This window comes from Novosphingobium sp. GW821-FHT09E05 (assembly GCF_059416165.1).
Map to the genome: position 1 here is coordinate 677,437 of NZ_JBWKOQ010000001.1, position 57,532 is coordinate 734,968.

Annotated in this window: 47 protein-coding genes (1 of these 47 cut by a window edge); 25 read left to right on the forward strand and 22 right to left on the reverse strand. The window is 67.6% G+C overall.

Going from position 1 to position 57,532, the window contains the following annotated elements:
- Positions 1-676 carry the end of an ATP-binding protein gene (locus AC07M9_RS03170; protein WP_494881248.1) on the forward strand. Its footprint begins 995 nt before the window's first position, so the window shows 676 of its 1,671 coding nt (coding positions 996-1,671); its start codon lies off the left edge, out of view; its stop codon occupies positions 674-676.
- A gap of 9 nt (positions 677-685) precedes the next feature.
- Here the strand turns inward: AC07M9_RS03170 and AC07M9_RS03175 are convergent, their stop codons facing one another.
- The 3 genes from AC07M9_RS03175 to AC07M9_RS03185 form a co-directional block, all read right to left on the reverse strand.
- On the reverse strand, positions 686-2,137 hold the full coding sequence (locus AC07M9_RS03175; protein ID WP_494881249.1) for an MATE family efflux transporter: 1,452 nt from the start codon (positions 2,135-2,137) through the stop codon (positions 686-688).
- Positions 2,134-2,880 (reverse strand): 7-carboxy-7-deazaguanine synthase QueE, encoded by a 747-nt coding sequence (locus AC07M9_RS03180; protein WP_494881250.1) that lies wholly within the window; start codon positions 2,878-2,880, stop codon positions 2,134-2,136. The genes AC07M9_RS03175 and AC07M9_RS03180 overlap by 4 nt, the downstream gene beginning before the upstream one ends.
- A 415-nt stretch (positions 2,881-3,295) precedes the next feature.
- Positions 3,296-5,956 carry a valine--tRNA ligase gene (locus AC07M9_RS03185; RefSeq protein WP_494881252.1) on the reverse strand — a complete coding sequence of 887 codons (2,661 nt, stop codon included), beginning with the start codon at positions 5,954-5,956 and terminating at the stop codon, positions 3,296-3,298.
- Between the two features lie 152 nt (positions 5,957-6,108).
- Here AC07M9_RS03185 and AC07M9_RS03190 point away from each other — a divergent pair, with 152 nt between their 5' ends.
- The 4 genes from AC07M9_RS03190 to AC07M9_RS03205 are packed head-to-tail and all read left to right on the forward strand — an operon-like array spanning position 6,109 to position 9,730.
- Complete coding sequence (locus AC07M9_RS03190) at positions 6,109-7,224, forward strand: ABC transporter permease (protein ID WP_494881253.1); 1,116 nt, start codon at positions 6,109-6,111, stop codon at positions 7,222-7,224.
- On the forward strand, positions 7,221-8,159 hold the full coding sequence (locus AC07M9_RS03195; RefSeq protein WP_494881254.1) for an ABC transporter ATP-binding protein: 939 nt from the start codon (positions 7,221-7,223) through the stop codon (positions 8,157-8,159). Before AC07M9_RS03190 ends, AC07M9_RS03195 begins: the two co-directional genes overlap by 4 nt.
- Before the next feature lie 9 nt (positions 8,160-8,168).
- On the forward strand, positions 8,169-9,107 hold the full coding sequence (locus AC07M9_RS03200; protein ID WP_494881255.1) for an MlaD family protein: 939 nt from the start codon (positions 8,169-8,171) through the stop codon (positions 9,105-9,107).
- 11 nt (positions 9,108-9,118) lie between these two features.
- Positions 9,119-9,730: an ABC-type transport auxiliary lipoprotein family protein gene (locus tag AC07M9_RS03205; protein WP_494881256.1), complete on the forward strand. Its 612-nt coding sequence runs from the start codon at positions 9,119-9,121 to the stop codon at positions 9,728-9,730.
- Positions 9,731-9,800: 70 nt separating this feature from the next.
- On the opposite strand, the gene AC07M9_RS03210 is transcribed toward AC07M9_RS03205, so the two are convergent.
- From AC07M9_RS03210 to crcB, 5 genes are read right to left on the reverse strand one after another with little or no spacing between them, the layout of a single operon-like run.
- Positions 9,801-10,493 carry an ATP12 family chaperone protein gene (locus AC07M9_RS03210; RefSeq protein WP_494881258.1) on the reverse strand — a complete coding sequence of 231 codons (693 nt, stop codon included), beginning with the start codon at positions 10,491-10,493 and terminating at the stop codon, positions 9,801-9,803.
- A gap of 10 nt (positions 10,494-10,503) precedes the next feature.
- The gene (locus tag AC07M9_RS03215; protein ID WP_494881260.1) at positions 10,504-10,719 is read right to left on the reverse strand and encodes a hypothetical protein; all 216 of its coding nucleotides are present in this window, start codon (positions 10,717-10,719) and stop codon (positions 10,504-10,506) included.
- Entirely contained in the window at positions 10,716-11,366 is a 651-nt protein-coding gene (locus AC07M9_RS03220; protein ID WP_494881262.1) for an HAD-IA family hydrolase, read from the reverse strand. Before AC07M9_RS03220 ends, AC07M9_RS03215 begins: the two co-directional genes overlap by 4 nt.
- Positions 11,366-12,727, reverse strand: a complete 1,362-nt coding sequence (locus tag AC07M9_RS03225) for an RluA family pseudouridine synthase (RefSeq protein ID WP_494881264.1) — start codon at positions 12,725-12,727, stop codon at positions 11,366-11,368. Before AC07M9_RS03225 ends, AC07M9_RS03220 begins: the two co-directional genes overlap by 1 nt.
- Positions 12,724-13,131, reverse strand: a complete 408-nt coding sequence (gene crcB / locus AC07M9_RS03230) for a fluoride efflux transporter CrcB (protein WP_494881266.1) — start codon at positions 13,129-13,131, stop codon at positions 12,724-12,726. The genes AC07M9_RS03225 and crcB overlap by 4 nt, the downstream gene beginning before the upstream one ends.
- 312 nt (positions 13,132-13,443) lie before the next feature.
- Here crcB and rpsU point away from each other — a divergent pair, with 312 nt between their 5' ends.
- The 6 genes from rpsU to gatB all read left to right on the forward strand — a co-directional run bounded on the left by rpsU (position 13,444) and on the right by gatB (position 18,414).
- The gene (gene rpsU, locus AC07M9_RS03235) at positions 13,444-13,650 is read left to right on the forward strand and encodes a 30S ribosomal protein S21 (protein ID WP_043976268.1); all 207 of its coding nucleotides are present in this window, start codon (positions 13,444-13,446) and stop codon (positions 13,648-13,650) included.
- Positions 13,651-13,831: 181 nt separating this feature from the next.
- Positions 13,832-14,398, forward strand: a complete 567-nt coding sequence (locus AC07M9_RS03240; protein ID WP_494881268.1) for an FKBP-type peptidyl-prolyl cis-trans isomerase — start codon at positions 13,832-13,834, stop codon at positions 14,396-14,398.
- Between the two features lie 8 nt (positions 14,399-14,406).
- Entirely contained in the window at positions 14,407-14,901 is a 495-nt protein-coding gene (locus AC07M9_RS03245) for an FKBP-type peptidyl-prolyl cis-trans isomerase (RefSeq protein ID WP_494881269.1), read from the forward strand.
- A gap of 119 nt (positions 14,902-15,020) precedes the next feature.
- The gene (gatC, locus tag AC07M9_RS03250; protein WP_494881271.1) at positions 15,021-15,323 is read left to right on the forward strand and encodes an Asp-tRNA(Asn)/Glu-tRNA(Gln) amidotransferase subunit GatC; all 303 of its coding nucleotides are present in this window, start codon (positions 15,021-15,023) and stop codon (positions 15,321-15,323) included.
- 108 nt (positions 15,324-15,431) lie between these two features.
- Positions 15,432-16,916, forward strand: coding sequence for an Asp-tRNA(Asn)/Glu-tRNA(Gln) amidotransferase subunit GatA (gene gatA, locus AC07M9_RS03255; protein WP_494881273.1), 1,485 nt, complete (start codon positions 15,432-15,434; stop codon positions 16,914-16,916).
- Position 16,917: 1 nt separating this feature from the next.
- Positions 16,918-18,414 carry an Asp-tRNA(Asn)/Glu-tRNA(Gln) amidotransferase subunit GatB gene (gene gatB, locus AC07M9_RS03260; protein WP_494881274.1) on the forward strand — a complete coding sequence of 499 codons (1,497 nt, stop codon included), beginning with the start codon at positions 16,918-16,920 and terminating at the stop codon, positions 18,412-18,414.
- A 368-nt stretch (positions 18,415-18,782) separates the two neighbouring features.
- Here gatB and AC07M9_RS03265 read toward each other — a convergent pair whose 3' ends face one another.
- The 3 genes from AC07M9_RS03265 to AC07M9_RS03275 form a co-directional block, all read right to left on the reverse strand.
- Complete coding sequence (locus AC07M9_RS03265) at positions 18,783-19,085, reverse strand: hypothetical protein (protein WP_494883880.1); 303 nt, start codon at positions 19,083-19,085, stop codon at positions 18,783-18,785.
- Between the two features lie 2 nt (positions 19,086-19,087).
- Entirely contained in the window at positions 19,088-22,006 is a 2,919-nt protein-coding gene (locus tag AC07M9_RS03270; protein WP_494881275.1) for a M16 family metallopeptidase, read from the reverse strand.
- Positions 22,007-22,257: 251 nt separating this feature from the next.
- A complete protein-coding gene (locus AC07M9_RS03275) occupies positions 22,258-22,713 on the reverse strand; it encodes a nuclear transport factor 2 family protein (RefSeq protein WP_494881276.1) in 456 nt (151 codons plus the stop codon).
- A gap of 235 nt (positions 22,714-22,948) precedes the next feature.
- Here AC07M9_RS03275 and clpB point away from each other — a divergent pair, with 235 nt between their 5' ends.
- The gene (clpB, locus tag AC07M9_RS03280; RefSeq protein WP_494881278.1) at positions 22,949-25,528 is read left to right on the forward strand and encodes an ATP-dependent chaperone ClpB; all 2,580 of its coding nucleotides are present in this window, start codon (positions 22,949-22,951) and stop codon (positions 25,526-25,528) included.
- Between the two features lie 137 nt (positions 25,529-25,665).
- On the opposite strand, the gene AC07M9_RS03285 is transcribed toward clpB, so the two are convergent.
- Positions 25,666-28,677, reverse strand: coding sequence for a TonB-dependent receptor plug domain-containing protein (locus AC07M9_RS03285; protein WP_494881279.1), 3,012 nt, complete (start codon positions 28,675-28,677; stop codon positions 25,666-25,668).
- Between the two features lie 464 nt (positions 28,678-29,141).
- On the opposite strand from AC07M9_RS03285, the gene AC07M9_RS03290 reads away from it, so the two are divergent.
- The 3 genes from AC07M9_RS03290 to AC07M9_RS03300 are packed head-to-tail and all read left to right on the forward strand — an operon-like array spanning position 29,142 to position 30,839.
- Entirely contained in the window at positions 29,142-29,927 is a 786-nt protein-coding gene (locus AC07M9_RS03290) for an SDR family oxidoreductase (protein WP_494881280.1), read from the forward strand.
- A 7-nt stretch (positions 29,928-29,934) separates the two neighbouring features.
- Entirely contained in the window at positions 29,935-30,579 is a 645-nt protein-coding gene (locus AC07M9_RS03295; RefSeq protein WP_494881281.1) for a TetR family transcriptional regulator, read from the forward strand.
- Complete coding sequence (locus AC07M9_RS03300; protein ID WP_494881283.1) at positions 30,579-30,839, forward strand: hypothetical protein; 261 nt, start codon at positions 30,579-30,581, stop codon at positions 30,837-30,839. Before AC07M9_RS03295 ends, AC07M9_RS03300 begins: the two co-directional genes overlap by 1 nt.
- Positions 30,840-30,865: 26 nt before the next feature.
- On the opposite strand, the gene AC07M9_RS03305 is transcribed toward AC07M9_RS03300, so the two are convergent.
- The 10 genes from AC07M9_RS03305 to AC07M9_RS03350 form a co-directional block, all read right to left on the reverse strand.
- The gene (locus tag AC07M9_RS03305) at positions 30,866-32,488 is read right to left on the reverse strand and encodes a sulfatase-like hydrolase/transferase (RefSeq protein WP_494881284.1); all 1,623 of its coding nucleotides are present in this window, start codon (positions 32,486-32,488) and stop codon (positions 30,866-30,868) included.
- 442 nt (positions 32,489-32,930) lie between these two features.
- Complete coding sequence (locus AC07M9_RS03310) at positions 32,931-33,881, reverse strand: sulfate/molybdate ABC transporter ATP-binding protein (protein ID WP_494881286.1); 951 nt, start codon at positions 33,879-33,881, stop codon at positions 32,931-32,933.
- Positions 33,878-34,711 carry a sulfate ABC transporter permease subunit CysW gene (cysW, locus tag AC07M9_RS03315; RefSeq protein WP_494881288.1) on the reverse strand — a complete coding sequence of 278 codons (834 nt, stop codon included), beginning with the start codon at positions 34,709-34,711 and terminating at the stop codon, positions 33,878-33,880. The genes AC07M9_RS03310 and cysW overlap by 4 nt, the downstream gene beginning before the upstream one ends.
- Positions 34,708-35,577 (reverse strand): sulfate ABC transporter permease subunit CysT, encoded by an 870-nt coding sequence (gene cysT / locus AC07M9_RS03320; protein WP_494881290.1) that lies wholly within the window; start codon positions 35,575-35,577, stop codon positions 34,708-34,710. The genes cysW and cysT overlap by 4 nt, the downstream gene beginning before the upstream one ends.
- 340 nt (positions 35,578-35,917) lie before the next feature.
- Entirely contained in the window at positions 35,918-36,940 is a 1,023-nt protein-coding gene (locus AC07M9_RS03325) for a sulfate ABC transporter substrate-binding protein (RefSeq protein WP_494881292.1), read from the reverse strand.
- A gap of 197 nt (positions 36,941-37,137) precedes the next feature.
- A complete protein-coding gene (locus tag AC07M9_RS03330) occupies positions 37,138-37,989 on the reverse strand; it encodes an acyl-CoA thioesterase (RefSeq protein ID WP_494881294.1) in 852 nt (283 codons plus the stop codon).
- A complete protein-coding gene (locus tag AC07M9_RS03335) occupies positions 37,986-38,378 on the reverse strand; it encodes a MerR family transcriptional regulator (RefSeq protein ID WP_494881296.1) in 393 nt (130 codons plus the stop codon). The genes AC07M9_RS03330 and AC07M9_RS03335 overlap by 4 nt, the downstream gene beginning before the upstream one ends.
- Positions 38,379-38,428: 50 nt before the next feature.
- Positions 38,429-40,147 carry a long-chain-fatty-acid--CoA ligase gene (locus tag AC07M9_RS03340; protein WP_494881298.1) on the reverse strand — a complete coding sequence of 573 codons (1,719 nt, stop codon included), beginning with the start codon at positions 40,145-40,147 and terminating at the stop codon, positions 38,429-38,431.
- Complete coding sequence (locus AC07M9_RS03345) at positions 40,147-41,445, reverse strand: OmpP1/FadL family transporter (protein ID WP_494881300.1); 1,299 nt, start codon at positions 41,443-41,445, stop codon at positions 40,147-40,149. The genes AC07M9_RS03340 and AC07M9_RS03345 overlap by 1 nt, the downstream gene beginning before the upstream one ends.
- Positions 41,446-41,514: 69 nt before the next feature.
- Entirely contained in the window at positions 41,515-41,952 is a 438-nt protein-coding gene (locus AC07M9_RS03350) for a DUF2147 domain-containing protein (protein WP_494881302.1), read from the reverse strand.
- Positions 41,953-42,174: 222 nt separating this feature from the next.
- Here AC07M9_RS03350 and AC07M9_RS03355 point away from each other — a divergent pair, with 222 nt between their 5' ends.
- The 10 genes from AC07M9_RS03355 (at position 42,175) to AC07M9_RS03400 (ending at position 57,487) form a co-directional block, all read left to right on the forward strand.
- Positions 42,175-43,311, forward strand: coding sequence for a thiolase family protein (locus AC07M9_RS03355; RefSeq protein ID WP_494881303.1), 1,137 nt, complete (start codon positions 42,175-42,177; stop codon positions 43,309-43,311).
- The gene (locus AC07M9_RS03360) at positions 43,308-45,635 is read left to right on the forward strand and encodes a 3-hydroxyacyl-CoA dehydrogenase/enoyl-CoA hydratase family protein (RefSeq protein WP_494881305.1); all 2,328 of its coding nucleotides are present in this window, start codon (positions 43,308-43,310) and stop codon (positions 45,633-45,635) included. The genes AC07M9_RS03355 and AC07M9_RS03360 overlap by 4 nt, the downstream gene beginning before the upstream one ends.
- Positions 45,636-45,807: 172 nt before the next feature.
- Positions 45,808-47,598, forward strand: coding sequence for an acyl-CoA dehydrogenase C-terminal domain-containing protein (locus tag AC07M9_RS03365; RefSeq protein WP_494881306.1), 1,791 nt, complete (start codon positions 45,808-45,810; stop codon positions 47,596-47,598).
- 431 nt (positions 47,599-48,029) lie between these two features.
- Positions 48,030-49,325, forward strand: coding sequence for an MFS transporter (locus tag AC07M9_RS03370; RefSeq protein ID WP_494881308.1), 1,296 nt, complete (start codon positions 48,030-48,032; stop codon positions 49,323-49,325).
- 203 nt (positions 49,326-49,528) lie between these two features.
- Entirely contained in the window at positions 49,529-50,167 is a 639-nt protein-coding gene (gene paoA, locus AC07M9_RS03375) for an aldehyde dehydrogenase iron-sulfur subunit PaoA (RefSeq protein ID WP_494881310.1), read from the forward strand.
- Complete coding sequence (locus AC07M9_RS03380) at positions 50,164-51,117, forward strand: FAD binding domain-containing protein (protein WP_494881312.1); 954 nt, start codon at positions 50,164-50,166, stop codon at positions 51,115-51,117. Before paoA ends, AC07M9_RS03380 begins: the two co-directional genes overlap by 4 nt.
- Positions 51,114-53,312: an aldehyde oxidoreductase molybdenum-binding subunit PaoC gene (gene paoC / locus AC07M9_RS03385; protein WP_494881314.1), complete on the forward strand. Its 2,199-nt coding sequence runs from the start codon at positions 51,114-51,116 to the stop codon at positions 53,310-53,312. The genes AC07M9_RS03380 and paoC overlap by 4 nt, the downstream gene beginning before the upstream one ends.
- Positions 53,313-53,387: 75 nt before the next feature.
- Positions 53,388-54,296, forward strand: a complete 909-nt coding sequence (locus tag AC07M9_RS03390) for a LysR substrate-binding domain-containing protein (protein WP_494881316.1) — start codon at positions 53,388-53,390, stop codon at positions 54,294-54,296.
- A gap of 395 nt (positions 54,297-54,691) precedes the next feature.
- Positions 54,692-57,145 (forward strand): TonB-dependent receptor, encoded by a 2,454-nt coding sequence (locus tag AC07M9_RS03395; RefSeq protein WP_494883881.1) that lies wholly within the window; start codon positions 54,692-54,694, stop codon positions 57,143-57,145.
- Between the two features lie 189 nt (positions 57,146-57,334).
- Positions 57,335-57,487 carry a hypothetical protein gene (locus tag AC07M9_RS03400; protein ID WP_494881317.1) on the forward strand — a complete coding sequence of 51 codons (153 nt, stop codon included), beginning with the start codon at positions 57,335-57,337 and terminating at the stop codon, positions 57,485-57,487.
- Positions 57,488-57,532: the final 45 nt, after the last annotated feature.

Genomic DNA, 57,532 nt, shown 5'->3' on the forward strand with positions numbered 1-57,532 from the left:
TCAGTTCATGTTCTCGGGCATGCTGGTGGGCGACGTGATGGCCGACTTCATCTCGCGCCTGTTCCGCCTGCCTTCGCGCGGGCGGCCGATCTCGATCATCGACGTCTCGGGCGTGCCGACCGAGATCACTTCCACCGTCGTCGCCGTGCTCAGCCGGCTGGTCTTCGACTTCGCGGTCTGGGCGCGCGAGGAGAAGACCCGGCCGATCCTGCTCGTCTGCGAGGAGGCGCACCGCTACGTGCCGAACGAGAAGAACGCTGATGGCTCTTCGGTCGGCCGCATCCTTTCGCGCATCGCCAAGGAGGGCCGCAAGTACGGCATCTCGCTCGGCCTCATCACGCAGCGTCCGTCCGACCTTGCAGAGGGCGTGCTCTCGCAGTGCGGCACGATCATCTCGATGCGCCTCAACAACGACCGCGACCAGGCCTTCGTGCGCGCCGCCATGCCCGAGGGCGCGCGGGGCTTCCTCGATTCGATCCCGGCGCTGCGCAACCGCGAGTGCATCATCTGCGGCGAGGGCGTGGCGATCCCGATGCGCGTCGCCTTCGACGACCTCGAGGAGGAAAAGCGCCCCGCGTCCGCCGACCCCTCGTTCACGCAGCTGTGGAACGAGACCGGCGGCGAGGAGGAGATGGTCCTGCGCACCGTCCAGCGCTGGCGGGCGCAGGGGCGGTGAGCCTTCGGGTCAGGCGCCCTTGAACGCCACGCGCCACCTGCCCCAGCGATAGTACACCAGCGTCAGCGCCACCGTCAGCGCCGAGCCGACCGGGTAGGCCCACCACACCGCGTCGCTGCCGAGGTAGGGCACCGCCAGCGCGTAGAAGCCGAGGCGCCCCGGGTAGAGGCCCAGCGTCAGGATCACCAGCGGCGCCACCACGGCGCCGTAGGCGCGCATGGTGCCGGTCATGATCATGGTCACCGAGACGATCACGAACGAGGCGGTGCAGATCAGCTGGATGTGCTCGGCGATCGGCATCGCCGGGCTGTCGCCGCCGAGGAACAGCGCGAGCAACGGGTGGTCGAAGCCGACGATCAGCGCTGCCAGCACCGTCGACATCACCAGATTGGCGCCCAATCCGGTCATCGTCACCTTGTCGACGCGGCTGTGGTCGCCCGCGCCCAGCGACTGCGCGACCATCGCGCTCACCGCCGAGCCGATCGCGAAGGCGGGCATCTGGAGGTAGTTCCACAGCTGCAGCGATGCGCCGTAGGCGGCCGCCGCGTTCAGCCCCTCGCGGTTGACGAGACTGACCATGATGAGCCCGGCGGACGAGACGATCAGCATCTGCGCGCCCATCGGCAGGCCCTTGGTCACGACGTATTTCAGGTCTTCGCCGCGCGGGATCAGGTAGTGCAGTTCAGGACCCCGCAGGCGCAGCGGCAGGTCCTTGCGATAGATGACCCAGATCTGGAACAGCATGCCCGCGGTGTTGGCAAGCGCGGTGGCGATGGCCGACCCGGCCACCCCCAGCGTCGGCAGCGGCCCCACGCCGATGATGAGCAGCGGGTTGAACGCGATGTCGAGAGTTACCGCCAGGATCATCGCATAGAGCGGCGTCTTGGAATCGCCGGCGCCGCGCATGCCCATGGAAACCATCATGTTGACGGTCGCCAGCGGGATGGTGACGAAGATCACGCGCAGGTAGTCCAGCGCGTCGCCGTGGCTGGCGGCCGGTGTTCCGAGCGCGGTCAGCAGGGCGTCCGCCCCGGACCAGCCGATCACCCCGGTCGCCAGCGAGATGACGATGCAGAAGCCCACGCCGGTGCCGAAGGTCCGGCGGGCCGCGTCGAGGTCGCGTGCGCCGAAGTGCTGGCCGACGCGCACGGTGGTGGCCATGCCGAAGCCGAACACCGCGGCGAAGACCAGGAACATCACGATGTTCGCGTTCGCCGTCGCCGCCAGCGCGCTCTCACCCAGCAGGCGGCCGACCCAGATCGCGTTGACCGAGCCGTTCAGCGTCTGCAGCACGTTCGATACCAGCATGGGGATCGAGAACATCAGCAGCGTCCTGAGGATCGGCCCGCGCGTCAGGTCGCCCTTCAGGGCCGGGCCCTGCCTATGCGATTCTTCCCGGGCCTTGGCCTCTGCTTCGAGCGCCTGGGTTTCGGCGACCGGGATCGGGGATGCTTCGTTCATGTCCCCCTCGTGTCGCCCCAGAGATGGATGTGCAAGCGGTCGGTGAACCGCAGGCCATTGCGCGAGCAGAAATCCGCGAGCCATCCGGAACGTTCCCGCACGACATCGCTGGAGCGTCCCTCGGGCATCAGGAACAGCCGCTCGCCGGGGATGGCGTAGGTTTCCTGCAGCGCCATGACCTGCGCGAGGTCGGCTTCCTCGGCCACCACGAACTTGAAGAAGGCGCGCGGCTCGGCCGCCCAGGCGGCGAGGCGGGCGGGCAGGAGCGCGAGGCTTGCCGGGTTGCCGCTGTGCGCCAGCTTGGGGCTGACGTTGTACTGGTGGACCAGCGCGTCGAGCGCGGGATGCGGGGCGACGGTGGAATTGGTCTCGACCTCGACGTGCATGCCGGGGCGGATGTCGTTCAGCGCGGTCACCATGCGGGCCAGCGCCGCGCCCTGCAGCAGCGGTTCGCCGCCGGTGATGACGAGGCGGTCGGGCACCAGCGCGGCGATCGCCTGCGCGAGGTCGGCTTCCTCCATCGGCACCTGGTTCCCGGCCCGCTCGAAGGCGAGGTCGTCGCGGTGGAAGCGGTTGTCGCCGGTGAAGCGCCAAGTGTAGGCGGTGTCGCACCACTCGCACGCCAGATTGCAGCGCGACAGGCGCACGAAGGTGCTCGGCCGCCCCAGCGAGGGGCCCTCGCCCTGGAGCGAGGCGAAGATTTCCGGGGTCCCCGGAGTGGTGGTGGCGAGGGTCAGGGTCATGGGATCGGGGTCACGGACTGAGGGTCATAAGGCGACAGGTTTACACGGTTTACACGGTCCAGAGGAAAATGGCGTCCCCTTGTGGCGGAAAGTGTCGCCTTGCGGGGCCAAAGTGTCGCCTTGTGATGAAAAAGTGTCGCCTTGCGCGGTGGAAGGTGTCGCCTTGTGAGGCGCAAGTGTCGCCTTGTGAGCGCGAAACCGTCGCCTTGCGCGGGCGAGGTGTCGCTTTGTGCGGTTGGTGTGTCACCTTGCGGAAATGGGTGGGCGGCCATCGCCCGAACCGTGTCAGAGCCGCCCGATGTAGGAAACCCGGCATCGCCGATTCCACCCCGTCGCCCCCGCGCAGGCGGGGCAACCGCCTGCGCGGGGGCGACGGGGTTGGGGGAGGCGAACGTTACCTGCCCCCACCTGTCCGTCAGCCCAATCGCGCCAGTGCGGCACTGAGGCGCTCGACCTCGGCCGCGTGGGCGGCGTGGTCGTCTCGGGCCTTGGCGATCGCCTCGGGCTTGGCCTTCTCGACGAAGGCCGGGTTGTCCAGCCGCTTGGCGAGCGAATCGCGCTCCTTGAGCGAGGCCGCCTGCGCCTTTTCGAGGCGCGCCTTCTCGGCGGTGATGTCGATCACGCCTTCGAGCGGGATCGCCAGCATGGCATCCCCTGCGCCCACCTGCATGGCCGCGCCCGCAGGCGCCGCCTCGAAGCGGATCGCGTCGAGGCGGGCGAGGCGGTCGACCGCGGTCGCATTGCGCCCGATGATCGCGCGCGTCGCGTCCGAGGGCTCGGCGAGGTAGGCGGTGAGCCGCGCGCCGGGCGCGATGCCCAGTTCCGCCTTGGCGCCGCGCAGATTGCCGACCAGCGCGATCAGCCACTCGACCTCGACCTTGGCGCTCGCATCGACCTTGGCGCCCGGCTGCGGCCACTGCGCGACGATCAGCTCGCCCTCGCGCGCGCCCATCTTGCTCCACAGCTCCTCGGTGACGAAGGGCATGAAGGGGTGGAGCATGACGAGGATCTGGTCGAGCACCCAGCCGGCGACGGCCTTGGTCTCGTCGTCGAACTGGCCCTTGATCAGCTCGATGTACCAGTCGCAGAACTGGTTCCAGACGAAGTGGTAGATCGCGTTGGCGGCGGCGTCGAAGCGCAGGTCGGCCATGGCCTTGTCGAGCGCGGCGACGGTCTCGACCACTTCGCCGATGATCCAGCGGTTGACCGCCGAGGTGGCGGAAGGCGCGGCGACCGTAGTGCTCGCGCCGATGCCGTTCGACTGGCAGAAGCGCGCGGCGTTCCACAGCTTGGTGGCGAAGTTGCGGTACCCCTCAACGCGCTTCTCATCCATCTTCACGTCGCGGCCCTGGCTCTCCATGGCGGTCATGAAGAAGCGCAGCGCGTCGGCGCCGTACTGGTCGATGAGGCCGAGCGGGTCGACCACGTTGCCCTTGGACTTGGACATCTTCTGGCCGTCCGCCGCGCGCACGAGACCGTGGAGGTAGAGCCGCTTCCACGGCACTTCCTTCATGAAGTGGATGCCCTGCATCGCCATGCGCGCATCCCAGAAGAACAGGATGTCGAAGCCCGAGACGAGCAGGTCGTTGGGGTAGTGCTTGGCGACGAGCGGCGCATCCTCGTCCGGCCAGCCGAGCGTGGCGAAAGGCCAGAGCGCGGAGGAGAACCAGGTGTCGAGCACGTCCTCGTCGCGCGCCAGCTTCTTGTTGCCGGCCTGCGCCTGAGCCTCTTCTTCGGTTTCGGCGACGAAGATTTCACCGTCCTCGGCGAACCAGGCCGGAATCCGGTGCCCCCACCAGAGCTGGCGGCTGACGCACCACGGCTGGATGTTCTCCATCCAGTTGAAGTACGTCTTCTCCCAGGTCTTGGGGACGATCTCGATCTGCCCGGTGCGCACCGCTTCGATGGCAGGCTTCGCGAGCGTCGCCGCATCGACGTACCACTGGTCGGTCAGCCAGGGCTCGATCACCACGCCGCCACGGTCGCCGTAAGGCGTCGCGATCACGCGGTCCTCGACCTTTTCGAGGAGGCCGTCGTCGTCCATCAGCTCGACCACGCGCCGCCTCGCATCGAAGCGGTCCATGCCGATGAACTCGTGCGGGATCAGGCCATCCGAGGTCTGCTGCACCTTGGCTTCGGCATCGAGCATGTTGAGCATGTCGGCGGCCTTGAAGCCGGCGCGCTTGCCGACCTCGAAGTCGTTGAAGTCATGCCCCGGAGTGATCTTCACCGCGCCCGAACCCAGTTCCGGGTCGGCGTGCTCGTCGGCGACGATGGGGATCTCGCGCCCCGTGATCGGCAGCGTGACGGTGGCGCCGCGTTCCAGCAGCGGCTTGTAGCGCTCGTCGGCCGGGTTCACGGCGACGGCCATGTCGGCCAGCATCGTCTCGGGGCGGGTGGTGGCGACCATGATATGGCCCGACCCGTCCGAAAGCGGATACCTGAAGTGCCAGAAGCTGCCATTGATCTCGCGGGTTTCCACCTCGAGGTCGCTGATCGCGGTCTTGAGCTTGGGGTCCCAGTTCACCAGCCGCTTGTCGCGGTAGATGAGGTCCTGCTTGTGCAGGTCCACGAAGACCTTCACCACGGCGCGGGTGAAGTGCGGGTCCATGGTGAACTGCTCTCTGGACCAGTCCATCGAGCAGCCGAGGCGGCGCAGCTGGTCGGTGATGGTGCCGCCGCTCTCGGCCTTCCACTCCCACACCTTTTCGATGAAGGCCTCGCGGGTGTAGTTGGTGCGCTTGTCCTGCTTAGCCTCAAGCTGGCGTTCGACCACCATCTGCGTCGCGATGCCGGCGTGGTCGGTGCCCACGACCCACAGCGCGTCCTTGCCGCGCAGGCGCTCGTAGCGGATCACCACGTCCTGCAGCGTGTTGTCCAGCGCGTGACCGATGTGGAGCGAGCCCGTGACGTTCGGCGGCGGGTTGACGATGGTGAAGGGCGCCGCATCCGGGCGCTCGGGGCGGAACAGGCCGTTCTCTTCCCAGTGGGCGTACCACTTCGCCTCGATCCGGGCGGGGTCGAAAGTCTTGTCGAGTCCGGCCTCGGGCGCGGCTTCCGTATTAGCGTCGTTCATGGCGCGGCGCTTTGCCAGCACGCGGGTTTTCGCGCAAGGAGTCGCTTGCTGCCTCGCTTTCGCCGCAAGCGCGTGCGATGCAGCGCGGCAACAATTCGTCGCACCCGTGGAACCTCTTGCCGGTCCACGCTTTTTCACCGATACGAGCGAACATGCGGGAATGGGCTGAATTCACCCTGTCGGAAAACGACCAAGGCGCAGACCATGTCCTGGCGCTGAAGGGACCGCTGCGCGTCCACTCCATCGGCAATCTCGACGCCAAGCTGGGTGCGCTGCAGGGTAGCTTCACCCGCGTCGACATGTCGGGCGTCACCGATATCGACACCACCGGCGCCTGGCTGGTCAGCAACTACGCGGAGCAGCGCAAGCTGGAAATCACCGGCGAGAGCGAACAGGCCCGCCGCCTCTTCGCCTCGCTCGGCGACATGGGCGAGCCCGAGGCCGAGCCCGAGCCGCAGCTGCCGCTTCCCACCCGCACCCTGGCCGAACTGGGCGACCTCGTCACCAGCTGGGGCCAGGGCCTGTTCAAGATGCTGGGCTTCCTGGGCGAGCTGATCATCGCCTTCGGCCAGATCATCCGCCGCCCCTCGCGCCTGCGCGGCACGGCGCTGGTGTTCCACATGCAGTACGTGGGCGTGAACTCGCTGTGGATCATCGGCCTGATGAGCTTCCTTATCGGCATCGTCATCGCGCAGCAGGGCGCGGTGCAGCTCGCGCAGTTCGGCGCCGAGGTCTATACGATCAACCTCACCGGGCGCCTCTCGATGCGCGAACTGGGCATCCTGATGACCTCGATCATGGTCGCGGGCCGCTCGGGCTCGGCCTTCGCGGCGCAGATCGGCACCATGAAGCTGACCGAGGAGGTCGACGCCATGCGCACGATCGGCGTCTCGCCGATGGAAGCGCTGGTAGTGCCGCGCGTGCTCGCCTCGATGCTGATGATGCCGCTCCTGGGGTTCTACTCCACGGTGCTGGCGATCATCGGCGGCGCGACGATCGCCAACTTCGCGCTCGACATCCCGTTCTGGACCTTCCTCCAGCGCACCCAGGAAGTGGTGCCGATCACCGACGTCTGGGTGGGCCTCATCAAGGCCCCGGTCTTCGCGCTGATCGTCGCGCTGGCGGGCTGCTACCAGGGCATGCAGGTGACCTCCAACGCCGAGGAAGTCGGCGCGCGCACCACGCAGGCGGTGGTCACCGCGATCTTCACGGTGATCGTGCTCGACGCCTTCTTCGCCATCTTCTTCACCCGGATCGGCTGGGCATGACGGACATCTCCCCGGATCAGGTCAGGGCGCCGCAGACCGGCACCGACAAGGGCGAATACCCCATCGTCGTCGATGGCCTGCGAAACACCTTCGGCGATCACGTCATCCACGAAGACCTCCATCTCAAGGTCCGCAAGGGCGAGATCCTGGGCGTCGTCGGCGGCTCGGGCACCGGCAAGTCGGTGCTGATGCGCTCGATCATCGGGCTGCAGCAGCCGGATGCCGGCGACATCACCGTGCTCGGCCACAAGATGGGCGATTCCACCGAAGAGGATTCGATCGACCTGCGCTCGCGCTGGGGCGTGCTGTTCCAGGGCGGCGCGCTGTTCTCGACCCTCACCGTGGGCGAGAACGTGGAAGTGCCGCTCAAGCAGTTCTTCCCCGAGATCAGCGACGAACTGCGCGGCGACATCGCCCGCTTCAAGGTCCGCCTCTCCGGCCTCGCCGAGGAAGCCGCGTTCAAGTACCCGAACGAGCTTTCGGGCGGCATGCGCAAGCGCGCCGGCCTGGCCCGCGCCCTCGCGCTCGACCCGGAACTGCTGTTCCTCGACGAGCCGACCGCCGGCCTCGACCCGATCGGCGCCGCCGCCTTCGACACGCTCACGCGCGAACTGAAGGAAACGCTGGGCCTGACGGTGTTCCTCATCACCCACGATCTCGACACGCTCTACGCCATCTGCGACCGCGTGGCGGTGCTGGCGGACAAGCAGGTGATCGCGGTCGGCACCATTCCGGAGCTGCTGGCGCTCGACCATCCGTGGATCCAGGAATACTTCAACGGCCCGCGCGGCCGTGCGGCGCTGGCCGCGAAGGACGATCCGGCGCTGGAGCCGGAACCGCAGGCCGTATCGGCCGCTGACACGGCTTCGGCCAACACCGCGCCGTCCGCCGTGGACGACGCGGGCAAGATAGACAACCGAAAGTCGGGGGCATAGGGCACAGCGATGGAAACACGGGCCAATCACGTCTGGGTCGGAGCCGTCACGCTGGTGCTGATGGCTGCGCTGGCGGCGTTCGTCATCTGGATCGCGCGCCTCAACGAAGGCTCGCAGAACGAATACGACATCTTCTTCAAGCAGTCGGTCGACGGTCTCGCGAAGGGGTCGGAGGTGGGCTATGCGGGCGTGCCCTCGGGTCAGGTCACCAAGATCGAACTGTGGCCGCAGGACCCCAGCTTCGTGCGCGTGCGCGTCAAGGTCGACGAGAAGGTGCCGATCACGGTGGGCACCACCGCGACGATCCAGGCGAGCTTCACCGGCGTCTCGGACATCCAGCTGGAAGGCGCCGTCAAGGGCGCGCCGCTGCTGACCGATCCCGGCCCTGAAGGCGTACCCGTGATCCCGACCAAGCGCGGCGGCTTCGGCGAGATCCTCTCGAACGCGCCGCTGCTGCTCGAGCGGCTGGCGACGCTGACCGAGAATCTCAACCAGATGCTGACCGACGACAACCGCCGGTCGATCGCCGGCATCCTCAAGAACACCGACAAGATGACCAAGGACATCTCGCAGGCGACGCCGGAATTCCGCGCGACGATGGTCGAGATGCGCGGCAGCCTGGCGCAGGCGACCCGGACGCTCAAGGCGTTCGAGGGCGTGGCGGGCAAGGCGGACGACCTGCTTGGCGACGAGGGCAGCTCGCTGGCCGACCAGCTGCGCAAGACGCTGGCCTCGGCGCAGAAGTCGATGGAGCAGCTCGATTCGACGATGCAGCATGCCCAGCCCGCGCTCGACCAGGTGTCGCAGCAGACGCTGCCCGCCGCCGAGGCCGCGATCCGCGACCTGCGCGCGACCAGCAAGGCGCTGCGCAGCGTGACCGAGAAGATCGACGAGCAGGGCGCCGGTGCGCTGCTCAAGGGGCAGAAGCTGCCCGACTACAAGCCATGATGGGAAGTGCGATGACCCGCTTGAGCAAGATCCGCCTGGGCAGGAACGGCTTCATGGCCGCCGCTGCCGCGCTCACTCTGGCCGGATGCGTCAGCTTCGGCCCCAAGCCGCCGGACGAGCTGCTGCGCCTGACCCCCGCCGAGACGGCGCCCGCCGGCACTGTCGCCAGCGGCCAGCTGACCGAGGCGATCGTCGTCCTCGATCCCGAGGCGGACCGCGGGCTCGACGTGCTGCGCGTGCCGGTCACGGTCGATTCCTCCAGCGTTTCCTACCTCAAGGACGCGCTGTGGATCGAGAAGCCCTCGCGCCAGTTCCGCTCGCTGCTGGCAGAAACCCTGCGCGCGCGCACGGGCAAGCTGGTGGTCGAGGGCGGAGACTTCGAGGTCACCGGCCGGACGCTCATCGGCGGCCGCCTGATCCAGATGGGCTATGATGCCACGCGCGGCGCTGTGATCGTGCGCTTCGACGCGATGCGCACCGAACGCGGCACCAATCCGATCCAGTCGCGCCGCTTCGAGGCCGTGGTCGAGGGCGTCGAGCCCAAGGCCAAGCCCGTGGGCGCGGCGCTCAACCAGGCGGCGAACGATGTCGCCCGGCAGGTCGCGGACTGGGTGAAGGGCTGAGGGCCTCGCGCGCTCCCCCCCGGGGCGCGTGGTTTCGTCGTCCCCGATCGAACGGGGGACGACGCCAGGTTCAGCGCGACAGCGCCGCCAGCCGGATCGCCAGCTGGAATGCGGCGAAGCGCGTGGCCCGCAGTTCGGTGGCCTCCCAGTCCTCGCCCCACAGCTCGACCTGCCAGTCGGCTTCGAGTTCCGCCGCCTGCCACAGCGCCGGGGCGTCGGCGCCCGGGCGGATCGCCTCCAGCGCGATCACCAGCGAGGCGGCGAGGCTGGAGAGCATCTTGAGCGCGGCGAGTTCGAAGTCGCTGCAGGCGTCCAGTTCCTCGCGCAGACGGGCCAGCGTTTCGTCGGGCTGGAGCCTGTGCATGATCCCGGAAATGCGCGTGAAGCGCACCCCGAGCCGCGCTTCGAAAGCCGAGAGCAAGGGCTCCCACACTTGCGTCTGCCGCTTGTAGAGCGCCTCGTCGGGGTCGGCGCGGTAGCATAGCGTGTCGGTCTCGGCGTAAGGCGCCAGTTCGGCGATGACCGCGGCGCGCTCGGGTGCGACCGCGTCGATCGCGAAGTCGGCGAGGTCGCGGAAGTGGAACGCGGCGGGGTCGATCGTCTCGCCCTGGCAGGCCCATTCGGTGGCCAGCGTTTCGGCCAGCGCCTGTGTAGGCACCACCTGCTGGCGGCCGCCGGCGGTGCGGATGCCGCGCCCGTCGAGCACCGCGCGCCAGCCGCCTTCGACCTGCTCGACGCCGGTTTCCTTGTAGAATCGCTTCATCTGGGTCGCTTTATTTCGGGGTCCGCCACTTGCGGGCCATGAGCACGGGGAGAACGAAGACGTCGACGAGTCCATTGGCGATCAGCACATAGGCGATCCACGTGGGCCAGTCGGGGAACATGCGCCCGTTCGCCATGAGCAGCCCCAGGATCACGCAGCCGACGCCGGAGATGCGCATCATGTTGATGACGGCGAAACGCGCGCCGGGTGATTTGGGCTCGATCATGTCAGCAGGTGCTCCAGCAGCTGGGCAGGGGTCTCGACCACGACTTCGGCGCCGGCCTCGGCCAGTTCGCGCGGATGGTGGTAGCCCCAGTCGACGCCGACCGCGCGCACCTGCGCGGCGCCCGCCATGCGCATGTCGTAGGCGGTGTCGCCGATCATCACTGCTTCACCGGGCAGCGCGCCCGCCTCAGCCAGCGCCTGTTCCAGCATCGCGGGATGAGGCTTGGAGGGGTGGCGGTCGGCGGTCTGGAGCGTGACGAACAGGTCGGCGATGCCGTTGGCCTCGAGGCAGAAGCCGAGCCCCCGGTCGGACATGCCGGTGGCGACGCCCAGCGTCCAGCCGGCGGCGTGAAGGCCGCGCAGCGTGTCCTCGATGCCGGGGAACAGCGGCTGCGCGACACGGCCCTGCTCACGCGCGGTGCGGAACGAGAGCTTGTAGGCCTCGGCCATGGCGTGCTGACGCTCCTCGCCCGACTCGGGCAGCAGCTGCCGGATCGCCTGCGGTAACGAAAGCCCGACCGCGCGGCGGATCGCGCCGCGCGTCGGGGCGGGGATGGAGAAGACCGCGAAAGCCGCCTCCATCGCCTCGCAGATCGGCGCCTGGCCATCGACCAGGGTGCCGTCGCAGTCGAATACCGCCAGCTTCATCAGCCGCGGCCTCTGGGTGCTCCGCGCGGGGGACCCTTGGGCGCAGCACTGGGCTTGCGGGCGCCGGCAGGCTTGCCGGTGGCCGGACGCGAGGGCTTGGCGCCCGGCTTGGCGAACGCCTTGCCCGCCGTCTTCGCGCCGGCCCTGGCGGGCTTGCCGATCGGCTTGCCGCCGAGCTTGCCGACCGCCTTGGTGCCGGCCTTGGCAGTGGGCTTGCCCGAGCGCACCTGCCCGGTCGGGCTGTCGGTGCGCTTGCGGCGCTCGCCTCGGCGTTCCTTGCGGTATTCCTTGGCGTGCTGCTTGGCGGCCTTCTTGCGCTCCTCCTTCGAGAAGTCGACCGGCGCGTCGTCGGGCATTTCGCCTTCCGACTCGACGAAGCCGAGCGAATCCAGCGAGTTGGCGAAGTGCTCGGGCAGCGGCGCGGTGACGTCGAGCGGCACGCCGTCCGGGTGCTCGATGATGAGGCGGCGCGCGTGCAGGTGCATCTTGCGGCTGATCGAGCCGGTGAGGAAGGCCTCCTGCCCGCCGTACTTGCCGTCGCCGACGATGGGGTGGCCGATCGCCGCCATGTGGACGCGCAGCTGGTGGGTGCGGCCCGTCAGCGGGTGCAGCTCGACCCAGGCGGCGCGGTTGCCGGCGCGGTCGATCACGCGGTAGCGGGTGCGCGCGGTCTGGCCTTCCTTCTCGTCGACATGCATCTTCTCGCCGCCGGTGCCCGGCTGCTTGGCGAGTGGCAGTTCGATCAGGCCCTCGTGGATGTCGGGCACGCCGACCACCAGCGCCCAGTAGATCTTGCGCGCGGTGCGGCCCGAGAAGCGCTTGGAGAAGAACGCCGCGCTGCCCGGGGTGCGGGCGATGAGCAGGACTCCGCTCGTGTCCTTGTCGAGCCGGTGGACCAGGCGCGGGCGCGGGCCCTTCTCGACATAGGCGTCGAGCAGGCCGTCGACGTGCTCCTTCTGGCCCGATCCGCCCTGCGTGGCGAGGCCGGGGGGCTTGTTGAGGACGATGGCCGAGCGGTCCTGCGTCAGCACCATCGAGTCGGCGAGTTCGATCTCGGCCTCGGTCAGTTCGCGGCGCGGGGTGTCGCCGCCGAGCCCCGGCTTGGCCTCGCCGCCCGGAGGCACGCGCAGGATCTGGCCGGCGTTGAGCCGGGTGTCGACTTCGGCGCGCTTGCCGTCGACGCGCAGCTGGCCAGTGCGCGCCCAGCGCGACACCATCGCGAAGCCGACCTTGGGCAGGTGGCGCTTGAACCAGCGGTCGAGGCGCACGCCCTCGTCGTCGCGGCCCACGGTGAACTGGCGCACCGCGTCGGAATTGTCGGCCCGGCCGGGCTTGTCGCCGGTGGGATCATAGGTGGTCATGCCACGCTCCGCATCATAATAAGGCCAAGGAACAGGCTGGCGAACCCTGCCAGCAGCGACAGGCCCGCATAGAAGGCCGCCGTGCCGATCTCGCCGCGTTCGACGAGGGTGACCACGTCGAGGCTGAACGAGGAGAATGTGGTGAAGCCGCCCAGCACGCCGACCGCGAGCAGCAGGCGTGTCGCCTCCGTCCCGCTGCCGAAGCGCGCCAGCCAGCCGACGAGCAGGCCCATCATCAGGCTGCCCAAGACGTTGACGGTCAGCGTGCCGTAAGGAAACGCGCCTGCGCGGACCGGGCCGAGCGCGGCCGTCCAGCCGCTCCCGACAAGGAAGCGCAGCCAGGACCCGAAGGCGCCGCCGCCCGCCACGCAGAACGAGGCGGCAAGAAAGGAAGGTTGGGGCATGGCGCCCGCCTTAGACGCGAATCGGTGAATTTCCAAACGTGGTGGGCACGGGCGGGAGAATGCTGTATAAAGGGGTCACGTGATGGCGGTTTCGAAGCGGGCAGGGACGGTGCGTTCCGGCCTCTCCCTTGGCTTTCCCAAAGCGCATGCGCCCTTAGGACTTGTCTTCATGGCGTCACTTTGGTAACGGGCCCGCCATTCCGCCGCTCCTTTTAAGGGTGCGGCCTTGTTTTGGCTCTTATGGATTCGCGGTCCGCTTCGCCACTGGCGCAGGAGCGGGCCTCGTTCTTATTTTGTGAGGTGTGTCGGTTTATGCAAATTCTCGTTCGCGACAACAACGTCGATCAGGCTCTTCGTGCGCTCAAGAAGAAGCTGCAGCGCGAAGGCGTCTACCGCGAGATGAAGCTGCGCCGTCACTTCGAGAAGCCGTCCGAGAAGCGCGCCCGTGAAAAGGCAGCTGCCGTGCGCCGCGCCCGCAAGCTGGAGCGCAAGCGCATGGAGCGCGACGGCGCCAAGTAAGGGTCGGGCGGGCCTTGGTAGGCCTGCTTTCCCGTCGTTTTCGGCGGGGCACCTCGAAATCCCAGGTTGCGGCTTGAACGCCGCGCCGGGTTGAGCCATGAGGGCGCGGAATTTTCTTTCCGCGCCCTTTGTGCTTGCGCCTTTCGGGCACGAACCACCTTTTCCGAACACGAGGCCATCCATGACAGAGATCACCCGCGTCCCGCTTCAGCCGATCGCCAAGGGCGCCGTCACCAAGATCTGGCTGGGCGTCGCCGCGATCGCTCTGGCTGCCGGCGGCGTGGCCTACGCGGCGCTGCCGCCGACGCCGAGCGTGAAGACGCTGACCGCGGGCACGGGTGATTCGCCGACCATGGAAGACGTCGTGCTCATCAACTACAAGGGCATGTTGATGGACGGGACCGTGTTCGACCAGAACAAGGGCTTCCCGAACGCCGTGCGCGATTTCGTGCCCGGCTTCACCAAGGCGCTCCTGAAGATGCAGCGCGGCGGCAAGTACGAGGTCGAGATTCCCTCGGAACTCGCCTACGGCGCGCATCCGCAGCCCGGCTCGCCGATCCCGCCGAACGCCGACCTCAAGTTCGAGGTCGAGCTGCTCGACTACAAGAGCCTCGCCGAGATCCAGCAGCAGCAGCGCATCATGCAGCAGCTCCAGCAGATGCAGCAGCAGGGCGGCGCGCCCGGCATGCCGGCGATGCCCGGAGCGCCCGGCGTCCCCGGCGCCGAGCCCGCGCCGGTCCAGCCCTGAGCCTGGCGGTGAAGAACCCTAGCGCCGGCGTTTTCGCAGCCGTCGTCCTCGCGGCGATGGCGCCCGGCGCCGCCTTCGCGCAAGGCGCGGCGGCGGCGCCCGTGGCCCCGCAGGTCAAGGTCGAGGCGCTGAAGGCGGGCACCGGCGAAAAGCCGCCCGCGCATTCCTACGTGCTCATCAACTACAAGGGCATGCTGGCCGACGGCACCGTGTTCGACCAGGCCGAGCAGATGCCGATGCCGCTCGACGAAGTGGTGCCCGGCTTCGCGCAGGGCCTCGTCCAGATGCAGCGCGGCGGCCGCTACAAGCTGACCATCCCGCCGGAGCTGGGCTACGGCGCACAGGCTTCGGCTCCGATCCCGGCGAACTCCACGCTGGTCTTCGAGATCGACCTGCTCGACTTCAAGAGCCCCGAGGAAATCCAGGCGATGATGGCGCAGATGCAGGCGCAAGGTGCGCAAGGCGCGCAGCCCGAGGGTGCGGAGCAACCGGCGGCTCGGTAAGTCGCCGCCGCCGCACTCCGGTAAGTGCCCGCGCTTGAAGCCGGGCCGCCTCGCTGCTAGCTGGGCCGCATCGAATTACTGCCCGCCCCGCGCGGCGGGTCCAACCGTGAAGGAAAGCCATGTCGGTCGATACCGCAACCGTGGCGAAGATCGCCAGCCTCGCCCGCATCAAGGTGAGCGAGCAGGAGCTTGAGGCCATGGTGCCCGAGCTCAACGGAATTCTCGCCTGGGTCGAGCAACTGGGTGAAGTCGATACCGCCGGGGTCGAGCCGATGACCGCCGTCATCCCCAACACCCTGCGCCTGCGCGGCGACGTTATCGACGCCGACCCGCTCACCGGCGGCAACCGCCGCGACGCGGTGCTGGCGAATGCGCCGGCGGCCGAGCACGGCTTCTTCGGCGTGCCCAAGGTGATCGAGTGAGGGCCTCGGGCCCCTCGACCTCCTGCTTCGTCGTTCCCGCGCAGGCGGGGACCCCGCTTCCTTACTGCCCTGCCGCGATCGCTTTCGCCGGGGCAACGGGTGAAAAGAATGACTGAAATCACCGACCTGGGCGTAGCCGCCATCCGCGACGGCGTGGTCGCCGGCACTTTCTCCGCCGTTGAAGTGGCCGAGGCGTTCAACGCCAACGTCGCGGCGGCGCAGGACGCGCTGAACGCCTTCATCGTCGCCACCCCAGAAAAGGCGATCGAGGCCGCGAAGGCCACCGACGCCGCGCGCGCCTCGGGCGCGGCGCTCGGGCCCATGGCCGGCGTGCCGATCGGCATGAAGGACCTGTTCGCCACGCAGGGCGTGCAGACCACTGCCGCCAGCCACATGCTCGAAGGCTTCGTGCCGCAGTACGAATCGACCGTTTCTGCGAAGCTGTGGGAAGCGGGCGCGGGCATGCTCGGCAAGCTCAACCTCGACCAGTTCGCGATGGGCTCCTCGAACGAGTCGAGCTACTTCGGCAACGTGATCTCGCCGTGGCAGCGCCCCGGTAGCAACGCGCAGCTGACCCCCGGCGGCTCCTCGGGCGGTTCGTCGGCGGCGATCGCGGCGCGGCTGTGCCCGGCGGCGACCGGCACCGATACCGGCGGTTCGATCCGCCAGCCCGCCGCCTACACCGGCACCACCGGCATCAAGCCGACTTACGGACGCTGCTCGCGCTGGGGCGTGGTGGCCTTCGCCAGCTCGCTCGACCAGGCGGGCGCGATGGCGCGCGACGTCACCGACTGCGCGATCGTGCTGGAAGCCATGGCCGGTTTCGACCCCAAGGATTCGACCAGCCTCGACGTCGCGGTGCCAGCCTGGACCGCCAGCCTCTCGGGCGACCTCAAGGGCAAGAAGGTCGGCATCCCGCGCGAATACCGGGTCGACGGCATGCCCGCCGAGATCGACGCGATCTGGGAACAGGGCATCGCCTGGGCCAGGGACGCGGGCGCCGAAGTGGTCGAAGTCTCGCTGCCGCACACGAAGTACGCGCTGGCGACCTACTACATCATCGCGCCTGCCGAGGCGTCCTCGAACCTCGCGCGCTATGACGGCGTGCGCTACGGCCTGCGCGACCTGCCCGACGGCGCCGGCCTCCAGGACATGTACGCCGCCACCCGCGCCGCCGGCTTCGGCCCCGAGGTCAAGCGCCGCATCCTGATCGGCACTTACGTGCTCTCGGCGGGCTTCTACGATGCCTACTACACGCAGGCCCAGAAGGTCCGCGCACTGATCTCGCAGGACTTCGCCAAGGCGTTCGAGCAGGTCGACGTGCTCCTGACCCCCACGGCTCCCAGCGCCGCCTTCGCGCTCGGCGAGAACGTGGACGATCCCCTGGCGATGTACCTCAACGACGTCTTCACCGTGCCCGCCAGCCTTGCGGGCCTCCCCGCGATGTCGGTGCCCGCTGGGCTCGACGCGCAGGGGTTGCCGCTGGGCCTCCAGATCATCGGCCGCCCGCTCGACGAGCAGGGCGTGCTGAACGCCGGTCTCGCGATCGAGGCACGCGCCGGTTTCACAGCCAAGCCCGGGAAGTGGTGGTAACATGAGCACATATCGCATCCAGGGCGCCACCGGTGACTGGGAGGTCGTGATCGGCCTTGAAGTCCACGCGCAGGTCACGTCCAATTCCAAGCTGTTCTCCGGCTCGGCCACGGCCTTCGGGGCGGAGCCGAACACGCAGGTCTCGCTGATCGACGCGGCGATGCCGGGCATGCTGCCCGTGCTCAACGGTGAGTGCATCCGCCAGGCCGTGCGTACCGGCATGGCGATCGACGCGCAGATCAACAAGTGGTCGCGCTTCGACCGCAAGAACTACTTCTACGCCGATCTTCCGCAGGGCTACCAGATCAGCCAGCTCTACCACCCGATCGTGGGCGAGGGCTCGCTGACGATCGAGGCGGACGAGAAGGCGGGCATTCCCGAGGCCAAGGTCATCGGCGTCGAGCGCATCCACGTCGAGCAGGACGCCGGCAAGCTGATGCACGACCAGCACCCGACGATGTCCTACGTCGACCTCAACCGTTCGGGCGTGGCGCTGATGGAGATCGTCAGCCGTCCCGACATGACCTCGCCCGCCGAGGCCGGGGCGTACCTCTCGAAGCTGCGCACGATCCTGCGCTACGTCGGCTCGTGCGACGGCAACATGGACCAGGGCTCGATGCGCGCCGACGTCAACGTCTCGGTGCGCCGCCCCGGCGAGGAACTGGGCACCCGGACCGAGACCAAGAACGTCAACTCGGTGCGCTTCGTCATGCAGGCGATCGAGCACGAGGCGAACCGCCAGGTCGACGTGATCGAGGGCGGCGGCAAGATCGTCCAGGAAACCCGCCTGTTCGATCCCGGCACCGGCTCGACGCGCTCGATGCGCTCGAAGGAAGACGCGCACGACTACCGCTACTTCCCCGATCCCGACCTGCTGCCGCTGGTGCTGGAGGACGCGTTCCTCGAGGACTGCCGCGCCTCGCTGCCCGAACTGCCCGACGCCAAGCGCGCGCGCTATGAAGGCGAGCTGGGCCTGTCGCCCTACAACGCCGCCGTGCTCACCGCCGACGTCGACACCTTCCGCTGGTTCGAGGCGCTGCTCGCCGAGACCGCGCTGGCGCAGGGCAAGCAGCCCGCCGAAGTCGCCAAGCAGGCGGCCAACTGGCTGATCTCGGAACTGTTCGGCGCGCTCAACAAGCTGGGCAGGTCGCTGGACGATTCGCCGGTGAACTACGAGCAGGCGGCGGAACTGCTGGCGCTGGTGGGCAAGGGCACGATCTCGGGCTCGATCGCCAAGCAAGTGCTGGAGACCATGCTCGAGACCGGCGAAGGCGCCACCGTCATCGTCGAGCGCGAGGGGCTGAAGCAGGAATCGGACACCGGGGCCATCGAGGCCAAGGTGGACGAGATCCTCGCCGCCAATGCCGACAAGGTCGAGCAGTACCGCGCCGGCAAGGTCGCGCTGTTCGGCTTCTTCGTCGGCCAGACGATGAAGGCGATGCAGGGCAAGGCCAACCCGGGCGTGGTCAACGAAATCCTGAAAGCCAAGCTGGGCTGAGGATCGGGTTCAGGCCGCTCCGCACCGGGGCGGCCTGTGATTTTCACGAATGTTGCCTGTGTGTAACACGCCGGCGATGTTGCGCATTCAGGGCCGCCACCGACGGCCGATCCGGTAACAATCCGCTTGTCTTCGGCCAAGCGGATGTTATCGATCTGCCCAGAGGGGACGGGGGTCTTTTCAAGAATTACGCGGGCCGGGTGCAACACAGCGCCGGTTTCGCCATGCGAGCTCACCTGGGGGGGTGAGGGGGTTCCGGCACTGCGCCCATTGCGCGCGCGGTGCCGGGCTTTCTGCCGAAACGGCCGACCCAGCCCCAAGCCCATGTGCCCGGGCCGGCAGTCCCGGCCTGCGCCGGGACGAGGCGGCTATACCTGCCGCGTTCCCGTCAGTTCCATCGAACCGAACATGCCCGCCTTGATCCTGCCGGTCAGCTGGTCGCCGTCGATGGTGGCGGTGCAGTCGAGGTCCATGGGCATCGGCACGGTCATCTTCATCGACCACGCGAGCGTCTGGCCGGCGATGCGGCCGTCGGCGATGTCCATGCTGCCGAGGTCGCCGGTGATGTTGCCGGTGAAGCTGTCCCCGGCGCCCGGCACGATCGTCAGCACACCCTTCTGGCGGCCGAGCGGGGTATTGGTCACGCAGTCGTAAGTGCCTGCAACGGACATCGTCATTCTCCTTGCTCCTCGGCGCCCTCGTCGCCGGTCGCGGCGGGTGCCGGGCGCACTTCCACCGGTAAACCGAGGCCCGCTAGCTGGGGTTCCACCACCTTGCGGTCACCGACGATGACCCAGGTCAGGTCGGTCGGCTGGAGGTACTGCCCGGCCGCCGCACCGATGCGCTTCGCGTCGATGGCGCGGTAGGTGGCCGCCAGCTTGACGTAGTAGTCCTCAGGCCGGCCGAGGCGGTCGTTCTTGACGATCGCGGCGAGCACCGCGCCGTTGGTCTCGAACTGGTTGGGCAGGCCACGGATCGCACCTTCGGTGACGCGCTGGTACTCGACGGCGGAAACCGGCTGCCTGGCCGGGAAGGCGGCCATGTCCTTGATGATGGCGCGGACCGAATCGCCGGTGCGGTCGGCCTGGACGGGCGCCACGACCTGCAGTGCGCGTGGGCCCATCGACTGGCTGATCCGGCTCGCCACGCCGTAGCTCCAGCCCTTGTCCTCGCGGATGTCGAGGTTGAGGCGCGAGAGGAAGTTGTTGCCGACCACGTCGTTGGCCAGCGCCAGCGGCTCCTCGCCCGGCGCAGTGCCGGTGAGGGGCAGCACCCGGCCCGCGTAGATCACCGACTGCGGCGAATTGGGCCGGTCGATGAGCACGATGCGGGCGGCGGGAGCGGGCGTCTGCGTGTCGAGAGCCTTGACCGGCCTCGGCGCGGCGGGGGCCTTCCAGCCGCCGAGCGCCTTTTCCAGCAGGGGTTTCAGTTCCTCCATCGTCACGTCGCCGACGACGGTGATCCGCGCGAGGTCGGGGCGCAGCCACTTGGCGTGGGCGGCGCGTAGCGCGGCAGGCGTCAGCGACTCCAGCGCGATCCGGGTGCCGAGACCGTCGGCCGGCTGCGCGTAAGGGTGGCTGCCGTAGAGTTCGGCGCCCAGCGTGCGCGCGGCGAGCGCGGACGGGTTCGATTCGGCTTGCGACAGTTCGGCCTCGGCCTGCCCGCGGGCGCGGTCGAAGTCGGCCTGCGCGAAGGCGGGGTGCAGCAGCAGGTCGGCGGTCAGCGCCAGCGAAGGCGCGAGGTTGGCGCTGAGCGCGCTGAGCGTCACGCTGCTGGTGTCGGGCGTGGCGCCGGTGCCGACCGAGGCGCCGAGGCGCTCCTGCTCCTCGGCGATCTGGGTGGCGTTGCGCGTTTTCGTGCCTTCCTCGAGCATGCCCAGCATCAGGCCTTGCGTGCCCGGCGTGTCGAGCGCGTCGGCGGCGTAGCCGGCGTCGAAGTCGATCGAGAGGACGAGCTTGGGCACGGCAGTGCGGCGGGCGAGCGCCACCGGGATGCCGTTCGACAGCGTGGTGCGCTCGATCGCCGGGAAGGCGAGTTCGCCGACGGGGGCCACCGGCGGCGATGCGCGCTTCGGTGCAGGGGCGAGCTTCGGTGCCTTGGCGCGCGCGTCGGGGGAGGGCGCGGGGTTGTCCTTCTCGTCGCCCCAGCCGCCCATCACGTTGCCGCTGTCGGTGCGCGGGCCCGGCACGATGGCGAGCTTGTAGACGGGGCGGCCGAGCCACTTGCGCATCGCCGCCTGCACCGCGCCCGGCGTGAGCGCGGCGATGGCCTGGAGGTCCGCCTTGTACTTGGCCGGATCGCCCGAATAGACCTGACCCTCGGCCAGCGTGCTACCCTTGCCGGAGAAGCCGCCGACCTGCTCCAGCCCGCCGATCTCGCCGGAAAGCGTGCTGACGACGGCACGCTTCACCTCGTCCGTGCTCGGGCCCTTGTCGAGGAAGTCGGTGAGCACCTTGTCGAACGCGGCTTCGGCGGCGGGGCGCTGGACGCCCGGCTTCACGTCCATGGTCATGTCGAGGATGCTGATCTGCTCGAACACCTGCGCCGAGGCGCTCACCGAGACGGCGAGCTGCTGCCCGCGCACCAGCGCGTTGTCGAGCCGCGAACTGGCGAGGCCGCCGAGCACGGTCATGCCGATGCGCAGCGCGGGGGTGTCGGCTTCGTTGAGGCCGGGGCCGCTCCACTGGCGGGTGAGGCGCAGCACCGGCACCTGGTCGGCCATGTCGCGCGAGATCGGGGCGGCGAGAGTGACCGGGCCGGCCTGGACCGGCGCCACGGCAGGCCCCTTGAGGATCGCGCCGAACCACTTTTCGACCTTGGGCCGCGCGGTTGCGGCATCGACGTCGCCCGAGAGGACCAGCACGACGTTGTTGGGCCCGTAATGGTCGGCGAACCACTTGCGCACGTCGCCCAGGCTGGCGGCGTCGAGGTCGGCCATCGAGCCGATGGTGGAGTGGCGGTAGGGGTGGCCGACCGGGAACAGCCCGTCGGAAACGGCGTATTCGGCGAGGCCGTAGGGCTGGTTGTCGCCCTGGCGCTTCTCGTTCTGGACGACGCCCCGCTGCTTGTCGAGCTTGTCCTGGGTGACCGCGGGCAGCAGCGCGCCCATACGGTCGCTCTCCATGAACAGCGCGAGGTCGAGCGCGCCGGTGGGCACGGTCTCGACGTAGTTGGTGCGGTCGTACCAGGTCGAGCCGTTGGTGGGCGTCGAGCCGGCGGCGTCGAGCGGGATGTCGAAGTTGGGCACGTTGGCCGAGCCGCCGAAGAACAGGTGCTCGTAGAGATGCGCAAAGCCGGTCTTGCCGCGCGGCTCGTTCTTGGAGCCGACCTTGTAGTACATCGTGACGGCGACGATCGGCGACTTGCGGTCGGTGTGGACGATCGTGGTCAGCCCGTTGGGCAGCACGAACTTCTCGAACGGGATGTCCACGCGCGAGACCAGTTCCTGCGGCGAGGCGGCGGCGGGCGTGGGTGCCTGGGGGGGCGGGCCGGCATCGGCGACCGGGGAGCCGGTCGGCGTCGTCGTCGCGCAGGCGGAGAGGGAGAGGGCGGCGGCCAGGGCGGTCAGGCTCGGCGTGGGGGAAAGTCGCATGGCCGGGAGGTTAGCAGCTTGTTTCGCAAGGGCCAGAGGCAAACGGCGGAGGCTCGCGGGTCTTCAGGCGCGACCCGGGAAAAGCAAATCGGCACACGCCGGAAGACCCAATCCCGTCGTCCCCGCGCAGGCGGGGACCCCGCTTGTTCTTTTGGCGTCGCGCGGAAGGGAGCGGGGCCCCCGCCTACGCGGGGGCGACGGCGATGGGGCTGATTCACGCGATCTTGCGACAGCGTGGGGCCGTCCGCGCCTCAACCCTTTTTGAAGATCTGCCCCGAATCGAACAGCGTGATGCGCCATTCGCCGTCCTCGCCGCGGCGGCATTCCATCTTTACGTCGGCGACCGCGAGCGGGTCGCAATAGGTGTCGAAAGGTCCGTCGCCCAGCGCCGCAAAGAACACCAGCAGGTAACCGACCCTGGCGTGGTCGTCGTCGTCGAAGCTGACGCGCAGGGAGGTGATGATGTGGCGCATGGTCATCAGGCCGGCGCCCGCGCGCATGGCCTCGGCGCGGCCCTTGTAGAACGCCTCGACCGCTTCCAGCCCTTCGCGCCACTGACCGCCGACGTTGTAGCGCACGTCTTCCGCCAGACAGTCGGTCTCGCGCATCGACAGGCCGTTGTGGAGGTCGAGCTCGTCGCCCCATTCGTAGACCACCTGCTTGACCGCAAGGACGTCCGCTGCCTGCTGGGGGGTGAATTTCGCCACTTTGTGCCTCTTCCCTTGGGGTTATTACCGGGAGGCTAGGCCAGCGGGCTCGCCCGCGCCAAGCCTTGATCGGCCGCAGGGCGCATTACCGCCCCGACGAAGTACCTCTGGCAATTCTCTGGGGTAATCCCATCTTGCTGCGGGGCACCTCGGCAGGGGAGGAATTTTTGCTGGCGAGCCCTTGTGTTGCATATGTGCAACACCATATCGACGGGATCAGGAGGCAGTTTCCAACATGAATCTCGAAAAGTTCACCGACCGCGCCAAGGGGTTCCTCCAGGCCGCGCAGACCGTCGCGATCCGCCTGAACCACCAGCGCATCGCGCCCGAGCATGTGCTGAAGGCGCTGCTCGACGATCCCGAGGGCATGGCCGCCGGGCTCATCAAGCGCGCGGGCGGCAACCCCGTGTTCGCGACGCAGGAACTCGACAAGGCGCTGGCCAAGGTGCCGGTCGTCTCGGGCAGCGGTGCGGCTGGCGCCCCCGGGCTCGACAATGACGCCGTGCGCGTGCTCGACGCCGCGGAGCAGGCCGCGACCAAGTCGGGCGACAGCTACGTCACCGTCGAGCGGCTGCTGCTTGGTCTGGCGCTCGCCACCACGACGGGGGCGGGGCAGGCGCTCAAGGCCGGCAACGTGACCCCGCAGTCGCTCGAAGCCGCGATCACCGAGCTGCGCGGTGGCCGCACCGCCGACAGCGCAGGCGCGGAGAACGCCTACGACGCGATGAAGAAGTACGCCCGCGACCTCACCGAGGCGGCGCGCGCTGGCAAGCTCGACCCGGTCATCGGCCGCGACGAGGAGATCCGCCGCACCATCCAGATCCTAGCGCGGCGCACCAAGAACAACCCCGTCCTCATCGGCGATCCCGGCGTCGGCAAGACCGCCATCGCCGAGGGCCTCGCGCTGCGCATCGCCAACGGCGACGTGCCCGACAGCCTCAAGGACCGCAGCCTGATGTCGCTCGACATGGGCTCGCTGATCGCGGGCGCCAAGTACCGCGGCGAGTTCGAGGAGCGCCTGAAGGCCGTGCTCGACGAGGTGAAGGGGGCGGACGGCCAGATCATCCTGTTCATCGACGAGATGCACACCCTGATCGGTGCGGGCGCGTCGGAAGGCTCGATGGACGCGGGCAACCTGCTCAAGCCCGCGCTGGCGCGCGGCGAGCTGCACTGCATCGGGGCGACCACGCTGGATGAGTACCAGAAGTACGTCGAGAAGGACGCGGCGCTGCAGCGGCGTTTCCAGCCCGTCTTCGTGGGCGAACCGACGGTCGAGGACACCATCTCGATCCTGCGCGGGCTCAAGGAGAAGTACGAGCTGCACCACGGCGTGCGCATCACCGACGGCGCCATCGTGGCGGCGGCGACGCTGTCGAACCGCTACATCACCAACCGCTTCCTGCCCGACAAGGCGATCGACCTCATGGACGAAGCCGCCAGCCGCATCCGCATGGAGGTGGAGTCCAAGCCCGAGGAGATCGAGAAGCTCGACCGCCGCATCATCCAGCTCAAGATCGAGGAGATGGCGCTCGGCAAGGAGACCGACCAGGCTTCGCGCGACCGGCTTGAGACCTTGCGCGGCGAACTCGGCAACCTCGAGCAGCAGTCGAGCGAGCTGACGACCCGTTGGCAGAACGAGCGTGACAAGATCGCCGCCGAGGGCAAGCTCAAGGAACAGCTCGACGCCGCGCGCATCGAGCTGGAACAGGCGCAGCGCTCGGGCGACCTCGCCAGGGCGGGCGAGCTGTCATACGGGCGCATCCCGTCGCTGGAGAAGCAGTTGGCCGAGGCGCAGGCCTCCGCCGGCAACGCCCTCCTGCGCGAGGAAGTGACCGAGGACGATATTGCCGGTGTCGTCAGCCGCTGGACCGGCGTGCCGGTCGACAAGATGCTGGCGGGCGAGCGCGAGAAGCTCCTCAAGATGGAGGAGGCGATCGGCGCGCGCGTGATCGGCCAGAAGGACGCGGTGATCGCCGTGTCCAAGGCGGTGCGGCGTGCGCGGGCGGGTCTTCAGGACCCGAACCGGCCGCTGGGCTCGTTCCTGTTCCTCGGCCCCACGGGTGTCGGCAAGACCGAGCTCACCAAGGCGCTCGCCGGGTTCCTGTTCGACGATGACACCGCGATGGTGCGCATCGACATGTCCGAGTTCATGGAAAAGCACGCGGTCTCGCGCCTGATCGGCGCGCCTCCGGGCTACGTGGGCTACGACGAGGGCGGCGTCCTGACCGAGGCCGTGCGGCGCCGGCCCTACCAGGTCGTGCTGTTCGACGAGGTCGAGAAGGCGCATCCGGACGTGTTCAACGTGCTGCTGCAGGTGCTCGACGACGGGCGGCTGACCGACGGGCAGGGCCGGCTGGTGGACTTCACCAACACGCTCATCATCCTGACCTCGAACCTGGGCAGCCAGTACCTGAGCCAGCTGGACGAAGGGCAGGACGTGGACGTGGTCGAGCCTCAGGTGATGGAAGTGGTGCGCGGGCATTTCCGGCCCGAGTTCCTCAACCGCCTCGACGAGATCGTGCTGTTCCACCGGCTCGGCCAGGCGGACATGGCGCCGATCGTCGATATCCAGGTGGCGCGGGTCCAGAAGCTGCTCAAGGACCGCAAGATCGTGCTCGACCTCACCGACGCCGCCCGGCGCTGGCTGGGGCGGGTGGGTTACGATCCGGTCTACGGCGCGCGGCCGCTCAAGCGCGCGGTCCAGCGCTACCTGCAGGACCCGCTCGCCGAGAAGCTGCTGGCGGGCGAAGTGCCCGACGGCTCCAACGTCCACATCGAGGACGGCGACGGCGCGCTGGTCATGACGGTGAGCTGAGGCTCGCCACAAGCGGCGGATCGGGAGGCCGGCGGGGGAAACCTTGCCGGCCTTTTCCGTGGCGGGTGCAGGCGCAAAAAAAAAGGGCGGCCTCCGAAGAGACCGCCCCGATTTTTCTGCTTTGAGCCGAGGAGACTTTAGAAGTCGACCTTGGCGCCGACGCGCAGGTAGCGGCCGATGATGTTCGGACCCGCGAAGGCAGGGTTGTAGTTGTAGATGCCGTAGGCCGCGTTCACGTCCACCGGCGCCTTGATGTCGAACACGTTCAGGACGTTGGCGTAGATCGTGAACTTGTCGTTGATCTTCTGGTTGATCGACAGGTCGACGTTCCAGATGTCCTTGCTCTTGCACTGCACCGGAGTGCCGTCCTCGTAGGAGATCAGGCCGAGATCGACGTTGCCGGTGCAGTCGTCGGGATCCATGCCGTAGTCGATCTGCGCGGTGTTCACGCCCTTGGTGTAGTAGGCCGTCAGAGTGACCGAGGTGTCCTTGTACACCAGGGTGTTCTGCCAGGTACCGCGCCACTTGGGAGCACCCGAGCACGACGTGATGTTGCACGGGCTGAGCGTGCCGTCGTAGCGCAGGGTCTCTTCACCCGTGTTGAGCTTGTACTTGAGCGTGTAGGACGCATCGAGCTGGCTGATCAGGGTCAGGGAGTCGGTGATCGGGTAGCTCGCGTTGATGGCGAAGTCGATACCGCTGACGGACTGCGAACCGGCGTTCTGGTAAGGCGTCTGGATGAAGCCCAGGCGCGGCAGGGCATCGGGGTGCGCATCGTCGGGCGTGCCCGGAACGACGACCGTGTTGGGAAGATCCACCACGCCGTTGTTGCGGTAATAGGCATCCACGTAAGGCTGGATGTTGGTCACGCCGGTGATCAGGTTTTTGATCTTGATGTGCCAGAAGTCGACGCTGAACGACACGTTGCGGATCGGCTCCACGACGACGCCGGCAGTGAACGAGGTCGACTTTTCGGGCTTCAGCGACGGGTTGCCGGTCTGCGTCAGGCCGATGCTGTAGGTGCCCTGGGTGTAGTCGCCCTGAGATCCGTCGGCATTGGCGTGCGATGCGCAGTACGCGGTGTAGACTTCGCAGTTGATGCTCTGGTTGCCCAGGTAGCCCGTGGTCGGCAGGCCGAACGCTTCGTTGAAGCTCGGGATGCGGAAGCCCTTCGAGAAGGTGCCGCGCAGCACGAGTTCGTCAACCGGAGTGACCTTGACGCCGAGCTTCGGCGAGAAGTTCTCCTGGCCGGTCGAGTACTTGTCGTAGCGGCCCGAGGCGGTCAGCTCGACCTGCTCGATGACCGGAGCCTGCAGTTCGAAGAACGCCGACTTGACGTTACGCGAACCTTCCGCGCCCACGGCGTTGATCGAGTAGTAGCGATCGAACGGGTTGGCGTCGTTGGCGGGGTTGGCCGAAGGCGAGTCGATCGACTCCTTGCGGTAGGCGATGCCGACGGCTGCCTGCAGCGGGCCACCGGGGAGCTGGAACAGGTCCTTGGCGAGAGTGCCCTGCGCCTGCCACAGCTTCGACACCGAGGTGTTGCGGCTGGTCGGGGCGATGTAGTCCCAGACGTCCTGCGAGTTCGACAGCGGGTTGACGAAGTCGAATGCGCCGGTGGCGGCCACGTCCATCACCCGCGACGGGATGATGTAGTTCGACTGGATGCGCTTGAGGCGAACTTCCGAAGCCGTGAAGTTCACGCCATAGCGCCAGTCGTCGCCGAACGAACCGTCGACACCGGCCACGCCGCGAAGGGCGCGGGTATGGGTCTCGTCGGTACGACCGTAGGGCGAACGCAGGAGGACCTGGGCGCGCTGGCCGGCGGCGGCATAGGGGTTGTTCGGGTTGAGCGTGCCGTTGGCGGCGTTGCAGCCCGTGTTCAGGCTGTTGAACGTGCCCTGGCCGGCGGCGCAGACGTAGACCGGCAGCAGGACGTTGTAGGCGGTCGGCTGGACCAGGCCCGGCGTGGCGGCCGGCGTGCCGTTGAGGCCCAGCGGGGTCAGCGACGCGAAGGTGTTGGTCTGGTAGAACGTACCCATGGCGTAGAACTGGGCGCGGTCACCCAGGTTCACCGTCACGCGGCCGGTGAGGCCGTAGCGCTCGATGTCCGGCTGGAGCATCTGGTAGTCGTTCTGGTAGTCGACTTCGCAGACGCCGTTGATCGGCGCGGTCGGCGAGGTGCCGATGTTTGTGTTGAGCGGGTAGTTGCCGCAGCCCGTTGCCGAGTTGAGGTAGGTGAAACGACCCGAACCGGTGTTGGCGGCGCCGGTGACCGGGCGGATCAGCGAAACGCCGGGGATCGAGAACAGGCCGTTGAACACGCCCGATTCCGGCGTGTAGCCGTTCCAGTTGTGGTTCGCCATGCAGCTCGTGCCGGCATCGTTGCAGACGCCGGTCAGGTCGGTCGAGTTGTACGGATAGCCGCGGTCACGCGCGTAGAGCGCATCCTGCTTCTGGTATTCGCCCGAGAGGTAGACGTTGAAGCCCTGCTCGGCCAGGTCGCCGTAGCCGACGGTCAGGTCGATGCGCTGCTCGCCGTAGTCACCGCGGTCGGAAAGACCCGCCGAGCCGTTCGCGTGAACGCCCTGGATTTCCTTCTTGGTGATGATGTTGACGACGCCGGCGATCGCGTCGGCGCCGTAGGTCGACGAAGCGCCGTCCTTGAGGACTTCGATGCGCTCGATGATGGCGTTCGGGATCGAGTTGAGGTCGACGAAGTTGCGCTGGCCGTCGTCGGCGAGCGGGTAGGGAGCAAGGCGCAGGCCATCGACGATCGACAGCGTGTTCTGCACGGTCAGGCCGCGCAGCGACGGGGCGTTGGCGCCGGCCGCGAAGTTCGAGCCCGTGTTCCAGCCGCCGGCGATGGTGCCGGCGCCGTTGGCGCTCAGGCGCTGGATGGCTTCCGAAGCGGTGTTGATGCCGCGCTGCTGCAGGCTTTCCGACGACAGGATGGTCACCGGCGAAGCGGTTTCCTTGGCGGTCTGGCGGAGCAGCGAGCCGGTGACGATGATGACGCTCGAATCGTCAGCAGCTTCGTCGGCGGCCTGGGGGGCGGTGTCCTGCGCGTATGCCGTGCCGCAGAGCAGTGCGAAAGCCGTAAGGCTCGTCGCGCCCCGGAGGGCGGCCTTCTGGATCGTTGTTTTCACTTTTGTGTCCCTTGTTGCTTCGTTCGCCTTCCAGGAGCGTGACCAGACCGGAAGGAGACCCGTTGCCGGCGTTCGGGTGTTGTTCACACCTCGATGCCATGGCCACGGTTGTTGCTCTATGGGAACACGCTTTCAATCCCATTTGCCGCATCGCGCAAATTGTGTGCCCAGCTGTTGCAATGCCGCCACAGCCCGTTGCGACGAAGCGTTATGGTGCGTTCAGGGGCCATGGATTCTAGGACCTTAACGGAAACAACAGACCTGTTGCCTTTGCGCATTCTCCACAAGGAATCTTGCGCCTTCCATCGCCCCGATGAAATCCTGTTGCGCAGCGGCATTGCGACGTTGCCAAGCGGATTGACCTGCGTGCCCCGGCCATTTAACCGGTTGATTAAATCATGCGGTCTAAATGCTTGTCGCGGGACACCGGGAAGGCATAGGGCGCTTACCGAAAGGAAATCGAGATGAAGCTTGATGGCAACACTGCCGCCGTCGTCACCGGCGCGGCCTCGGGGCTCGGCGCCGCCACAGCGCGCGCGCTGGCCGCCAGGGGCGTGAAGGTCGCGATCTTCGATCTCAACGCCGAGGCGGGCGAAGCGCTGGCGGCCGAGATCGGCGGCGTGTTCTGCGCGGTCAACGTGACGGACGAGGACAGCGTCGTCGCCGGCTTCGCCAAGGCACGCGCGGCCCACGGGCAGGAGCGCGTGCTGGTCAACTGCGCCGGCATCGCGCCCGCCGCCAAGACCGTGGGCAAGAACCGCGAGACCGGCGAGCCGCGCGCACACGACATGGCCCTGTTCGAGAAGGCGATCGCCATCAACCTCGTCGGCACCTTCCGCTGCATCAGCAAGTCCGCCGCCGGCATGTCCACGCTCGAGCCGCTGGATGCGTCGGGTTCGCGCGGGGCGATCGTCAATACCGCCTCGGTGGCGGCGCAGGACGGGCAGATCGGCCAGGCCGCCTATGCCGCGTCCAAGGGCGGCGTGCTGGCGATGACGCTGCCCGTCGCGCGTGATCTCATGAGCGAGGGCATCCGCGTCAACACCATCCTGCCCGGCATCTTCGAGACGCCGATGATGGCCGGCATGCCGCAGGGCGTGCAGGATGCGCTCGCGGCGATGGTGCCGTTCCCCAAGCGCCTCGGCAAGGCCGAGGAATACGCCGACCTCGCGCTGTTCCTGCTCGGTCACGACTACATGAACGGCGAAAGCGTCCGCCTCGACGGCGCCATCCGCCTGGGCCCGAAGTAAGGCTGCAATGAAGGAACGCACCGCCCTCCCGCAGACCGACGTTGCCGCGCCCCCCGGCGCGCGCGCGATGCTGCTCGACACCGCGAGCGCGATCATGCGCGAGGGCGACGTGGTGGACATCTCGCTGTCCGAACTGAGCCTGCGATCCGGACTCAACTCGGCGCTGGTGAAGTACTACTTCGGCAACAAGGCGGGGCTTCTCAAAGCGCTGCTCGACCGCGACTGGCAGGCGATCGTCAGGAGCGTCGACGCGCTCCTCGCCAAGGACGGGTGGGAGCCCGAGGCCAAGCTGCGCCGCCACTTGTGGAAGGTCGTCGATACCTTCTACGAGGTGCCCTACCTCAACCGCCTGACCATGCGCATGGTGCGCGAGAGCGACGACGCCGAGGCCCGCCGCATCGCGGACTGCTACCTCTCGCCGATCTACCGCGCCTACGAGCAGTTGATCGGCGACGGGGTGACGGCGGGCGTCTTCCGCGAGATCGACCCGCAGCTGTTCTACTTCACCGTCACCGGCGCGGTCGACCGCTTCTTCTCGGCGCGGCTCGTGCTCAAGCACTGCTTCGACCAGGACACCCTGACCGAGGAACTGCGCGACCGCTACCGCGCACATACCATCGACATCATCATGGCGGGCATCCTCGCGCGCTGATGGCTCGCCGCAAACGCTACCTCACCGCGACGATGCCCGACGGCTACGTGAAGACCATCGGCCCCACCGCCGACGCCTTCACCCATTACTGGCGCGTGGTCGCGGTGCAGGAGAACGGCAAGACCGAGGTCTTCTGGGGCCACGCTCGCTCGCTGGCCGAGGCGAAGAGGAAACGAGCCCCGCTGGCGGACGCGGCGCGGCTGCGCGGCTGGACCCGCTTCACCTTCGAGATCGCGGAACTGGTCGAGACGCCCGCCTGAGGCGGATGGCGGCGCGAACGGGGCGATTACCGGTAGCGATAGAGCGCGGCGTTGTACTGAGCCCAGGTGGCGATGGCCTTGCGGACCTGCGCGGCCTCGGCGCCATCGACATGGCGCGGCGCCTGCTCGCCGGGGTCGGCGGCGAGGTCGTAGGCTACGATCCGGTCGGTTCGCATGTCGTGGATGTATTTGACGCCCCCGGTCCGCATGCCGGCCTGCGGCTGTCGAACCAGCGCGAAGGAATAGTCCCGGCTCCTGCGCCGGCTGCCCAGCGTGGAAATACCCTGCCAGCCGGCCGGCCGGTCGACCCCGGCGAGTTGAAGCAGGGTCGGCGCGATGTCGATCAGGTTGACCAGCCGGTCGTCGCGCTTGCCTGCCGGAACCCCGGGACCGGACAGGATGAAGGGGATGTTGACCTCCTCCTGGTATATGGTCTGACTGTGCATCTGGAAGCCATGTTCGCCGAACTGCTCCCCGTGGTCGCCGATGACCAGCACTACGGGGCGGATGCCCGCCCTGGCCATTCTCGCCAGCATCCGGCCCAGCAGCAGGTCCGAATGCTTGATCGCGGCCAGGTATGCCGCGGGGGAGCCTTTCGCCGGCAGCGGCCCGGTACCCTGGACGAAGTAGGGGAAATGGGTGGCCTCGGGCCAGACCACCGCGACCCTCGGGTCGGGGGTGGCCAGGAACCAGCGTTCCGCAGTGTCGTAGGTGCACGCATCGGGGAGGTAGATGTTCGCCGCGAATCTCCTGTCGCTGAGGTCCCAGCGGGCGTCGCAGCGGATGGTGGTGCTGTCGGCGGTGGGGCCGGTGTCGGTGCTGGCCAGCATGGCGCCGCTGTTCTGGAACGCGAAGTCGCCGCCCAGGATGAAGGTGCTTCGATAGCCGCTGCGCCGCAACGTGCGCAGGAAGGGCTCGGGATAGCCACTGGCCACGTCCATCGCTTCGACCCGGTAGCCGAAGTGGGGATAGCGCGAGAACAGCAGCGAGAACATCGTGCGCAACGACGTGGAGACGGATGCGCTGGCGTTGGGGTACTGCGTGCCGGTCTCCGCCAGCCTGCGCAGCGTCGGCAACTCGTCTAGGTGCTCTCTGACGGTCCGGGCGCGCACGGACTCGAGCACGACCACCAGGATATCCCGGCGGGTCAATCCGGCGGCCGGATGCGAGGGCGGCGCGGCCTGCTGCGCCGCGTATTCGCCGGTTTTCCCATCGGTGGGGCCTGTCAGCAGGTCGCGGACCGTATCCGACATGCTGGAGCTGACCATTTCGACCACCGGATTGGTCACGGCGTCGCGCCAGCGATCCGGCAGGGGCGGATGCGAGGTCAGGAGAACGAAGGCGCAGCCGGCGGCCATCAGCGCTGCCGGCCCCGGTCGGCCCCACCACCCGGCCAGCGGCCCGCGTCGAGCGAGGAAAAGCAGGCCCACCGGCGACAGGAGCGCAAGGGCCAGGCCGATCACCTGTCCTGTCGTCATCACCGAGCTGACCATCAGCTGCGAGGTTCCGTTCCAGGCGATATCGGCGGCCAGCAGCCATTGAAACGTCAGCGGCGCGCCGAGCCACTGTACGGCGGACACGTTGATGACCAGCAGGGCCAGATGGCCAAGCGCGAACGCCCAGGCCAGCGCGACGATCGCGAACCGCATGGCGGGCCATCGTCCAGACAGGAAGAGCAGGGTCCCCGAGACAAGGGAAAAGGAGAGGATGACCCAAAGATCATGATACATGAAACTTCGGAGGACGACCAAGGGGTGAGGGGCCGGCCACAGAGCGAACCGCGCCGCGAAAGCGACCAGAATTTGCGACGCCGTCAGGCAGTTGAGAGATGACCAGCCTTTTGCGGACCTATCTGGAGCCGTAGCCAACACTTCTTCCGCCACGCCTGTCCACCCTCACGCCCCGCATCGCCCACCTTCGTGAACGAAGAAGCCCGGCTTGACCACCGTTGTCTCGTGATGCCCGATGCCGGTCGCCGGCACGGACCCGTGGGTCTGCCGGGTACCCCCTCCGGCTGGCTGGGATGGCTGCCCGTTCGATCGAACGGGTGCCACAATCAAAAGGCCCGGACTTCCTCGACGGTGGACGGCTTCAGCTGGAAAACTCGCGGACCCGGCGCGGCTGGATGCGCACCGTGTCGCCCAGTTTCGGAGCGGGCTGCGCGGCGTCGACGTCGAATTCCACGACCTTGTCGTGGCCGTCGATCCGGCCTTCCACCCGCCAGGAACCACCGCGCCGGAAGACGTTCTCGACCAGCACCGGGGTGCCGCCGTCGCTCACCAGCTCGATGTCGTGCGGACGCGCGTGGACGCCGCCGGGCAGCAGGTTGGTCTCGCCCACGAAGTTCGAGACGAAGGGCGTCGCCGGCTCCATGTAGACCTGCTCGGGGGTGCCGACCTGCTCGATCCGGCCGTGGTCCATCACCACCACGCGGTCGGCGAGTTCGAGCGCTTCCTCCTGGTCGTGGGTGACGAAGATCGAGGTCAGGCCCATGCTCTCGTGGAGGTCGCGCAGCCAGCGGCGCAGGTCCTTGCGGACCTTGGCGTCGAGCGCGCCGAAAGGCTCGTCGAGCAGCAGCACGCGCGGCTCGATGGCGAGCGCGCGGGCAAGCGCGACGCGCTGGCGCTGGCCGCCGGAAAGCTGGCCCGGGTAGCGCTTGCCGAGCCCTTCGAGCTGGACGAGGCGCAGCAGTTCCTCGGCGCGGGCGCGGATGTCGGCCTTGGGCGGGCGGCCCTTGCGGCGCACCGAGAGGCCGAAGGCGACGTTTTCGGCCACGGTCATGTGCTTGAACAGCGCGTATTGCTGGAACACGAACCCGACATGGCGCTCGCCCACCGAGCGGCTGGAGACGTCTTCGCCGTCGAACAGGACTTCGCCGCCGTCCTGGAATTCGAGCCCGGCGATGATGCGCAGCAAGGTCGTCTTGCCCGAACCCGAGGGGCCGAGCAGGGCGACGAATTCACCCGGCTTTATCTCCAGGTCGATGCCGTGAAGCGCGGCGAAATCGCCGAAGGTCTTGGTGACGTTCTGGACCCGGATCAATGCGAGGCACTCCCGTGAAGGTTGAAGCGCCACTCCAGCACGGTCTTGGCGACGAGCGTCACCAGCGCGAGGCCTGCGAGCAGCGAGGCGACCGCGAAGGCGCCGACGAAGTCGTATTCGTTGTAGAGGATCTCGACGTGGAGCGGCATCGTGTTGGTCTCGCCCCGGATGTGCCCGGAGACGACCGAGACGGCGCCGAACTCTCCCATCGCGCGCGCATTGCAGAGCAGCACGCCGTAGAGCAGGCCCCAGCGGATGTTGGGCAGGGTGACGTGGCGGAACGTCTGCCAGCCGCTGGCGCCCAGCGAGATCGCGGCCTCCTCCTCGTCCTTGCCCTGCTCCATCATCAGCGGGATCAGCTCGCGCGCGACGAAGGGGAAGGTGATGAACACGGTGGCAAGGACGATGCCGGGGACCGCGAAGATGATCTTGAGGTCATGCTCCGCCAGCCACGGTCCGAACCAGCCGTTGGCGCCGAACAGCAGCACGAACATCAGGCCCGAGACCACCGGCGAGACCGAGAAGGGCAGGTCGATCAGCGAGATCAGCAGGCTCTTGCCGGGGAACTGGAACTTGGTGATCGCCCAGCTCGCCACCACGCCGAAGACGAGGTTGAGCGGCACGCTGATCGCCGCGATCAGCAGGGTCAGCTTGATGGCGGACAAGGCGTCGGGCGCGGAAACGGCGTCGAGGAACGGGCCGATGCCCGCCTTCAGCGCCTCGCCGAAGACTGCGACGAGGGGGAGCAGCAGGAAGAAGGCGAGGAACACCAGCGCGGTGCCGATCAGCACAAACTGCAGCGCGCGGCTTTCGGTGGTGGAACGCCTCATGCGCCGTACCTCCGGCGGCCGGCCGCCTGGACCAGGTTGAGCGCCAGCAGGATCGCGAAGGAGACCAGCATCATGATCGTGGCGATCGCGGTGGCGCCGTCGTAATTGTACTGCTCCAGCTGGGTAACGATCAGCAGCGGCGCGATCTCGGTGCGGCCGGGCATGTTGCCCGAGATGAAGATCACCGATCCGTACTCGCCCACGCCGCGCGCGAAGGCGAGCGCGAAGCCGGTGAGGAGGGCGGGGAAGATCGCGGGGAAGATCACGCGCCGGAAGGTCTGGAACCGGGTGGCGCCGAGCGTCGCGGCGGCTTCCTCGACGTCGTGGCCGAGGTCCGCCAGCACCGGCTCGACCGAGCGCACCACGAAGGGCAGGCCGATGAAGACCAGCGCCACGGTGATGCCGATCGGCGTGAAGGCGACCTTGATGCCCAGCGGGTCGAGGAACTGGCCGACCCAGCCGCTCGGCGAATAGAGCGTGGTGAGCGCGATACCGGCGACGGCGGTGGGCAGCGCGAAGGGCAGGTCGACCACGGCGCCGATGAGCCGCTGGCCGGGGAAGGTGTAACGCACCAGCACCCACGCCACGAGCAGCCCGAACACCGCGTTGACGAGGCCTGCGGCGGCGGCCGTGCCGAAGCTCAGCCGATAGGCGGCCATGGCGCGATCCGAGAGCCCAACGGCGACGAACTGGTCCCAGCCCATGCCCGCGGACTTGAGGAAGATCGTCGCCAGCGGGATCAGCACGATCAGCGTCAGCCAGCCGAGGCTGAGCCCGAACGTCAGGCCGAAGCCCGGCAGCACCGACGGCTGGCGCCAGCGGCGGCGGGCCCGGCTGGGCAAGGGGGCGGCGAGGGATGCGGTCATCTGCAGGGGTCTGCTCGATTCGTCATGAAAGTCCGGTCTGCCTGGGTAAAACACTGCTCATCCGTTCGTGTCGAGCGAAGTCGAGGTAGGCCAGCCCGGGCTCTGGGTGTCTCGACTTCGCTCGACACGAACGGAACGTGGGTTTGGAACACCTTCCTGCCTGTGCTGAAAAGGCCAATCGAACTTTCCGCTCAAAACCCTCGTCATCCCCGCGAAGGCGGGGATCCCGCTTGTTCCTTCAAGCGCGCGAAGGAAGCGGGGCCCCCGCCTTCGCGGGGGCGACGGGGTTTTATGGGCAATCGCGTTTCGATGGCATCGGGCAACCGGCGAGCGCGCGTCATCATTTCTTCGTGGAGATGCGGTCGAACACGCCCCCGTCGTCGAAGAACGTCTTCTGGGCGGCGCGCCAGCCGCCGAAGTCCTTGTCGATGGTGGCCATCGGGATGTCGGGGAAGGTCGACTTGAACTGCACGGCGATCTTGGGGTCGCTCGGGCGGTAGAAGTTGCGGGCGATCGCGACCTGCGCTTCGGGGGTATAGAGGTACTCTAGGTAGGCCTTGGAGACTTCCTCGGTGTGGTGCTTCGCCGCGTTCTTAGCCACCACCGCGACCGGCGGTTCGGCGAGGATAGAGATCGACGGGGCGACGATCTGGAACTTGCCCGCGCCCAGCTTCTTCTCGGCGAGGAGAGCCTCGTTCTCCCAGGCGATCAGCACGTCGCCGATGCCGCGCTCCACGAAGGTCGTTGTCGCGCCGCGTGCGCCGCTGTCGAGCACGGGGACGTGGGTGAAGAGATTGCGGACGTACGTTTCAGCGGCCTGATCGGAGCCGCCGGCCTTGCGGCCATAGGCCCAGGCGGCGAGGAAGTTCCAGCGGGCGCCGCCGCTGGTCTTGGGGTTCGGGGTGATGACCTCGACGCCCGGCTTGACCAGGTCGGCCCAGTCGCGGATGCCCTTGGGATTGCCCTTGCGCACGAGGAACACGATCGTCGAGGTGTAGGGCGAGGAATTGTCGGGCAGCGCGGTCTGCCAGTCGGCGGGGAGGAGCTTCGCCTTGTCGGCGATCGCGTCGATGTCGTAGGCCAGCGCGAGGGTGGCGACATCGGCGTCGAGGCCGTCGATGATCGCGCGGCTCTGCTTGCCGGAGCCGCCATGGCTCATGCGGAAGCTGACGTTCTTGCCGGTCTTCTTCTTCCAGTACGCGGCGAAGGCGGGGTTGATCGCCTCGTACAGTTCGCGCGTGGGGTCGTAGCTGACGTTGGTGATCTGGACCGCGCCCGACTTGCCCTCTCCGCCGCCGGAGCAGCCGGGAAGCGCGATCGCAAGGCCCAGGGCCACGGCCAGCACTGCGCGGGATTTGTGCATCGTGTCGTCTCCAGATCGTGTCCGCCGGAACAATGCCCGGCAGGGGCTTCGGCTGCCTGGCGCCGTCATCCGCGTTCTGCGGCGACCTGGCAAGGCGTCCGTCCTCATGCGATCCGACTACTCAGTTCCGCCCGTCAACTCAATTGGATTGATTGACAATGGAGCAATGGTATCGAGGGCGCGCAAAAGCAGAGCTTTCAACCCTCGCGCTTCACCACGCGGCACAGGCCCTCCTGCGCGACGCTGGCGACGAGATTGCCGGCGCGGTCGTAGATCGACCCGCGCGCAAAGCCGCGCGCGTGTCCGGCCCAAGGGCTATCCATCGCATAGAGCAACCAGTCGCCCACCTGCGGCGTGGAATGGAACCAGACCGCGTGGTCGAGGCTGGCCACCTGCAAGCCCGGCGTGAAGAAGCTCGGCGAGTGCGGCAGCACCGCGGTGGAGACGAGCGCAAAGTCGCTGGCGTAGGCGAGGACCACGCGCTTCAGGGCGTCGTCGGCTTCCATTGGCGCCGCAAGCCGGAACCATAGGAACTGGCGCGGCGTGCCCGCGGTGTCCGATGCGGGCGGGCCGGGGCGGACCTCGAAGGCGGCGAGGCGCTCGAGCATGGCCTGCGGGAATTTCTGCCCGGCAGCGGCAAGCGCGGCGGCCAGTTCTGGGCAGTGTTCGGGACCCGGCACCTGCGGCATCGGCGCGGCGTGGGCAAAGCCTTCCTCGCGGCGGTGGAACGAGGCGGCAAGGTTGAGGATCGGCTTGCCGCCCTGCATGGCGACGACGCGGCGATTGGCGAAGCTGCCGCCGTCGAAATCGCGCAAGGTGCGGTAGATGATCGGGCGCGTGGTGTCCCCGGCGCGCAGGAAATAGGCGTGGAGCGAGTGGGCCTGCTGCTCCCCGCTCACGCCCCGCGCGGCGGCGGCGAGCGCCTGCGCAACCACCTGACCGCCGAACACGCGGCCCGGCCCTTCGGCCGAGGCGGCGCCGCGAAACAGGTCGGTGTCGATCTCCTCGACCTCGAGCAGCGACTTCAATTCGGCGACGGCTTCGGTCATGCGGTGTTCCCGACCGGCTTGACCGGCGAGCCTTCCAGCCATGCGAGGGCCTGCCGTTCGATCGACAGCAGTTCCTCCAGCGTCTGCTCGATCGCGCGCTTCTGCTTGCGCAGGTCGTCCACGCGGGTGGCGACCTTGGCCTGGAGGATGCGGACCTGCTCATGGTGCTCGGGATCGACGTCGTAGAGGTCGAGGAATTCCTTGATCTCGCGGATCGAGAAGCCCAGGCGCTTGCCGCGCAGGATCAGCTGCATCCGCCCGATCTCGCGCTTCGAATAGATGCGCATGGTGCCCACCCGCTGCGGCGCGATCAGGCCCTTGTCCTCGTAGAAGCGCAAGGTCCGCATCGTCACGCCGAGCTGAGTCGCCACGTCCTGGATGCCGGTCATCTCAGGCTGTTCCGCGTGCTCGGGCAGGGGAGCGGAGGCCGGGGGAGGGTTCAAGCGGGCGCGCCGCTCTGGCCGGCGCGCCGGGCGGCTTCCTCGGCGGCGAGATCCTTCTTGGAGAGCTTGCCGACCATGGTCTTGGGCAGCGCGTCGCGGAATTCGATGGAGGAGGGAATCTCGATCTTGTTCAGCCGCTCGCGCAGGAAGGCCAGCAATGTCTGTTCGTCCAAGATATCCCCCGCATGCAGCGCCACGAACGCCTTCGGGGACTGCCCCCGGTACGTGTCGGGCACGCCGATCACCGCCGCTTCCGAGACCATCGGATGCTCGTAGAGCGCTTCCTCGATGATCCTGGGATAGACGTTGTAGCCCCCGCACAGGATCACGTCCTTGATCCTGTCGACGAGGAAGAGATAGCCGTCTTCGTCGAGATAGCCAATGTCTCCCGTACGCAAAGCCCCGTAGACGAAGGTCTTCTCGCTTTCCTCGGGGCGGTTCCAGTAGCCCTTCATGACCTGGGGCCCGCGCGCGCAGACCTCGCCCTTTTCGCCGGGGGGCAGAGTGCGGGTGGGGTCATTGGGATCGCGGATTTCCAGTTGGGTGCCGGGGAATGCGGGGCCGCAGGAGTTGTCCTTGACGAGGCCTTCCAGCGGGTTGCAGGCGATGATCGGGCTCGCCTCGGACAGGCCGTAGCCTTCGACCACGTTGACGCCGGTCTTCTGCTCGAACTCGCGGCGGACTTCCAGCGGCAGCGGGGCGCCGCCCGAGATGCACACGCGAGTCTGGTCGAACTCGCCGTGGAGCTGCTGGCCGTTGAGCGCGGTGTAGAGCGTCGGAACGCCGAAGAACTGCGTGGGTTTGGTGCGCTTGGCGGTGGCCAGGAACGACTTCATGTCGAAGCGCGGCAGCAGGATCATCTCGGCGGCGGTGTCGACCGAGTAGTGCAGCACGGTGGTCAGCGCGAAGACGTGGAACAGCGGCAGGACGCCCAGCGTGCGCTCCTGCTTGTCGGGCATGTGGCCGACGTGGGCGATCATTTGCGCCGAGTTAGCGGCGAGGTTAGCGTGGCTTAGCATCGCGCCCTTGGGCACGCCGGTGGTGCCGCCGGTGTACTGCAGCACGGCGAGGTCATGGGGCGAGCGCTCGACCGGATCGAGCGGGGCGTCGCGGGCGATCAGGTTCTCGAAGCGGGCGAAGCGCAGGTCGTGCGGCTCGTGGGCGATGTCGCCGCGCTTGAACAGCAGGAAGGCGCGGCGCTTGAAGGCGGGGAGAACGTCCGCGAAGGGGCAGACGATGACGCGCTTGAGGCAGCCGCCCTCCTTGTTGCGGACGCCGACCAGCGGCTCCAGCTTGGGCAGGCACAGCGCGAGGTCGGTGGCGATCATCACCTCGCAGCCCGAATCCTCGACCTGGTGGGCCATCTCGCGCTCGGTGTATAGCGGGTTGAAGTTCACCACGACCGCGCCGATGCGCAGGATCGCGAAGTAGCAGATCACGTAATAGGGCGTATTGGGCAGGCACAGGCCGACGCGCGTGCCCTTGACCACCCCGAGGTCCTGCAACCCTCGAGCGGCGCGCCGCGAGAGCGCGCCGATCTCGGCATAAGTCCACTTGCGACCCATGAAGTCGACCGCCGGCCAGTTGCCGTGGGCATCCACGGCGTGGTCGAGCAGGTCGGTCAGCAGACGCGGCGCGATCGGCGGCATCTCTTCTGCCGGTTGGGTGTTCAGGGTGGCGGAAGCGACCCCGCCGATCCGCGCCGCGTCATTCATCAGAAGGCCATCCTTGCGCCGAGGGAGAGCACCAGGGCCGAAGCGTCCTGCAGTTCGCCGTCCACCAGGATCGGGGTCTGTACCGGGGTTCCGGCATAGGCCGCCGTCGTGCGGTCGATCGTCGCGTCCTTGAAGGTGATGTAGGACGCCGCCGCATCGATCGTGAACTTCGAGTTCATGGCGTAGCTGGTGCCCGCCGAGAAGTTCCAGCGGTTGCTGTCGGGCACGCGGGCGTCACGTTCGCCGTTGCGGGTGGGGGTCATGCCGCGCTGGAAGCCGGTGCGCACCGTCCACTGCGGGGTCACGTCGTAGTCGAGCCCCATCGCCCAGGTCCACGTGTTCTTGTAGTTCTCGGGGATGGCGGTGTTGAGCGGGGCGCCGAGGTCGATCGAGTCGAACTCGCTCCAGCCCATCCGCACGACCTGCGCATTGAAGGTCAGCTTGGGGCTGAACTTGGCGCGCACGCTGCCGATGGCCTGCCACGGCGTGCTGAACGTCGCGGTCGTGTTGATCGTGCCGTTCTGTCCGGCGAGCGGGCCGGCGAGGCCCTCGATCGTCACGCTGCCGTCTAGCTTGTGCTTGATCGCGGACTTGTAGGCGGCGCCGATCGTGACGGGGCCTTCATGGATCTGCAGGCCGGCGGACCAGCCCACATCCCAGCCGTCGCCCTTGAGGTTCTGGTGGCCGTCGGCCAGCAGCGGCGAAAGGTTGGGCAGGTAGTTGCCGAGCGAGGCGTCGACATACTCGATGTTCGCACCGGCGCCCACGCGCAGCCAGTCGGTCACCGCGACGGCGACGCTCGGCTGGATGTCGTAAGTGCGCAGCTTGGTCTTGTCCGCCGAGTAGCGCGTCCAGCTGTCGGCGTCGTAGTTGGTGGTGAACGAGTAGGGCGCGGTCACCGCGAGGCCGACCGCCACCTTTCCGAAGCCGTAGGCGATCGCGCCCGAGGGCAGGATGCCGTTGTCGATCGGGTTCTTCGCAACCGGGTTGCCGCCGACCGATCGGGGTGCCTGCGCCGGACGCACGATCACCGAGCCGTTGTCGACCACGTCGCCGCGCGGGCGGATGAAGCTGCCGCGGATGGCCGCCTCGCCGCCCTGCATGTCGGCGATCGAGGCCGGGTTCCACCACAGCGAATCGACGCCGGTGTCGGCCGCCTCGCCCGAGAAGGCGCGGCCCTGGCCGCGAACCGATTGTTCCTGCAGGTAGAAGGCCTGGGCGTGTGCAGCGCCGGCATAAGCGAAGGCGACGGCGCTGGCCGCGCCGGCGAGAAGGATGCGGCGTGACTTGGTAGGCATTTCGGTACTCTCCCTAAGCGATTGCTTTTCGCGTGTTATCAACGGTATGCCCGGCACCGGGCAAGCCGCCTACTTGATCCGGGTCCAGGTCTGGGTCTTGCACAAGGGCCAGACGATGCAGCCCTTGAGCTTGAGGGTATCGGCGCCGGCGGGCGTGATGGTCGCCTTGTAGGTGCCGCCGTCTTCCGGATTGTAGATCGAACCGCCGGTCCAGACGCCCTTTTCCAGCGTGAAGCCGCCGAGGATCTGGAGCCCCTTGAGGCGGCGTTCGCGCTTGGTGGTGTCCTTGTTGGCGACGTCCCGCAGGTCGGGATTGGTCCTCAGGTGCTCGGAAGACAGCAGCTTGCCGCAGATCGAGCCGCCGCAGCGGGCGATCTCGACGCTGCCGTTCTTGGCAGGGGTGCGCCAGGTGCCGACGACCGAGTCGCCCTCGGCAGCATAGGCTGGCGTGAGCGCGGCGGCGCCGGCGGCAACCAATGCCAGCGCCAGATGTTTCATCACGTGCATTTGAGCGACCTCTCCATCTCTCTACCCGTGTTCGCTTGTGCGCCAGGACCCGCCCCTTTCACGAAGGTGGCTGTTCGATCCTGACCCGAACGAGAATCGGTCTAACCCAAAATTTGCTTGACGTATAGGGAAAGATTCGCACCTTTAGGGAAGACGTTCGCGAGAACGAGGATCGCAACGGATTCGGTATCAACCGAGCCGGTCCGCCCATGGAGAGAATGCATGCAAAGCGTCGTGATTGCGGGTTATGCCCGCTCGCCCTTCCACCTTGCCGGCAAGGGCGCCCTGGCCCGCGTCCGCCCCGACGACCTCGCCGCGCAGGTGATCCGCGGCCTGATCGCGAAGACCGGCGTCGAGCCTGCCGACATCGAGGACATCATCGTCGGCTGCGCCTTCCCCGAAGGCGAGCAGGGCCTCAACGTCGCGCGCCTGATCGGGCTGCTGGCCGACCTGCCGATTTCGGTGGGCGGCATGACGGTGAACCGTTTCTGCGGCTCGTCGATGAGCGCCATCCACATCGCGGTCGGCCAGATCGCCGTCGGTGCCGGCGAAGTCTTCGTCTGCGCTGGCGTGGAATCGATGAGCCGGGTGCCGATGATGGGCTTCAACCCGCTGCCCAACCCCGCGCTCGCCAAGAAGAGCGCCGTCTACATGGGCATGGGCGAGACGGCAGAGAACGTCGCCACCAAGTACCAGATTCCGCGCGCCGAGCAGGAAGCGCTGGCCGTCGAGAGCCAGAAGAAGGCCGCCGCCGCGCGTGAGGGCGGCAAGCTCAGCGACGAGATCGTCCCGATCGAAACCAAGGGCGGCACCGTCTCGGAAGACGGCACCATCCGCGCCGAAACCACTGCCGAGGCGCTCGCCGGGCTCAAGCCTGCGTTCGATGCGGGCGGTTCGGTCACCGCCGGCACCTCCTCGCCGCTGACCGACGGCGCCAGCGCGGTGCTCGTCACCACCGAGGAATACGCGCGCGCCCATAACCTGCCGATCCTCGCCCGCATCAAGTCGGTCGCGATCTCCGGCTGCGCGCCCGAGACGATGGGCCTCGGTCCGATCCTCTCGAGCCAGAAGGCGCTCGAACGCGCCGGTATCACCGCCGCCGACCTCGACGTGGTGGAACTGAACGAAGCCTTCGCCAGCCAGGCGCTCGCCTGCATCAAGGACCTCGGCCTCGACCGCGCGAAGGTGAACATCGACGGCGGCGCCATCGCCATCGGTCACCCGCTCGGCGCGACCGGCGCGCGCATCGTCGGCAAGGCGGCCTCGCTGCTCAAGCGCGAGGGCGGCAAGTACGCGCTCGCCAGCCAGTGCATCGGCGGCGGGCAGGGCATCGCCACCGTTCTGGAGGCCGTGGAATGAGCGACAACACGATCAAGAAGGTCTGCGTCATCGGCGCGGGCACAATGGGCGCAGGCATTGCGGCGCAGGTCGCCAATGCCGGCGTGCCCGTGCTGCTGCTCGACATCGTTCCGAAGGAAGGCGCCAACCGCAACGCCATCGCCGAGGGCGCGGTGGCCAAGATGCTCAAGACCGAGCCCGCTCCGTTCATGAGCAAGTCGGCGGCCAAACTGGTCGAGACCGGCAACATCGAGGATCACCTTGAAAAGGTCGCCGAGTGCGACTGGGTGATCGAAGCGGTGATCGAACGCCTCGACATCAAGCAGGGCCTCTACGCCAAGCTCGAAGCGGTAAAGCGCGAGGGCACGGCGGTGTCGTCGAACACCTCGACGATCCCGCTCGGCCAGCTGGTCGAGGGGCGTTCGGAGGCGTTCAAGCGCGACTTCCTCATCACCCACTTCTTCAATCCGCCGCGTTACATGCGTCTCATGGAGATCGTCACCGGCCCGTCGACCGACAGCGCCGTTGCCGCCAAGGTTGAGCAGTTTGCCGACGTCGCCATGGGCAAGACGGTGGTCACGGCCAACGACACCCCGGGCTTCATCGCCAACCGCATCGGCACCTACTGGATCCAGCTCGGCCTCAACGCCGCGTTCGACATGGGCCTGACGGTCGAACTGGCCGACGCCATCGCCGGCAAGCCGATGGGCGTGCCCAAGACCGGCATCTTCGGCCTCGTCGACCTCGTCGGCATCGACCTCATGCCGCACCTGCAGGCCAGCCTCACCTCGACGCTGCCCGAGGGCGACCTCTACCACGGCATCGCCCGCGAGATTCCGCTCATCACCAAGATGATCGGCGAGGGGTACACCGGCCGCAAGGGCAAGGGCGGCTTCTACCGCCTGAACAAGGAGGCCGGTCGCCGCAAGGAAACCATCGACCTTGCGACCGGCGAATATCGGCCCACCATCACGGCGCAGGGCCCGCGCGGCGCGGCTTCGCGGGGCGACCTCAAGGCACTGGTCGAGAGCAAGGGCGACATCGGTGCCTATGCCTGGGCCGTGCTGGGCGCGACGCTCGCCTATGCCGCCAGCCTCGTGCCGACCGCCGCGTCGGACGTGGTGTCGATCGATGACGCGATGAAGCTGGGCTACAACTGGAAGGCCGGCCCGTTCGAGATGATCGACACGCTCGGCGCCAAGTACCTTGCCGATCGCCTTGCGGCAGAGGGCAAGGCCGTGCCGGAAATCCTCACCGTTGCAGGGGATCGGACCTTCTACCGCATCGAAAACGGCAAGCGGCAGTACCTGGGCCTCGACGGCGAATATCGCGATATCGTGCGCCCCGAAGGTGTGTTGCGGCTGGCCGACGTCAAGCTGGCGTCGAAGCCGCTGCTCAAGAACGGTTCCGCCGCGCTGTGGGACGTGGGCGACAGCGTCGTCTGCCTCGAGTTCACCGGCAAGATGAACGCGCTCGACGGCGACGTCATGAAGCTCATCGTCGAGGCCATCGGCCTGGTGAAGGCGCAGTACAAGGCGCTCGTCGTCTACAACGATGCCGACAGCTTCTCGGCCGGCGCCAACCTCGGCCTTGCCCTCTTCGCCCTCAACATCGCGGCGTGGAGCGAGATCGAGAAGCTCGTGGCGGGCGGGCAGATGGCCTACAAGGGCCTGAAGTACGCGCCGTTCCCGGTGGTCGGCGCGCCTGCCGGCCTCGCCGTCGGCGGCGGCTGCGAAATCCTGCTCCACTGCGACGCGGTGCAGGCCCATGCCGAGCTCTACACCGGCCTCGTCGAATGCGGCGTCGGGCTGATCCCGGGCTGGGGCGGCAACGGCGAGATGCTCGACCGCTGGCAGAAGAACAAGCTGATGCCGCGTGGCCCGATGCCCTCGGTCGCCAAGGTGTTCGAGACGGTCTCCACCGCCACCGTCTCCAAGTCGGCGGCGCAGGCGAAGGAACTGCTGTTCCTGCGCGAGAGCGACGCGATCACCATGAACCGTGACCGCCTGCTCTACGACGCCAAGCAGAAGGCGCTGTCGCTGGTCGAGGGCTATACCCCGCCCGAGGCCCCGCACTTCCGCCTGCCGGGCGAGAGCGGGCGAGTGGCGCTAGGCATGGCGGTCGACGGTTTCCACAAGCAGGGCAAGGCAACCGACTACGACGTCGTGGTGTCGAACGCCCTGGCCGGCGTGCTCTCGGGCGGCGAGGCGGATCTGGTCGACACCGTGACCGAGCAGGAACTGCTCAAGCTGGAGCGCGAGACCTTCATGCGGCTGGTGCGTGAGCCCCGCTCGATCGCCCGGGTCGAGCAGATGCTCGAAACCGGCAAGCCGCTGCGGAACTGATAGACCAAGAAAGGATCGCCACGGCCGCCCAACCTCGCTCGTCGTCCCCGCGCAGGCGGGGACCCCGCTTTCTTCCTCCAGCCATGTGCCGTGGTTCAGGAAGCGGGATCCCCGCCGTCGCGGAGATGACGGGATAAGTTGCGGCGGATCTGGCGATCCCGAGGAGAGTGACATGCAAGTATACGAAGCGCCCTTGCGCGACATGCGGTTCGTGATCCACGAACTCCACCAGGACGACGGCTTCGGTAACATCGAGGCGCTGTCCGAATTCACCCCCGACCTCGTCGACGCGGTGCTCGAGGAAGCGGCGAAGGTCGCGCAGGAAGTGCTGCTGCCCCTCAACCGCTCCGGCGACATCGAGGGCTGTACCCTCGAAAACGGCGTCGTGCGCACGCCCAAGGGCTTCAAGGAAGCCTACGACCTGTTCCGTGAGGGCGGCTGGTGCGCGCTGGCGTCCGACCCCGAGTGGGGCGGGCAGGGCCTGCCCGAGACGATCAACAAGATGACCGAGGAGATGATCTGCTCGTCCAACCTGTCGTTCAGCCTCTATCCCGGCCTGACCCACGGCGCGACGACCGCGATCGAGGGCTATGCCAGCGACGAACTGAAGCAGGCCTATCTGCCCAAGATGGTGTCGGGCGACTGGTCGGGCACGATGTGCCTCACCGAGCCGCACTGCGGCACCGACCTCGGCATGCTGCGCACCAGGGCGGTCACGCAGGACGACGGCTCGTACAAGCTGACGGGGTCCAAGATATTCATCTCGGCGGGCGAGCACGACCTGACCGAGAACATCATCCACCTCGTCCTCGCGCGCCTTCCCGACGCACCCGAGGGCGTGAAGGGCATCAGCCTGTTCCTCGTGCCCAAGTACCTCCCCAAGGACGACGGCACGCCCGGTCCGTCGAACGGCGTGTCGGTGGCGGCGATCGAGCACAAGATGGGCCTCAAGGCCTCGGCCACCTGCCAGCTCAATTTCGACGATTCGGTCGGCTGGCTGGTCGGCACGCCCCATAAGGGCATGGAAGCCATGTTCAAGATGATGAACACCGAGCGCGTCTCGGTCGGCGTCCAGGGTCTCGGCATCGGCGAGGCGGCGTATCAGTCGGCCGTGTACTACGCCAAGGACCGCCTGCAGGGCCGCTCGCTCTCGGGCGTGAAGAACCCCTCCGGCCCGGCCGATCCGATCATCGTCCACCCCGACGTGCGCCGCATGCTGATGACGATGCGCGCCTACAACGAGGGCTGCCGCGCGATGACCGGCTGGGTCAGCCGCGCGCTCGATGCCGAGCGTTATTCGACCGACCCCGAGGTCAGGCAGCGTGCAACCGACTTCATCGCGCTGATGACGCCGGTGGTGAAGGCGCTGTTCACCGACCTCGGCTACGAGAGCGCCAACCTCGCCGTGCAGGTCTACGGCGGCCACGGCTATATCGCCGAGAGCGGCGTCGAGCAGTACGTGCGCGACGGGCGCATCGCCATGATCTACGAGGGCACCAACGGCATCCAGGCGCTTGACCTCGTCGGCCGCAAGCTGCCCGCGAACATGGGCCGCAACCTGCGCAGCTTCTTCCACCCGGTCTCGCAGTTCGTCGAGGCGAACAAGGCCGACGCCCAGTTCAAGCCGATGATCGAGGCGCTGGAAAAGGCCTTCGGCGCGCTCCAGCTCTCCACCGCGACGATCGCGCAGAAGGGCATGAAGGACCCAGAGGAAGCAGGCGCGGCGGCGACCGACTACCTGCGCCTCATGGGCCTCGTGGCGATGGCGTACTGCTTCGCGCAATCCGCCCTGATCGCACGCGACAAGCTGGCGGGCGGCACCGAGGAATCCGGTTTCTACAAGGCCAAGCTGACCACCGCGCAGTTCTACTTCGACCGCATCCTGCCCCAGGCGACCACCGCGTTCCTGGCGATCAAGGCGGGCAAGGCCTCGATGATGGCACTGGACGCAGCGGCGTTCTGAGGGCGGGGCTGGCTAGCGGCCGCAAACACCCGTCGTCCCCGCGCAGGCGGGGACCCCGCTTGTTCTTTCTACCTCGCGCGGAAGAAGCGGGGCCCCCGCCTGCGCGGGGCGACGGAATTGGCAGCACGGCAGTTCCAGCCAAGCCCGCTCAGCGGCCTGCCACCAAGCCCACCCTCGTCATTCCCGCGAAGGCGGGAACCCAGCTGATGAGCCTTCGGGTCGCACCGGCTTCAGATGGATACCCGCCTTCGCGGGGATGACGAAAGAGGGGCAGGGCATACCCCGTCGTCCCGGACTTGATCCGGGACCGCTGGCCGATCTTTAGGCCCTATCTAAGGGCCGGACGTAGACAAGCTCGCGGCCAGCCTGCAAGGTCTCGCCTGAAGAATGGCCAGCGGTCCCCGCGTACATGGGGACGACGGGGGAATACGATGTCCGCAAGCTTGGCCGCAGCGCCGCCGCTCACCGACGCCATGCGCCTGCGCGCGATCGTGGCGGGCTCGGCGGGCAATCTCATCGAGTGGTACGACTTCTACGTCTACGCCTTCACCGCGCTCTACTTCTCCTCCGAGTTCTTCCCCAAGAGCGATCCGCTGGTGCAGATCATGGCGACCAGCGGCATCTTCGCCGTCGGCTTCCTGATGCGTCCGTTCGGCGGCTGGTATTTCGGCCGCTATGCCGATCGCAAGGGCCGGCAGGCGGCGATGGTGGTCTCGGTGCTGATGATGGGCGCGGGCGCGCTGCTGATCTCTGTGCTGCCGACCTATGCGCAGATCGGCACGGCGGCTCCCGCGCTGCTGCTGGTCGGGCGGATGCTCCAGGGCTTCTCCACCGGCGGGCAGTACGGCACCGCCGCCACGTACCTGAGCGAGATTGCCGGGCCGACGCGGCGCGGTTTCTGGTCCTCGTTCCAGTACGTCACCCTGATCGGCGGGCAACTGAGCGCGACGCTGGTGATCCTGCTGCTCCAGCAGGCGTTCGGCGATGCGGGGATGAAGGCCTGGGGCTGGCGCATCGCCTTCGCCATCGGCGCGGTGGCCGCCGGCTGCATCGTGCTGCTGCGCGGTCACATGCACGAAACCGCCAGCGCCGCCGACCGCGAGGGCGAGCATGCCGGCAGCCTCGCCGAACTGTTCCGCCACTCGACCCGCGCCTTCCTCATCGTCGCCGCGCTGACGGCGGGGGGCAGCCTGATGTTCTACTCCTTCACCACCTACATGCAGAAGTTCCTGGTGCTGACCGTTGGCATGACCAAGGAGGCCGCGACGCTGCTGATGACGGTGGTGCTGATCGTGTTCATGGTCCAGCAGCCGCTGATGGGCCTGCTTTCCGACCGGATCGGGCGGCGCACCAACATGATCCTGTTCGCCGCTCTGGGCGCGCTGTGCACCCCGTTCCTGTTCGGCGCGCTGGCCACGGCGCAGAGCCCGCTTGCCGCCTTCCTGCTGATCGCGGCGGGGCTGACGATCTGCAGTTTCTACACTTCCGTCAGCGGGTTGTTCAAGGCGGAGCTGTTCCCCGTCCATGTCCGGGCGCTCGGCGTCGGCCTTGCCTATGGCATCTCCAATGCGGTGTTCGGCGGGACTGCCGAGAACGTCGCGCTCGGCTTCAAGCAATACGGGATGGAGCACGGTTTCTACTGGTACGTTTCGGCCTTCTGCGTCGTTTCGCTGATCGCCGCGCTGATGCTGCCGGACACGCGCAAGGATAATGTGCTCGACCGCTGAAGCAGGGTATTATATCCAGCGGTGTATAGAACTTGACGTCACGTTGAGTTCTGCTCATCGCCGCATGCAATCTACGCGCCATGGCATTGTGCAACCAAGGCGCGCAAAACGGGTTGATGGGCACATAGGGACGCGACCTGGGCAAGCAGGGCGCGGCGGGTTGCGGCAGTCGCCGTGCCCGGTCCCGACAAAGGAACATCACCATGACGGAAGGATACGGAGCGATCTCTCGGCGCGACGTTCTCAAGACCAGCGCGGCCGGAGCGGCTCTCGCAGGTTCCATCGGCCCCGGCGGCGTCGCCTTGGCGCAGGGCGAGGTCTCGGTCCCCCCGCAGGCGGCGGTGCGGATGAAGGTCAACGGCAAGGCCGTCAGCCTGACCCTCGACACGCGCACCACGCTGCTCGACGCCCTGCGCGAGCATCTGCACCTCACCGGCACCAAGAAGGGCTGCGATCACGGCCAGTGCGGCGCCTGCACGGTCATCGTCGAAGGCCGCCGCATCAACTCATGCCTGACCCTCGCGGTGATGCACGAAGGCGACGAGGTCACCACGATCGAGGGCCTTGGCACGCCGGATAACCTGCACCCGATGCAGGCCGCCTTCGTCGAGCATGACGGCTTCCAGTGCGGCTACTGCACGCCGGGCCAGATCTGCTCGGCCGTCGCGGTGCTCGAGGAAATCCGCGCGGGCATTCCCAGCCACGTCACCGACGACATCGGCAAGGCGCCCGCCATGACCACCCACGAGATGCGCGAGCGCATGAGCGGCAACATCTGCCGCTGCGGCGCCTATTCGAACATCGCCGAGGCCATGGCCCAGGTCGCGGGGGTCGAGGCATGAGGCCCTTCACGTACGAACGCGCCACAAGCGCGCAGGACGCCGCCGCCAAGGCCGCGTCGATGCCCGGCGCCCGCTTCATCGCAGGGGGCACCAACCTGCTCGACCTGATGAAGCTCGAGATCGAGACGCCGACGCACCTGATCGACGTCAACGGCCTCGGTATGGACAACATCGAGCCGATCGACGGCGGCGGGATCAGGATCGGCGCGCTCGTGCGCAACACCGACCTTGCCGCCGACAAGCGCGTGCGCGAGGGCTACGGCGTGCTCACCCGCGCGCTCGTGGCCGGCGCCTCGGGCCAGCTGCGCAATAAGGCGACGACGGCGGGCAACCTGCTCCAGCGTACCCGCTGCCCCTATTTCTACGACGTGAACATGCCCTGCAACAAGCGCAAGCCCGGTTCGGGCTGCGCCGCGATCGGCGGTTTCTCGCGTCCGCTCGGCGTGGTGGGCACCAGCGACGCCTGCATCGCCACGCACCCCAGCGACATGGCGGTGGCCATGCGCGTGCTCGACGCCTCGGTCGAGACGATCCGTCCCGACGGCACCACCCGCGCGATCCCCATCGCCGACTTCCACAAGCTGCCGGGCGATACCCCGCACCTGGAAACGGCGCTGGAGAAGGGCGAGATGATCATCTCGGTCGCGCTGCCCAAACCACGCGGCGGCACGCATATCTATCGCAAGGTGCGCGACCGCGCCTCCTATGCCTTCGCGCTCGTCTCCGTCGCGGCGGTGATCGGGCGTGACGGGAAGGGCGCCGTCGCGATCGGCGGGGTGGCGCCCAAGCCCTGGCGCGAGGCCGAGGCCGACGCGCTGCTGCCCAAGGGCGCGGGGCCCGTCGCCGATCGCCTGTTCGCCGATGCCACCCCGCGCGAGGACAACGCGTTCAAGATCATGCTGGCGAAGCGCACCATCGCTTCCGTCATCGCCGAGGCCAGAGACGCATGAAGTTCGAAACCCCCGCAGGCGCCAACCCGATCGACCGGATGACGGTCGTCGGCAAGCCCACCACCCGCATCGACGGTCCGCTCAAGGTCAGCGGCCTCGCGCCCTATTCCTACGAGCACCAGGACGTGCCGGGGAAGGCCGCATACGGCTATATCCTCGGCTCCGCCGTGGCCAAGGGCACGATCCGCTCGATCGACAGCGCCCGCGCCGAACGCGCGCCCGGCGTGCTTGCGGTGGTCACTCACCGCAACGCCGGCAAGCTCGGCAAGGGCAAGAACAACACCGCGAAACTGCTCGCGGGGCCGGACGTGCAGCACTACCACCAGGCCGTCGCCGTGGTCGTCGCCGAGACCTTCGAGCAGGCCCGCGCGGCCGCCGCGATGATCGACGTCGACTATGCGCGCGATGGCGGCCAGTTCGACCTCGCCGCTGCGAAGACAGACGCCAAGGAGCAGCCCGGCTCCGACGCACCGACCGCCGTCGGAGACTTCGACGGGGCCTTCGCCTCGGCCCCGGTGCAGGTCGACCAGACCTACACCACCCCCGACCACAGCCACGCGATGATGGAGCCCCACGCCACCATCGCCGCGTGGGAGGGCGACAAGCTCACCGTCTGGACCGCCAACCAGATGATCAACTGGAGCCTCAAGGATCTGGCCGCCACGCTTGCCATGCCTGTCGAGAAGGTGCGCCTGATCTCGCCCTACATCGGCGGCGGGTTCGGCGGTAAGCTGTTCCTGCGCGCCGATGCGCTCATGGCGGCGCTCGGTGCGCGCGCGGTTAAGCGGCCCGTGAAAGTGGCGCTGGCGCGTCCGTTCATGGCGAACAACACCACGCACCGCCCCGCGACCATCCAGCGCATCCGCCTCGGCTGCACGCAGGACGGCAGGATCAGCGCGATCGGTCACGAGAGCTGGTCGGGTGATCTCGAGGGCGGCGGGCTCGAAGTGGCGGTGCAGCAGACCAAGCTGCTCTACGCCGGCGCCAACCGCATGACCGCGATGCGCCTCGCCGTCCTGGACCTTCCCGAAGGCAACGCCATGCGCGCGCCGGGCGAAGCGCCGGGCCTGATGGCGCTGGAAATCGCCATCGACGAGATGGCCGAGAAGCTGGGCATGGACCCGGTCGCCTTCCGCGTCCTCAACGACACCCAGGTCGATCCCGAAAAGCCCGAACGCCCGTTCTCGCAGCGTAACCTCGTGCGCTGCCTCGAAGACGGCGCGGCGCGCTTCGGCTGGAGCCGCCGCAAGGCGAAGCCCGGCCAGGTCCGTGACGGCCGATGGCTGATCGGCATGGGCGTGGGCGCGGCGTTCCGCAACAATATCAACGGCAAGTCCGGCGCCCGGGTGCGGCTGAGCCCCTCGGGCGAAGTCACGGTCGAGACCGACATGACCGACATCGGCACCGGCACCTACACTATCATCGCGCAGACAGCGGCGGAGATGATGGGCGTGCCACTGGCCAAGGTGGTGGTGAAGCTGGGCGACAGCGCGTCCCCCGTCTCTGCGGGTTCGGGCGGCCAGTGGGGCGCCAACAGCTCGACTTCGGGCGTCTATGCCGCATGCGTAAAGCTGCGCGAAACCATCGTCGCCAAGCTCGGCTTCGGCCCCGGCGAGGCGGTGTTCGAAGGCGGCCAGGTCCACGTCGGCAACCGCTCGGCCGACATCGCGCAGGCTGCGAAGTCGGGCGAGATCGTCGTCGAGGACACCATGGAATACGGCGACCTCGCCAAGAAGTTCCAGCAGTCCACCTTCGGTGCGCACTTCGTCGAAGTGGCGGTCGATCGCTACACCGGCGAGGCGCGGGTGCGGCGGATGCTCGCGGTCTGCGCGGCGGGCCGCATCCTCAACCCGATGGCGGCGCGCAGCCAGATGATCGGCGCCATGACCATGGGCGTCGGCGGCGCCTTGATGGAGGAACTCGCGGTCGACAAGCGCTTCGGCTTCTTCGTCAACCACGACCTCGCGGGCTATGAAGTGCCGGTCCATGCCGATATCCCGCACCAGGACGTCGTGTTCATCGACGAGGCGGACGACAAGGTCTCGCCGATGAAGGCCAAGGGCGTGGGCGAACTCGGCCTCTGCGGCGTCGGCGCGGCGGTGGCGAACGCAATCTACAACGCCACCGGCGTGCGTATCCGTGAATATCCGATCACGCTCGACAAGTACCTCGACCGGCTGGGCGAGGTGGCCTGAACGGCCCACTTGCATTAGGATGAAAGGGGTCGCCATCCGGCGGCCCTTTTCTTTTGTCCCCGGAAGCCCCCATCCATGCCGTTCAGGCGCTCCGACCTCGCTGACCTCAGCTATTTTCTCGCCATCGCGCGGCACCGCAACTTCCGCAAGGCGGCAACCGAGATGGGCGTCAGCGCCTCCGCGCTCAGCCATTCGCTGCGCGGGCTGGAGGAGCGGCTCAAGGTGCGGCTGGTCAACCGCACCAACCGCTCGGTCACGCTGACGGCGGCGGGCGACGACCTGCACGAGGCGATCCGCGATCCCTTCACCGCGATCCACGAGGCCGAGGATCGCCTCAACCTCCACCGCGACGCGCCGACCGGCCGCGTGCGCATCAACGTGCCCGACGACGCGGCGACGCAGCTGCTCGCCCCGGTGCTGCCCGAATTCGTGGCGCGCTACCCCGACGTCGAACTCGACATCTGCGTCAACAACGCGATGGTCGACGTGACCGAGGAGGGTTTCGACGCCGGCATCCGCTTCGGCGGCACCGTGCCCGAGGACATGATCGCCCAGCGCCTCTCGGCCGACTTCAACTGGGTCATCGCCGGCTCCCCCGCGTATTTCGAGCGCTGCGGCGAGCCCGTACATCCCGACGATCTCATGCGCCACCAGTGCATCCGCATCCGTCTCGGCAACGACCGCATGTACAAGTGGGAGCTCGAGCGGGGCGAGGAAGCCTTCGTGCTCGACGTTCCGGGCGGGGTGACCGTCAACAACGGCGGCGCCAGCCGCGCCATGGCGCTGCGGGGCCTGGGCCTCATCTACATCGCCGAAAACTGCATCGCAGACCTCATCGCCCAGGACCGCCTGCGCGTGACCCTGAAGGACTGGGCCTCGCCGGGGCCCGGCTATTTCATTTACTACTCCGGCCGCCGCCAGGTGCCGCGCGGCCTGCGCCTGCTGGTCGACCTCATACGCGAGCTGCGCCCCCTGGGCCTCTAGCGCACGACGCGCGCCTGCGGTCGGCAAGCGCAGAAGCGAAATCTGAAAAAATACGTCTCCTTCGCCGGCGCGATGCCATTTCGCCGTGCAAGAGTTTCGCTTTGCCTCCTGATAGCCAAAGTCTATTGTCCACCAAATTAGTTGAGATTAGGGATGCTCAACACAAGGCGATGACAGCCAAGAGGAGATCATATGAGGGGGAACGCAGGACCGCGTCTCGGGGGCATCTGGCATGACCCGGCTGCCGGTAGCGCGCGCCTTCATGGCCTTTCGAACACCTGAATTCCCGGCGTTTTCCGGGTTGCCGCATTCGCACACGAAGCGGCCTGGCGCGTCCTACTTCATTCCTGCCAGGGGGGCAGGTCCATCAACAAACGTACATGAGGTTTGAATCCATGCACTCGTTCGTCCGCCGCACTCTTCTTGCTACCACCATGCTCGCGTCGACTGCGACCGCCGTTCATGCTGAGGACGCCGCACCTGCCGCCGCGACCCAGGCTGACCAGACGTCCGTCGGCACCGGCGCGCGCGACCATGGCGGCGATATCGTCGTCACCGCGCGCCGCCGCAACGAATCGAGCCAGGAAGTGCCGCTGGCGATCTCCGTGGTGGGCGGGGACCACATCGATTCCACCGGCTCGTTCAACGTCGGGCGCCTTCAACAGCTGACGCCGACGCTGCAGTACTATTCGTCGAACCCGCGCAACACCGCCGTGAACATCCGCGGCCTCGGCGTGCCTTTCGGCCTGACCAACGACGGCATCGAGCAGGGCGTCGGCATCTACGTCGACGACGTCTACAACTCTCGCGTGGCCTCGGCGACGTTCGACTTCCTCGACGTGGCGCAGGTCGAAGTGCTGCGCGGGCCCCAGGGCACCCTCTACGGCAAGAACACCACCGCCGGCGCCATCAACATCACCACCAACCAGCCGACCTTCGACTTCGAGGGCAAGGCCGAGGTTTCGGTCGGCAACTACAACTTCAAGCAGGCCAAGGCCGCGATCTCCGGCCCGCTGTCCGAGACGCTGGCGGCGCGCCTCGCGATCTCGTCGACCAGCCGCAAGGGCACGATCTATAACGTCGTCACCGGCGAGCACATTCAGGGCCAGGACAACCTGGGCCTGCGCGGCCAGCTGCTGTGGAAGCCCACCGACACCATCGACGTCACCCTCGCCGGCGACTTCAGCAACCAGGATGCCGACTGCTGCGGCTCGGTCTACGTGCGCACCGGCCTGACCCAGCGCGCCCTCAACCGCCAGTTCGCCGCGCTTGCCGCCGCGCAGAACTATGCGCCGCCGAGCACCGATGCCTTCGATCGCCTGACCGACCTCGACACGCCGCTGAAGGCGAAGAACAAGATCGGCGGCGCTTCGCTGCGCGTGAAGTGGGAACTGGGCGAGGGCACGCTGACCTCGGTCACCGCCTGGCGCTTCTGGGACTGGGATCCTTCGAACGACCGTGATTTCACCGGCCTGCCGATCGTCGCGCTGTCGCAGAACCCCTCGCAGCAGGACCAGTACACGCAGGAACTGCGCTACAACTACAGCAGCGACAAGATCGACTTCGTCGTCGGCGCCTTCGGCTTCTACCAGCGCATCGACACGCAGGGCACCGAAGCGCAGGGCTCCGCCGCGAGCCGCTGGAGCATCGCGCCCTCGAACGCGCTGTCGAACGATCCCAGCGTGCTCAACGGCCTCGTCGCCTACAACACGCAGTATCTCAAGAACACCAGCGCCGCCCTCTTCGGCCAGCTGAGCTGGCACATCACGCCCGAACTGACGCTGCAGCCGGGCGTGCGCGTGAACTACGACAAGAAGGAAGGCTACTACCAGCGCCGCGTCTTCAACGGGCAGGGCACCGAACTGATCCTCGACGGCAGCTACACCGCGCGTGAGGCCGCCCAGCTGGCGATCTACACCCCGCAGGAAATCTCGCCGACCTTCAGCGACTGGAACTTCAGCTACGACTTCACCGCCAGCTACAAGGTCGCGCCGGACGTCCTCGTCTATGCGACTTATGCAAAGAGCTTCAAGTCGGGCGGCATCAACCAGAACGGCGTCCCGGTGGATGCGCAGAACAGCCCGATCCTGGCTTCCGCCACGGTGAAGCCGGAGTCGGTCCATCATTACGAGGCGGGCATCAAGACGCAGTTCTGGGACCGCCGCGCCACCTTCAACCTCTCGATCTTCCGCTCCGACATCACCAACTACCAGGCCAACGTGAACAACGGCCAGTACGGCGTGCTGCGCGGCTACCTCGCCAATGCCGGCGAAGTGCGCTCGCAGGGCGTGGAAGTCGACTTCTCGGTCCGCCCGAGCGAGCGGTTCAACGCCTATGCCAACGGTGCCTACACGGACGCGACGTACAAGAAGTTCGTCGACGCACCGTGCCCGCCCGAGCTGTCCGGCGGCACTGTCGCGAGCGGCACCCAGACCCCCGGCGCTCCCGGCGTCCCCGGTGCGCTCAGCCCGGCGAACTGCGACATTTCGGGCCAGCGCCTGCCGGGCGTCTCGAAGTGGTCGTTCTCGTTCGGCGCCGAGGCCAACACTCCGGTCACGCTGCTGGGCAAGGACGGCGAGGCGTACATCGGCTACGACGGCAGCGTCCGCTCGAACTTCTCGTCGAACCCTTCGCCTTCGGCCTACACCTGGGTGGACGGCTACAGCCTGCACAACTTCCGCGCCGGCTTCCGTACCGACGAGGGCTTCAACGTGTACGGCTGGGTCCGCAATGCGTTTGACCGGAACTACTTCGAACAGCTCTTCGTCGGCCCGGGCAACACCGGCCTGATCGCCGGCCTTCCGGGCGACCCGCGCACCTGGGGCTTCACCGTCTCGTCCAACTTCTGATGCGACGAACGGTGATCGGTTTAGATCACTAAATCGATTGTAGTATGAAGCTTAAGTAATTTCTCCATAGCGAAAAAACGTCCTAGTCCCTGTTTCACTAACACGGTGGAAACCAATCGGCCGGCGGCCGGAGCGATGCTCCGCCCGCCGGTCTGGCCACCAGGGGCAGGGTCTTATTGCGCAATGGACATGAAGCACGATTTCCGCCCCGATCGCGACCTCGATGGCGCAGGCAAGAATTCCTCTCGCTACCGGACACCCGAATTGATCGCGATCGGCGGTATTTTCCTTGCCGTCTGGATCGCATTCGCCCTGCATTTCCTCTCCGGCGGACTGTCGTGAGGCACGCTGGGTAAACCGCGTCATGCGATGCGCGAAGCGGGGTGA

Coding starts and splice junctions, on each gene's coding strand:
- AC07M9_RS03175 (WP_494881249.1), bottom strand. CDS start 2,137: ATGAACGAAGCATCCCCGATCCCGGTCGCCGAAACCCAGGCGCTCGAA.
- AC07M9_RS03180 (WP_494881250.1), bottom strand. CDS start 2,880: ATGACCCTGACCCTCGCCACCACCACTCCGGGGACCCCGGAAATCTTC.
- AC07M9_RS03185 (WP_494881252.1), bottom strand. CDS start 5,956: ATGAACGACGCTAATACGGAAGCCGCGCCCGAGGCCGGACTCGACAAG.
- AC07M9_RS03190 (WP_494881253.1), top strand. CDS start 6,109: ATGCGGGAATGGGCTGAATTCACCCTGTCGGAAAACGACCAAGGCGCA.
- AC07M9_RS03195 (WP_494881254.1), top strand. CDS start 7,221: ATGACGGACATCTCCCCGGATCAGGTCAGGGCGCCGCAGACCGGCACC.
- AC07M9_RS03200 (WP_494881255.1), top strand. CDS start 8,169: ATGGAAACACGGGCCAATCACGTCTGGGTCGGAGCCGTCACGCTGGTG.
- AC07M9_RS03205 (WP_494881256.1), top strand. CDS start 9,119: ATGACCCGCTTGAGCAAGATCCGCCTGGGCAGGAACGGCTTCATGGCC.
- AC07M9_RS03210 (WP_494881258.1), bottom strand. CDS start 10,493: ATGAAGCGATTCTACAAGGAAACCGGCGTCGAGCAGGTCGAAGGCGGC.
- AC07M9_RS03215 (WP_494881260.1), bottom strand. CDS start 10,719: ATGATCGAGCCCAAATCACCCGGCGCGCGTTTCGCCGTCATCAACATG.
- AC07M9_RS03220 (WP_494881262.1), bottom strand. CDS start 11,366: ATGAAGCTGGCGGTATTCGACTGCGACGGCACCCTGGTCGATGGCCAG.
- AC07M9_RS03225 (WP_494881264.1), bottom strand. CDS start 12,727: ATGACCACCTATGATCCCACCGGCGACAAGCCCGGCCGGGCCGACAAT.
- crcB (WP_494881266.1), bottom strand. CDS start 13,131: ATGCCCCAACCTTCCTTTCTTGCCGCCTCGTTCTGCGTGGCGGGCGGC.
- rpsU (WP_043976268.1), top strand. CDS start 13,444: ATGCAAATTCTCGTTCGCGACAACAACGTCGATCAGGCTCTTCGTGCG.
- AC07M9_RS03240 (WP_494881268.1), top strand. CDS start 13,832: ATGACAGAGATCACCCGCGTCCCGCTTCAGCCGATCGCCAAGGGCGCC.
- gatC (WP_494881271.1), top strand. CDS start 15,021: ATGTCGGTCGATACCGCAACCGTGGCGAAGATCGCCAGCCTCGCCCGC.
- gatA (WP_494881273.1), top strand. CDS start 15,432: ATGACTGAAATCACCGACCTGGGCGTAGCCGCCATCCGCGACGGCGTG.
- gatB (WP_494881274.1), top strand. CDS start 16,918: ATGAGCACATATCGCATCCAGGGCGCCACCGGTGACTGGGAGGTCGTG.
- AC07M9_RS03265 (WP_494883880.1), bottom strand. CDS start 19,085: ATGTCCGTTGCAGGCACTTACGACTGCGTGACCAATACCCCGCTCGGC.
- AC07M9_RS03270 (WP_494881275.1), bottom strand. CDS start 22,006: ATGCGACTTTCCCCCACGCCGAGCCTGACCGCCCTGGCCGCCGCCCTC.
- clpB (WP_494881278.1), top strand. CDS start 22,949: ATGAATCTCGAAAAGTTCACCGACCGCGCCAAGGGGTTCCTCCAGGCC.
- AC07M9_RS03290 (WP_494881280.1), top strand. CDS start 29,142: ATGAAGCTTGATGGCAACACTGCCGCCGTCGTCACCGGCGCGGCCTCG.
- AC07M9_RS03295 (WP_494881281.1), top strand. CDS start 29,935: ATGAAGGAACGCACCGCCCTCCCGCAGACCGACGTTGCCGCGCCCCCC.
- AC07M9_RS03300 (WP_494881283.1), top strand. CDS start 30,579: ATGGCTCGCCGCAAACGCTACCTCACCGCGACGATGCCCGACGGCTAC.
- AC07M9_RS03305 (WP_494881284.1), bottom strand. CDS start 32,488: ATGCGGTTCGCGATCGTCGCGCTGGCCTGGGCGTTCGCGCTTGGCCAT.
- cysW (WP_494881288.1), bottom strand. CDS start 34,711: ATGAGGCGTTCCACCACCGAAAGCCGCGCGCTGCAGTTTGTGCTGATC.
- cysT (WP_494881290.1), bottom strand. CDS start 35,577: ATGACCGCATCCCTCGCCGCCCCCTTGCCCAGCCGGGCCCGCCGCCGC.
- AC07M9_RS03325 (WP_494881292.1), bottom strand. CDS start 36,940: ATGCACAAATCCCGCGCAGTGCTGGCCGTGGCCCTGGGCCTTGCGATC.
- AC07M9_RS03330 (WP_494881294.1), bottom strand. CDS start 37,989: ATGACCGAAGCCGTCGCCGAATTGAAGTCGCTGCTCGAGGTCGAGGAG.
- AC07M9_RS03335 (WP_494881296.1), bottom strand. CDS start 38,378: ATGACCGGCATCCAGGACGTGGCGACTCAGCTCGGCGTGACGATGCGG.
- AC07M9_RS03340 (WP_494881298.1), bottom strand. CDS start 40,147: ATGAATGACGCGGCGCGGATCGGCGGGGTCGCTTCCGCCACCCTGAAC.
- AC07M9_RS03345 (WP_494881300.1), bottom strand. CDS start 41,445: ATGCCTACCAAGTCACGCCGCATCCTTCTCGCCGGCGCGGCCAGCGCC.
- AC07M9_RS03350 (WP_494881302.1), bottom strand. CDS start 41,952: ATGCACGTGATGAAACATCTGGCGCTGGCATTGGTTGCCGCCGGCGCC.
- AC07M9_RS03355 (WP_494881303.1), top strand. CDS start 42,175: ATGCAAAGCGTCGTGATTGCGGGTTATGCCCGCTCGCCCTTCCACCTT.
- AC07M9_RS03360 (WP_494881305.1), top strand. CDS start 43,308: ATGAGCGACAACACGATCAAGAAGGTCTGCGTCATCGGCGCGGGCACA.
- AC07M9_RS03365 (WP_494881306.1), top strand. CDS start 45,808: ATGCAAGTATACGAAGCGCCCTTGCGCGACATGCGGTTCGTGATCCAC.
- AC07M9_RS03370 (WP_494881308.1), top strand. CDS start 48,030: ATGTCCGCAAGCTTGGCCGCAGCGCCGCCGCTCACCGACGCCATGCGC.
- paoA (WP_494881310.1), top strand. CDS start 49,529: ATGACGGAAGGATACGGAGCGATCTCTCGGCGCGACGTTCTCAAGACC.
- AC07M9_RS03380 (WP_494881312.1), top strand. CDS start 50,164: ATGAGGCCCTTCACGTACGAACGCGCCACAAGCGCGCAGGACGCCGCC.
- paoC (WP_494881314.1), top strand. CDS start 51,114: ATGAAGTTCGAAACCCCCGCAGGCGCCAACCCGATCGACCGGATGACG.
- AC07M9_RS03390 (WP_494881316.1), top strand. CDS start 53,388: ATGCCGTTCAGGCGCTCCGACCTCGCTGACCTCAGCTATTTTCTCGCC.
- AC07M9_RS03395 (WP_494883881.1), top strand. CDS start 54,692: ATGCACTCGTTCGTCCGCCGCACTCTTCTTGCTACCACCATGCTCGCG.
- AC07M9_RS03400 (WP_494881317.1), top strand. CDS start 57,335: ATGAAGCACGATTTCCGCCCCGATCGCGACCTCGATGGCGCAGGCAAG.